General features: G+C 66.0%; 38 protein-coding genes. 13 read left to right on the top strand and 25 right to left on the bottom strand.

Annotated features, from left to right (window positions below):
- Nucleotides 1-104 precede the first annotated feature (104 nt).
- Nucleotides 105-1,055 carry an IS30 family transposase gene (locus ASD55_RS17845; RefSeq protein WP_056768449.1) on the top strand — a complete coding sequence of 317 codons (951 nt, stop codon included), beginning with the start codon at nt 105-107 and terminating at the stop codon, nt 1,053-1,055.
- Between the two features lie 154 nt (nt 1,056-1,209).
- Here ASD55_RS17845 and ASD55_RS18620 read toward each other — a convergent pair whose 3' ends face one another.
- The 3 genes from ASD55_RS18620 to ASD55_RS17835 form a co-directional block, all read right to left on the bottom strand.
- Nucleotides 1,210-1,575, bottom strand: a complete 366-nt coding sequence (locus tag ASD55_RS18620) for a hypothetical protein (RefSeq protein WP_157599059.1) — start codon at nt 1,573-1,575, stop codon at nt 1,210-1,212.
- 412 nt (nt 1,576-1,987) lie between these two features.
- Entirely contained in the window at nt 1,988-4,021 is a 2,034-nt protein-coding gene (locus ASD55_RS17840; protein ID WP_235577875.1) for a hypothetical protein, read from the bottom strand.
- A gap of 82 nt (nt 4,022-4,103) precedes the next feature.
- Entirely contained in the window at nt 4,104-4,982 is an 879-nt protein-coding gene (locus ASD55_RS17835) for a hypothetical protein (protein WP_056768462.1), read from the bottom strand.
- 421 nt (nt 4,983-5,403) lie between these two features.
- Between ASD55_RS17835 and fusA the strand changes: the two genes are divergently transcribed.
- Together fusA and ASD55_RS17825 are read left to right on the top strand one after the other, a co-directional pair.
- Nucleotides 5,404-7,443, top strand: a complete 2,040-nt coding sequence (gene fusA, locus ASD55_RS17830; protein WP_056768459.1) for an elongation factor G — start codon at nt 5,404-5,406, stop codon at nt 7,441-7,443.
- 93 nt (nt 7,444-7,536) lie between these two features.
- On the top strand, nt 7,537-8,091 hold the full coding sequence (locus ASD55_RS17825) for a DUF6438 domain-containing protein (protein WP_056768446.1): 555 nt from the start codon (nt 7,537-7,539) through the stop codon (nt 8,089-8,091).
- A 302-nt stretch (nt 8,092-8,393) separates the two neighbouring features.
- Here the strand turns inward: ASD55_RS17825 and ASD55_RS18615 are convergent, their stop codons facing one another.
- The 11 genes from ASD55_RS18615 to ASD55_RS17775 all read right to left on the bottom strand — a co-directional run bounded on the left by ASD55_RS18615 (nt 8,394) and on the right by ASD55_RS17775 (nt 21,641).
- Nucleotides 8,394-8,915: a hypothetical protein gene (locus ASD55_RS18615; RefSeq protein ID WP_157599058.1), complete on the bottom strand. Its 522-nt coding sequence runs from the start codon at nt 8,913-8,915 to the stop codon at nt 8,394-8,396.
- Between the two features lie 10 nt (nt 8,916-8,925).
- The gene (locus ASD55_RS17820) at nt 8,926-13,161 is read right to left on the bottom strand and encodes an RHS repeat-associated core domain-containing protein (RefSeq protein ID WP_056768443.1); all 4,236 of its coding nucleotides are present in this window, start codon (nt 13,159-13,161) and stop codon (nt 8,926-8,928) included.
- A 14-nt stretch (nt 13,162-13,175) separates the two neighbouring features.
- Nucleotides 13,176-13,742 carry a hypothetical protein gene (locus tag ASD55_RS17815; RefSeq protein ID WP_157599057.1) on the bottom strand — a complete coding sequence of 189 codons (567 nt, stop codon included), beginning with the start codon at nt 13,740-13,742 and terminating at the stop codon, nt 13,176-13,178.
- Nucleotides 13,743-13,965: 223 nt separating this feature from the next.
- Nucleotides 13,966-15,273, bottom strand: coding sequence for a DUF58 domain-containing protein (locus ASD55_RS17810; RefSeq protein ID WP_056768456.1), 1,308 nt, complete (start codon nt 15,271-15,273; stop codon nt 13,966-13,968).
- Nucleotides 15,273-16,277, bottom strand: a complete 1,005-nt coding sequence (locus ASD55_RS17805; RefSeq protein WP_056715747.1) for a MoxR family ATPase — start codon at nt 16,275-16,277, stop codon at nt 15,273-15,275. Before ASD55_RS17805 ends, ASD55_RS17810 begins: the two co-directional genes overlap by 1 nt.
- The gene (locus tag ASD55_RS17800; protein WP_056768437.1) at nt 16,274-17,392 is read right to left on the bottom strand and encodes a hypothetical protein; all 1,119 of its coding nucleotides are present in this window, start codon (nt 17,390-17,392) and stop codon (nt 16,274-16,276) included. The genes ASD55_RS17805 and ASD55_RS17800 overlap by 4 nt, the downstream gene beginning before the upstream one ends.
- Nucleotides 17,389-18,924 (bottom strand): hypothetical protein, encoded by a 1,536-nt coding sequence (locus ASD55_RS17795; RefSeq protein WP_056768434.1) that lies wholly within the window; start codon nt 18,922-18,924, stop codon nt 17,389-17,391. The genes ASD55_RS17800 and ASD55_RS17795 overlap by 4 nt, the downstream gene beginning before the upstream one ends.
- Nucleotides 18,914-19,891: a stage II sporulation protein M gene (locus tag ASD55_RS17790; RefSeq protein WP_056715738.1), complete on the bottom strand. Its 978-nt coding sequence runs from the start codon at nt 19,889-19,891 to the stop codon at nt 18,914-18,916. Before ASD55_RS17790 ends, ASD55_RS17795 begins: the two co-directional genes overlap by 11 nt.
- Nucleotides 19,888-20,568 carry an RDD family protein gene (locus ASD55_RS17785; protein WP_056768431.1) on the bottom strand — a complete coding sequence of 227 codons (681 nt, stop codon included), beginning with the start codon at nt 20,566-20,568 and terminating at the stop codon, nt 19,888-19,890. Before ASD55_RS17785 ends, ASD55_RS17790 begins: the two co-directional genes overlap by 4 nt.
- Nucleotides 20,568-21,086 (bottom strand): RDD family protein, encoded by a 519-nt coding sequence (locus ASD55_RS17780; RefSeq protein WP_056768425.1) that lies wholly within the window; start codon nt 21,084-21,086, stop codon nt 20,568-20,570. Before ASD55_RS17780 ends, ASD55_RS17785 begins: the two co-directional genes overlap by 1 nt.
- A gap of 87 nt (nt 21,087-21,173) precedes the next feature.
- Nucleotides 21,174-21,641 (bottom strand): SET domain-containing protein-lysine N-methyltransferase, encoded by a 468-nt coding sequence (locus ASD55_RS17775; protein WP_056768424.1) that lies wholly within the window; start codon nt 21,639-21,641, stop codon nt 21,174-21,176.
- 192 nt (nt 21,642-21,833) lie between these two features.
- Here ASD55_RS17775 and ASD55_RS17770 point away from each other — a divergent pair, with 192 nt between their 5' ends.
- Nucleotides 21,834-22,310: a hypothetical protein gene (locus ASD55_RS17770; RefSeq protein ID WP_007804144.1), complete on the top strand. Its 477-nt coding sequence runs from the start codon at nt 21,834-21,836 to the stop codon at nt 22,308-22,310.
- A gap of 26 nt (nt 22,311-22,336) precedes the next feature.
- Nucleotides 22,337-24,127 carry an acyl-CoA dehydrogenase C-terminal domain-containing protein gene (locus ASD55_RS17765; protein ID WP_056768422.1) on the top strand — a complete coding sequence of 597 codons (1,791 nt, stop codon included), beginning with the start codon at nt 22,337-22,339 and terminating at the stop codon, nt 24,125-24,127.
- Between the two features lie 128 nt (nt 24,128-24,255).
- Here ASD55_RS17765 and ASD55_RS17760 read toward each other — a convergent pair whose 3' ends face one another.
- Complete coding sequence (locus ASD55_RS17760) at nt 24,256-24,486, bottom strand: hypothetical protein (RefSeq protein WP_056768420.1); 231 nt, start codon at nt 24,484-24,486, stop codon at nt 24,256-24,258.
- 93 nt (nt 24,487-24,579) lie between these two features.
- Between ASD55_RS17760 and ASD55_RS17755 the strand changes: the two genes are divergently transcribed.
- Complete coding sequence (locus ASD55_RS17755) at nt 24,580-26,541, top strand: CocE/NonD family hydrolase (RefSeq protein WP_056768417.1); 1,962 nt, start codon at nt 24,580-24,582, stop codon at nt 26,539-26,541.
- A gap of 243 nt (nt 26,542-26,784) precedes the next feature.
- Here ASD55_RS17755 and ASD55_RS17750 read toward each other — a convergent pair whose 3' ends face one another.
- Both ASD55_RS17750 and ASD55_RS17745 read right to left on the bottom strand, forming a co-directional pair.
- Nucleotides 26,785-27,081: a hypothetical protein gene (locus ASD55_RS17750; protein ID WP_056768414.1), complete on the bottom strand. Its 297-nt coding sequence runs from the start codon at nt 27,079-27,081 to the stop codon at nt 26,785-26,787.
- 118 nt (nt 27,082-27,199) lie between these two features.
- Nucleotides 27,200-29,077, bottom strand: coding sequence for an alpha/beta fold hydrolase (locus ASD55_RS17745; protein WP_056768451.1), 1,878 nt, complete (start codon nt 29,075-29,077; stop codon nt 27,200-27,202).
- A 149-nt stretch (nt 29,078-29,226) separates the two neighbouring features.
- Between ASD55_RS17745 and ASD55_RS17740 the strand changes: the two genes are divergently transcribed.
- Nucleotides 29,227-30,231: a DUF4105 domain-containing protein gene (locus ASD55_RS17740; RefSeq protein ID WP_235577874.1), complete on the top strand. Its 1,005-nt coding sequence runs from the start codon at nt 29,227-29,229 to the stop codon at nt 30,229-30,231.
- Between the two features lie 18 nt (nt 30,232-30,249).
- Here the strand turns inward: ASD55_RS17740 and ASD55_RS17735 are convergent, their stop codons facing one another.
- Nucleotides 30,250-31,689, bottom strand: coding sequence for an RNB domain-containing ribonuclease (locus ASD55_RS17735; RefSeq protein WP_056768412.1), 1,440 nt, complete (start codon nt 31,687-31,689; stop codon nt 30,250-30,252).
- A 154-nt stretch (nt 31,690-31,843) separates the two neighbouring features.
- On the opposite strand from ASD55_RS17735, the gene ASD55_RS17730 reads away from it, so the two are divergent.
- The gene (locus ASD55_RS17730; RefSeq protein ID WP_056768408.1) at nt 31,844-32,320 is read left to right on the top strand and encodes a GNAT family N-acetyltransferase; all 477 of its coding nucleotides are present in this window, start codon (nt 31,844-31,846) and stop codon (nt 32,318-32,320) included.
- A gap of 65 nt (nt 32,321-32,385) precedes the next feature.
- Here ASD55_RS17730 and ASD55_RS17725 read toward each other — a convergent pair whose 3' ends face one another.
- On the bottom strand, nt 32,386-33,168 hold the full coding sequence (locus ASD55_RS17725; RefSeq protein WP_056715761.1) for a SapC family protein: 783 nt from the start codon (nt 33,166-33,168) through the stop codon (nt 32,386-32,388).
- Between the two features lie 243 nt (nt 33,169-33,411).
- On the opposite strand from ASD55_RS17725, the gene ASD55_RS17720 reads away from it, so the two are divergent.
- Nucleotides 33,412-34,017 carry an HNH endonuclease gene (locus ASD55_RS17720; RefSeq protein WP_056715710.1) on the top strand — a complete coding sequence of 202 codons (606 nt, stop codon included), beginning with the start codon at nt 33,412-33,414 and terminating at the stop codon, nt 34,015-34,017.
- On the opposite strand, the gene ASD55_RS17715 is transcribed toward ASD55_RS17720, so the two are convergent.
- Nucleotides 34,014-34,538 (bottom strand): low affinity iron permease family protein, encoded by a 525-nt coding sequence (locus tag ASD55_RS17715; RefSeq protein WP_056715707.1) that lies wholly within the window; start codon nt 34,536-34,538, stop codon nt 34,014-34,016. The genes ASD55_RS17720 and ASD55_RS17715 overlap by 4 nt on opposite strands.
- A 140-nt stretch (nt 34,539-34,678) precedes the next feature.
- On the opposite strand from ASD55_RS17715, the gene dxs reads away from it, so the two are divergent.
- The 3 genes from dxs to ASD55_RS18610 all read left to right on the top strand — a co-directional run bounded on the left by dxs (nt 34,679) and on the right by ASD55_RS18610 (nt 38,511).
- Nucleotides 34,679-36,571 carry a 1-deoxy-D-xylulose-5-phosphate synthase gene (gene dxs, locus ASD55_RS17710; RefSeq protein ID WP_056768405.1) on the top strand — a complete coding sequence of 631 codons (1,893 nt, stop codon included), beginning with the start codon at nt 34,679-34,681 and terminating at the stop codon, nt 36,569-36,571.
- A gap of 136 nt (nt 36,572-36,707) precedes the next feature.
- Nucleotides 36,708-38,063: an RES family NAD+ phosphorylase gene (locus ASD55_RS17705; protein WP_056768400.1), complete on the top strand. Its 1,356-nt coding sequence runs from the start codon at nt 36,708-36,710 to the stop codon at nt 38,061-38,063.
- Between the two features lie 19 nt (nt 38,064-38,082).
- Complete coding sequence (locus ASD55_RS18610; protein ID WP_157599056.1) at nt 38,083-38,511, top strand: hypothetical protein; 429 nt, start codon at nt 38,083-38,085, stop codon at nt 38,509-38,511.
- A 184-nt stretch (nt 38,512-38,695) separates the two neighbouring features.
- Here ASD55_RS18610 and prmC read toward each other — a convergent pair whose 3' ends face one another.
- On the bottom strand, nt 38,696-39,517 hold the full coding sequence (gene prmC, locus ASD55_RS17695; RefSeq protein ID WP_056768397.1) for a peptide chain release factor N(5)-glutamine methyltransferase: 822 nt from the start codon (nt 39,515-39,517) through the stop codon (nt 38,696-38,698).
- Nucleotides 39,510-43,649 carry a hypothetical protein gene (locus ASD55_RS17690; RefSeq protein WP_056768384.1) on the bottom strand — a complete coding sequence of 1,380 codons (4,140 nt, stop codon included), beginning with the start codon at nt 43,647-43,649 and terminating at the stop codon, nt 39,510-39,512. The genes prmC and ASD55_RS17690 overlap by 8 nt, the downstream gene beginning before the upstream one ends.
- A 172-nt stretch (nt 43,650-43,821) precedes the next feature.
- Between ASD55_RS17690 and ASD55_RS17685 the strand changes: the two genes are divergently transcribed.
- Nucleotides 43,822-44,835 carry an NADP-dependent oxidoreductase gene (locus ASD55_RS17685; RefSeq protein WP_056715693.1) on the top strand — a complete coding sequence of 338 codons (1,014 nt, stop codon included), beginning with the start codon at nt 43,822-43,824 and terminating at the stop codon, nt 44,833-44,835.
- Between the two features lie 1,775 nt (nt 44,836-46,610).
- Here the strand turns inward: ASD55_RS17685 and ASD55_RS18920 are convergent.
- The 3 genes from ASD55_RS18920 to ASD55_RS17675 form a co-directional block, all read right to left on the bottom strand.
- Nucleotides 46,611-46,901 (bottom strand): DDE-type integrase/transposase/recombinase (locus ASD55_RS18920; RefSeq protein WP_235577873.1); only part of this gene is annotated, 291 nt, incomplete at its 3' end.
- A 101-nt stretch (nt 46,902-47,002) separates the two neighbouring features.
- Nucleotides 47,003-47,224 (bottom strand): IS3 family transposase, encoded by a 222-nt coding sequence (locus tag ASD55_RS18670; protein WP_162248802.1) that lies wholly within the window; start codon nt 47,222-47,224, stop codon nt 47,003-47,005.
- Between the two features lie 92 nt (nt 47,225-47,316).
- Nucleotides 47,317-47,626, bottom strand: a 310-nt coding sequence (locus ASD55_RS17675) for a transposase (protein WP_056768382.1), incomplete at its 5' end; no start/stop codon positions are given.

Below are 47,626 nucleotides of genomic sequence, written 5' to 3'. Positions count from 1 at the left end.
CCGCGAATTCAAATACTAAGTGCACAGGCGCGGCCCCGAAGGATAGTCGAGGTGATCGGCGATACTGACGATGAAACTTTTCCGGCCAGAAGAGGATCGTCGTCATGAACTATCGCCAGATCACCTCGGGTGAGAGATATATGCTGGCCGCGCTGCGAAAGCAAGGAAGCAGCGCGGCAGCGATCGCTCGCCAGCTGGGGCGCCATCCGAGCACCATTGCGCGCGAGATCAGGCGCAACCAGTGCAACGATGGTGCGTATCGCCCCAGCAAGGCCGATCGCCGCACGCGCGGTCGGCGGTCACGGTCACGTCGCAACCGTCGTTTTCGCCCGGAGGATTTTCGCCTGGTCGAGAGCCTGCTGCCGCATCTGTGGAGTCCAGAACAGATCGCTGGGCACCTCAAACGTCGGCGACTGTTGTCTATCAGTCACGAGACGATCTACCAGCACATCTGGAGAGACAAGGCGCGTGGCGGATGGCTTCACGCTTACTTGCGTTGCGCCACGAAGCGGCGTCGCAAGCGCTACGGGCACTACGATAGCCGTGGACGTCTTGCCGGCAAGCGGAATATCGGTGAACGGCCAGCCGTCATCAACGACCGTAGCGAAGTTGGCCATTGGGAAATCGATACCGTCATGGGCACCGGCAGCAAGGACTGCATTGTCACCCTGGTGGAGCGGCGAACGGGTTATACCCTGATCGGCAAGTTGCCGGACCGCACCATGGAGTCGGTGACAACACGCGCCTCATGGCTCATCGGCAAGCATGCCGGTCGCGTGCAGACCATCACGGCGGACAATGGAACGGAATTCCACGACTACAGAAGCATCGAGCAACAGACCGGCGTGTGCTTCTATTTCGCCAACCCACACCACTCGTGGGAGCGAGGCACCAACGAAAACACGAACGGACTAATTCGTCAGTACTTGCCCAAGGGCAGCAGCATGCATGGAATCACCCAACTTGACTGCAGCCTTATTGCTGAGGCGCTCAATGCCAGACCAAGAAAGCGACTGAACTACCGAACGCCCCAGGAGTGCTTCGATGAAAGCTGATCAGCTGTGCAGTTCAAACTTGATGCTACGCNGCTCAATGCCAGACCAAGAAAGCGACTGAACTACCGAACGCCCCAGGAGTGCTTCGATGAAAGCTGATCAGCTGTGCAGTTCAAACTTGATGCTACGCCCGTCGCTGTAACCCAGCAACTGCCTAGTCATGAACAAAGACTTTGTGTGGCTGTCCACGGTCATCGGCAGCCTCGACGATAACCTCGCGTCCCGTACGTGTAAGCCGATACCGAAGGAGAACCGCCCCTACGCTGTGAGGTAGTACGTTCTGGCTTTCGAGAAGCTTGGGAAGCCAGGCTTTCCAATGGTCGAAGGACTTGGCCAGTTGATCAGAACTCCCCAAGGGAGGGGCGGAAGCTGAAAAATCAATCCGGATCTCGTTATTGGTCGCTGACCTTGCGGCTGCAAGCAGTTCGTCGCAGATATATTCGCCGTCGACGTAGTTCATCAGGCTCACAAAAGAATGGCCGAAATTGCGTAGCGCTGAGTCGATGTTTTTGTATTTCATGGGCCTAACGCTTAGTAGACCCCATATCGGGGCATATGCAATGGATGTTCAGCTTTCGGCTGCGCTTGGTCAAGGACCGATCCTGAGGAGCGACACGACTGGCCGGATGATGGCTCCCGCATCCGCAGGTAATTCTCCCTGTGCATATCCCACAAATCGGGGCGCTATGTCTTATCCCCCACAATCGATGGTGATAGCAGGTGCTGGTTCGGTAACGCGTCTACCTGCCTTCTGGACGAAGTTCGGCGGCGTTTGCCGCACGGACACCGCAGCTTGTGCATCGGAACCATTACACCGGATGGATACGCCGGTTCATCCTGGCGAACGGAAGACAAACCTCGCCTGAAAAAGACGCGGTCGCGCTGGCGCGTTCCGGGCCTTGGAGCAAGGCGCCACCGCAGTCCACGACAGCTCAATGGAACTGATCGCTCGCCGGCACCCACGAACTGGATGATGAGGCCGGCGCGGCGGGCTTCACTGGCAGCGTGATGACTTCGCAGCCGGGGGGCGGCGGACTGCCGGCGACGCGGGCGGCGGCGCATTCTGCGCTGTTGTCGAACTTGATCATCGGCGCTGGCGATGCGCTGCTGGCAGCGACCGCCGGCGTGGCCACGGGATTGGCCGGGGCCAGGTTCAGGCGATCGTAGATTTTCTGGTCCAGCGGCTTCGCCGGCGGATCGGGGTTGCCGCAGCCCAGCAGCGCGATCGGTATCAGGGGATTCACGGCGCACTTGATGCGGATGCCGCGTGGCAGATGGAAGGTGTGGGTGACCCGGGTCTTCTCCGCCGCGCGCCGCAACGCGGTGTCGATCGAACTTTCGCCTTCGGGCGCCCAGTCCTGTTCGAAGCGGGTCGGCTTGTAGCCGATGTCGGGGCGGCCGTGGCTCATGATCTGGGTGTCGCCGTGCGGCTTCAGTTGCACGTAGTCGCCCAGGCCGGTTTGCGGCTCGCCTTGCGCACTGCCCTTCTGCACGCCTTGCGGTGCGCCGGGCTGGTTGCCGCCGGGCTGCGCCTTGCCAGCCTGGTCGCTGGCAGTCGGTGCCTTGCCTGTCTGGTCGGCGGCGACCTGCTTGCCGTTGCCCGGCTGCTTCGCCGCTTGCGCCGACGTGGCGGCGCTGCTGTCGGCCGCTGCCGGTTCGCGCACGACGGCATCGGCTCGACCCGGATCACCCAGGTCGCTGCCTTGCGGTATGGCGTCGGGCGCGCGGCTGACGTCGCGCCCGGGCGACTGGTCCGCCGGGGTGGGCACGGGCTGTTGCGCTTCGTCGCTGGCCTTGGACTGGGGCGATTCGGCTTTTGCCGTCGTACTGTCGGGAACGGGCGCGGCGGCCGGGGTCACCGTGGGCGGCGCGCTCAGTTCGGGAAGTTCGATGGACGGCTGGACGGCCGTCTGCCGCGGCGTGTCGGTCACCTCGATCTTTTCGCTGGGCGCCTGCGGCTTGATCTCGGCGGGTGCCGATGGCGCCAGCGGCACGGCGTCGAGTTCGGCTTCGGCCACCTCGATCGACGGCGCCTGCACCTGGGGCTTTTCGTTGGACACCGTGGGACGGGGCGCGCTCAGCGGCGCGTCCAGATTGACGATGGGCGAGGCCTGCGCCGGCAGGGGCACCGGCTGCAATGCGGGCACCGGCGGCGCGGCGGGAAGCTCGGCACGCATCACGGTGATGCTGGCCGGCGCTGCGGATTTGGGCACGCTCACGTCCAGCGCGATGCTCGGCATGGCGATCGGCGGCGCGGCCTGCGGCGGCACTTCGGGCATCGCCAGCGAAGGCGGTGGCGGCATCGGCCGATTGCCTTCCAGTTGCGGCTTGCGCACGGCCTCGGGCTGGAACTTCGGCGGCACCGGCGCCTGCACCACCGGCGTGGGCAGGTTGATCGCCGGCGGCTCGCCGGCCAGCGGCACCGGTTGCAGATCGGGCGCCGGGGCCGGTTGCGGCAAGCTCACCGGTGCCGGTGGCGCGGCCACGGGTTTCGGCTTGGGCGCCTTGACCTTCGCCACCCTGGCGACCACCGGCGGCGCGGCCGCTGCGGGTGGCGCCGGCGTCACCACTGCCTCGACGTTGGCGCTGCGTTCACTGACCCGGGCCGGCCGCTTGTCGCGACCCTGGTGGCGCGGCCCGCGCTCCTTCGGTGGCGTGCCGCGCACCGGTGGCGGCGGTGGCGGCTCGGGCGGCTCGATCAAGCGCACCTGCAACAGCACCTGCTTCGGCTCGGGCGGCAGCACGACCTGGAACGCGGGGCCGAGCACGAAGCCGAACAGGAAGAACAGATGCACCACCACGGCGCCCGCCATCGCCACGATGCGCAGGGTGCGTTCGCGCGGCCGTGGCCGCGTGCGCTGGTGATACACGCGTGCACGAGTGGCCGCCGCCAGTGGCGAGTTCAGCATCACCTGCGCGGGGTTGGCGGCGCGTCGGGAGGTGGCGTGTGGCGGTGGCGCGGGCATCGGATGAGTGTAGCGGGCGCCGCCCCGGTTGCGCGTGACGGGCGTGACGATCGACCGTCGCGAGGTTCATGCCGCCGCGGGTTCAGTGCCCGCGCGCTGCCTTCGCGGCCCGCTCGCGCAGCTCGGCATCCACGGCGCGATCGGGCGTGTCCACCGGGCAACCCCAGGCCAGCGGCTTGCCGGCGCGATACATGTCGATGCAGGCCTGCTCGGTGGGTGGCTTCGGCGCATGCGCCTGCCCATCCAGCGAGCGCGCCGGCGCCATGTTGAGGCGCACGTCGCCGTCCTTCGCCGAAGGTTTCGCCGGTGGATCGCCGCCACAACCCCCGGCCAGCATCGCCAGCGAAATCGCGCAGTGGATGCGCACGCCGCGCGGAAGCCGGATGGTCTTCTTCACCGTGGTCTTGTCGACCAGCTTCTGCAGCGCGCTGTCGACGGCGTTGCCCTTGCCCCAGTCCTTCTCGAAGCGCGTGGCCTGGTAGGTGACCGGACTGCGGTGCTGCATGATCCGCGGATCGCCCTGGGGCAGGTGCTGCACGTAGTCGGTCACAGGCGTGCTGCTTGCCGGGGCGGGCAACAGGGGCTGGCCGTTTGCATCGAACAGCCGTGTCGTGTCGGGCGGGGGCGGCGCGGGCAGCTGCAGGCTCATGGCGTTCTTTCGCGCTGGCTCGCGCGGCGCCAGCGGAGCGCGGGGACGCGGCGGTGCCTGCAACGCCGGGACCGGTGGCGTCGCCCTCGCCGGCGTGCTGCTGATGAAGCGGATCTGCAGCGCTTCCTGGGCGGGCGCGCTGGTGGTCGGGGCGATCATTCGGGGACGCATCTGCTGCCACACCACCAGCACGAACACGCCGTGCAGCAACGCGGCGAGCAGCAGGGCCAGCCAGTGCTGGCGGCGTTCGCGCCGTGGCTCGTGCCAGCGGCCGCTACGCCCGCCCAGGGCAAGCGGGGTCGCCTCCTGCATCGGCGGTGCCGGCGACTCCTCGGCGGGCACCGGCGACGGGCGTTGGGCGAGCGGCGAGCGGGCGATGACGGAACCTCGGGCGTGGCGGGAGCGGGCAGCATGCCGAGCGGGAACTGAATTCCGGCCGGCCGGATGGCGGCGCACATCCGGCGGGATGGCGACGCCACGGCGCTTGAGACCACCCGGCGACGGCGGCGGTTCCCCGCAGTGCAGCTTGACCCGCACGCCGCTCGGCTCAAGTCTAGGCGGGCGGCGCCTTGCGCCGCCTCTCCGCCATGACCGCCCGATCCGCTGACTTCGCCTGCCGCGAACTCGAGGACGACCATGACGGCCCGCCATTGTCAGCCGCTACAGCGCGGCTTCGTGCGGCGCCGTGGTTGATGCCGGCACGATCCGCGCCCAGTCATGGGAGGGTCGCATCGTGACGTATTCCACGGAAAGCATCCGCAACATCGCATTCGCCGGGCACGCCGGCGTGGGCAAGACCAGCTTGTTCGAGGCGCTGCTGGTCGCCGGCGGCGCCATCCAGTCCGCCGGCAGCGTCGAGCGCGGCAACACGGTTTCCGACAGCGACAGCCAGGAGAAATCGCGCGCCCATTCCATCGACAGCTGCGTGGCGAACCTCGATCACGGCGACTGCCACGTGAACCTGATCGACACCGCCGGCTACGCCGACTTCCGCGGCGCCACGCTGGCCTCGTTGTCGGCGGTGGAAACCGTGGCAGTGGTGGTCAACGCGATCAACGGCATCGAGTACGGCACGCGCCGGATGATGATGCATGCAAAAGCGCGCGGCCTGGCCCGCGTGCTGGTGATCAACAAGATCGACTTCGACGGCGCCAACCTGCCCGCCCTGGTCGATGCGCTGCGCGACGAGTTCGGCAGCGAATGCCTGCCGGTGAACCTGCCCGCCAATCGCGGCAGCCGCGTGCTGGACTGCTTCTTCCACAGCGACGGCGCCACCGATTTCTCGTCACTGGCCGAGGCGCACCAGCGTATCCTCGACCAGGTGGTGGAGATCAACGAAGGCATGATGGATCGCTACCTCGATGCCGGCGAAGGCTCGCTCACGCCGGAGCAGCTCCACGATGCGTTCGAGCAATGCCTGCGCGAAGGACACCTGGTGCCGATCTGCTTCGTCAGCGCCCGCACCGGCGCGGGCATCCGCGAATTCCTTGACCTCGCCGCGCGACTGCTGCCCAATCCCGCCGAAGGCAACCCGCCACCGTTCGCCCGCGACGATGGCACGCCGCTGGCGGTCAGCGCCGATCCGTCGGCCCACGTGATCGCCGACGTGTTCAAGATCGTCAACGACCCGTTCGTGGGCAAGCTGGGCGTGTTCCGCGTGTGGCAGGGCACCGTACGCCGCGACAGCCAGCTGCTGGTCGACGACGGCCGCAAGCCGTTCAAGGTCGGCCACCTGTTCCGGGTGCAGGGCAAGAACCATGTGGAGATCGAAGCCGCCGTGCCCGGCGACATCGCCGCGGTGGCCAAGGTGGAGGAGATCCATTTCGACGCGGTGCTGCACGACTCGCACGACGAGGACCGGATCAGCCTGGCGCCGCTGGCGTTTCCCGCGCCAATGTTCGGGCTGGCGCTGGAGCCGAAGCACAAGGGCCAGGAGCAGAAGCTTTCCAATGCGCTGGCGCGGCTGGCCGAAGAGGACCCGTGCTTTCGCGTCGAGCATCACAAGGAGCTCAACGAGACCGTGGTGCGCGGCCTGTCCGACCTGCACCTGAAGGTGATGCTGGAACGCATGCGCGAGCGCTACGGCGTGGAGGTGGACTCGCACCCGCCGCGGATCGCCTATCGCGAAACCATCGCCGGCCACGCCGAAGGCCATCACCGGCACAAGAAGCAGACCGGCGGCGCCGGCCAGTTCGGCGAGGTGTTCCTGCGCGTCGAGCCGATGGAACGCGGCGCCGGCTTCGAGTTTGTCGACGCGGTGAAGGGTGGCGTGATCCCCGGCCAGTTCCTGCCGGCGATCGAGAAAGGCGTGCGCCAGGCGATGGAACACGGCGCCGTGGCCGGCTATCCGCTGCAGGACGTGCGCGTCACCGTCTACGACGGCAAGTACCACGCGGTGGACTCCAAGGAAGTGGCCTTCATCAGCGCCGGCAAGAAGGCATTCCTCGATGCCGTGGTGAAGGCGCGGCCCACCGTGCTGGAGCCGATCGTCAACATCGAGGTGGCGATCCCCGAGCACAACGTGGGCGACGTCACCGGCGGCCTGGCCGGCAAGCGCGCCCGCATCCTGGGTACCGACAGCCAGCGTGGCGGCGAGCTGGTGATCAAGGCGCAGGCGCCGCTGGCCGAACTGACCGACTACCCCACCGAACTGAAATCGATGACCGGTGGTCGCGGCCGCTACAGCCTCGACCTCAGCCACTACGAGGCGGTGCCGGCCACCGTGCAGAAGCAGCTCAGCGAAGCGTGGAAACCGCACGCGGAGGAGGACTGATGGTGCCACGCGCCACGCGCCACGCGCCACGCGCACATCGCCTTCATCGCGCGCCGCTATGCTGGTCATCCCCGACCGACACGGAGCATCACCATGAAGCCAGCCTGCACCCTGCTGCTGCGCGGCCTGCTCGCCGGCTCGATGCTGTGGCTGGGCGCCTGCGCCATGCGCGCCCAGGCCGACGGTACCCAGCCCATGCCTGAAAACAGCATCACCCTCGAACGCAGCACCTGCTTCGGCAACTGCCCCGCGTATCGCGTGACCGTGACCGCCGCTGGCCAGGTGAGCTTCACCGGCCAGGCCCACGTGCAAACCATGCAGGCCACCGGCCAGGTCACCCCGACCCAGCTGGCCGCGATCCACGACGCGCTGGCGCGCGCCGACTTCGATGCGATGCAGGCCAGCTACGTCAGCCGCAACGACGGCTGCGGCATGGTCATGACCGACCAGCCCGGCATCAGGATCACCGTGGACGGCCCCGGCGGCAGCCGCAGCGTGGACTTCTACCTCGGCTGCACCGGTCCGGCCGCCGAAGCGGTACGCCCGCGCATCGAGCAACTGGCCAACAGCATCGACCAGCAACTCGGCACGCGGCGCTGGATCGGCACACCGAAACCACCGGGCGCCGCGGAACACGTGGAGCGCTGAGCTCGCACGGGCTGGAAAGATCAAAAGGCCGGGATTTAATTACCTCCTCCCTTTAAATAGAGCATCGTTATACTTCGCGCTCTTATCGTTTTCACCCCATCACCTCATTAGCAAAAAATAGAAGTTCCCAAGAGAAAAGCAAAATAGATCAGAGAAATTACTCTTGGCCAGGCGTCAGGTCTCGGGGCTTGCTGCCTCACGGTCTTGTCATCGCGACGCGCCGCAAATCTCCCTCAATGGCTCCTGGAACCGGCTGGTTCCCAGCGCACGCTGCTGCTGGACGTAAGCGCGGATCCCGCTCATTAATTTGAACAGTCTAGATCGAAATTTATTCTATTATAAGTTGGTTTATACACAAGCACGCTTACGGAGTCACTATCGATGCCCCATAGGCCACTAAATGATTGACTGCACAGATCTCGTGCTTTTTTTGCATCGAAGCCCAACAGCGAAATTGCTATAAGGTACGCCTTCCCATTAATTTTCTCGCAGAACTCTTGGCTATATGTGATTCCACCATCACCTTTTTTTGGCCCCACGGGCGGCTCATTGAGCTCAGCGCAAAGTTCCTCGCTTACCAATTTAATAGATAGGTCAATACGACCAAAATCCTTATACTTGACGATGTACACAGAGGGCTCAAAGCCGCCTGCACGACGGAAGTAGTACGACGGATCGTTCAGTTTATCGCCACTTACGACCCGGCCAGCACCTATACATAACTGCCCTCCGCAAAACGAAGGTGACGCGAACAGATGCTGCGCCCTCAAAGGTGACAACCAAAACAAAGGAATGATGAACATCAATAATTTTAAATAATTCATGATTTTTCACCTAATCGCAATGCGTAATGCCGCCATCAACCACTTTGCAGATTTTGTTTGTGCCATCACGACGCCCATGATCATCAGCATACTCTACCTCTGGCGCTGAAATAACATGACCATCCCTGTCCGCCATAAGATCATCCCTGGTATGTCCATTTAAATAACCTGTACGCACCCTTTTATCGCCCTTCCCTTCAGAAACATACTGATCTTTGAAGCGAGCAAAATGCATAATGTCATGTAAAGCAGCCCGCCTCCACGCACTATTGCTCGTATTTATGTGACCATTGTCCAAGCTAGGTTTCACACCCTCTCCAGCGTCACCATAATTTTTATAATCATATCCAGCGCTGAGATCCATCGTGTTTAACTGCCCATTTATTGGGACATCTGTCGAAATAATGGAAATTCTATATCTCCGATCTAGCATATCAATGCCCTTAGCCAACGATATAATAGTTTTGATATTCTCCTCTGAGGCGCCGCTTCCAACGAAATGAACCGGTATAACGATATCGGTTCGACGGCCATCCTGGATCCATGCGGATTTTTTCCCGTCAGCATCTACTAAATTGACCGGGTTGTTGTTCGCATATGCATACCGACTGAAGTTGTATACGCTCCCCGGCGTCGGCCCCACCGGATCGACGCTGAGCATATGCCCCGTCCCCGCATCGTAATACCTCGCCTGCATATAAACGAACGCCGTCTCCGGATCATTCACATGCCCGGTAAACCCCGGCTGGCTCTGGTTCGGCCCGCTATCCAGGCCGCCGTACGGTCGGTAGCTGAAGCTCGCCGTGACATTGCCGCTGGCATCAGCCTCGCGCACCGGGCTGCCCAGCCGGTCGGTCAGCAGGTAGGTGACGGTGCTGCCCTTGTGCCGCGCGATCAGCTTGCCGTTGAGGTAGATGTAGTTGGTGCCCTGCCCGGTGGCCGCGTCGTAGCCGAACATCAACTGGCCGGCCTGGTTGTAGAAACTGTAGGTGGCCGCCGCGGCGCCGCCCACCGCGGGCGTCTTCATGATCCGCCGCCCCGCCGCGTCGTAGGCGTAACTGGCCACGCCCGGCACCGCCAGCAGCTGGTTCTTCGCGTCGAAGTTGTACTGGGTGGTGACGCCGTTGTAGGTCATCGCGGTGCGATTGCCGCGAGCGTCGTTCTGGTAGGTGGTGAACGGAGTGGTGCCGAACGTCACGCTGGTCAGGCGGTTGTTGGCGTCCACGTGCATGTTGATCGGAAAGCCGATGTTGACGTTCTGGCGCAGGTTGTTGAGGGCGTCGTAGGCGTAGGACTGCGTACCCCACGCATTCGGCGCGATCGCCGAGATCAGCCGGTTCAGCCCGTCGTAGCCCAAGGTCTGGTTGTTCTGGCCGTTGACCAGATCCGTGACGCTGGTGAGGTTGGCGTCCTTGTCATAGACATAGGCCTCATTCAGGCGCTGCGTACCGCCGAGGGCGTAACTGAGGCCGGACGGCAGCAGGCGCGTGTTTTTCTGGATCAGGGCGCTGATGCCGTTGCCCAACAGGTGGCCCTGTTCGCTGCCGTCGGGAAAGTAGTGCACGCCGCTGGCGTAACTGCCTGCCTGGGTGGCCCGGCCCAGAGCATCGGGTGCGTAGGCGACGCCTTCGCCGGGACTGCCCGGGTAGCCGATGGCTGAGACGTGGCCGTAGGCATCGTGGGCGTAGCCGAGCCCCCATGCCAGGTTGTTGTTGTCGGGAAGCCAGAGCACTTCACTCGTCAACATGCCGCGGAAGTTGTAGGCATAGCCCTGGATCGCGATGCCCGAAACGGCCGTCTTGAGTTGGCCCAGCGCGTCGTAGGTATAGATCGTGCCCTGCGTTCCCGTCGGCGGACTGATCGTCAGCACCCGGTTCATCGCGTCGTAGGTGCGAGCGGTTTTTGCACCCGTGGCCACCTGATCCTGGCTGCACGCGCTGCCAGTGATGGCCAGGCCCGTGGCGCTCCAGTCCAGGTTGTTGGCCGCGTCGTAGTGCATCACGGTGCTGCCGCTTTCCGGCTCGGTGCTGCGGCACAGGCGATGGTAGATGTCGTAGTAGAGGTGCCTGGTGAGGCTGTCCTGCTCGGTGCCGTACAGGCCGGACTGGGTGATCGACAGCGGGTTGCCGTAGAGGTCGCGAGCGATGGTCTGGGTGATGCCCTGCGGCGCCAGTACCTTGATGACGGCGTCGCCACCGGGCTGGTCGAACACCTGGTAGCTGGTGGTGGTGACATTGCCCTTGGGGTCGGTGACCTGGCGGCGCGCACCGGACAGGTAGGCGGTCAGGCTGGTCAACGGGCCGAGTTCGGAATCCTGGATGCTCTGCGTGGGGCGGCCCAGGGCGTCGTAGCTGTGGTGCGTACCGCTGGTGATGGCGGACAGTGCCGGTGTACCGGCCACCGGGTACGACGCGAACGTGGCCTGGCCCTTGGCGTCGTAGGCGCTGGCCGTGCTGGTATCCGAGCCGGCCGTGCCGATGATCGAGGTATCGCTGAGCAACGGGCGCAGCATCGCGTCGAAGTAGGTGACGGTGGAAGCGTTGCCGGTGGTGACGGTGCGCCGCCAGTGGTTGGCGGCGATGCCGCGTTCGGCGCTGGTCACGAAGGCGTAGGCGAAGTGCGTGGGGTACCACGCCACCTCGTCGCCGGCCGGATAGGTGACCTGGGTGACGCGCCCCACCGGATCGTAGGTGTAGCTGGTGGTGTGTGCAGCCTGGTCGATGATGCTGGTGATCTGACCGAAGTCGTCGACGGCCAGGCTTTGCGAGGTACCGTCCGGGTAACCGATCGCCCGCGGGATGCCGCGTTTGTAGTTGCCCAGCGTGGTGGTGTGGTTGTTGCCATCAGTGAAGCTCGCCAGCTGGCCGGCGCTGTCGAAGGTGTAATGCATCAGCGTCTGACCGAAGCGCGAACGCGTCAGCAGCGTGTCGTTGCTGGTGTCATAGGTAGTGCTCGACTCCACTTCGCCGGTGGCGACATTGGTTACCGTCAGCGGCAGACCGAGCACCCAAAGATTCGTGTCGTTGCGATAGGCGGTGGACTCCTCGATCGCCGTCTGGCCCGCGATCGTGTTGGATCGCTTGGTCTTCGTTGTTTGTGCGTAGGCGTCGAACGCTTCGGCCAGCCATGTATAGGTATCACCGTCCTGGGTGATCACACGTTGCTGAAGGGGCGCCACCTGCTGAACAATGGTCAGGTTCATGCGCGACTGCAGGTTATAGCCGTACACGCTCGGCCACGCTCCGGTGGTAGAGGCGGCGTAGTGATTGGCTTCCGAACGCAACAGGCTGCTGCCCACCGCACCGCTGTAGTAGTCGGTGCGTTGCAATTGCCCCTCGGTCTCATCGAAGCGGTTGCTGAAGGTGCTACGGACGGCATGCCCCAGCGGATCGACGACGTCGGTCCACACGGTGCTGGCGCAGCCGCCGGCGCAGTCTTGCGACCAGCTGGCGTTGGCCGGCGAGTAGCTGTAGACCCAGGCTTGGGGAAGCGGCAGGCCGGCGCCGCTGAAGGTCTTTCGGGTGATCGAAAAGGCCGCGTAGGTACGCGGGTTGTAGGCATAGCTGGAGAGGCTTCCGGTCGACGGCATCACGCACTGTCGCGGCACGTAGGAGCGCCCGTGCACCACCGGCTGGATCTGGAACGTGCCGGTCAGGCCGGACGGATGCACGATGCTGCCGCTCAAGACGTTGCTCGACACCGCACCCAGGTTGTCGCAATCACCCGAGCCTTCGTCGATGACCAGGCCGCTGCGCAGCCCGGCCAGGTTGTACGACCAGGCTGTGCCATCGGGCAGGGTGACCTTGGTCAGCAGCGGCCTGGCGTCAGTGTTGTACTGGTAGTTCCAGGTACGCGCCGGCCCGCTGGCCGGCGTGACGCTGAGCGCGCTGATCCGGTCGGTGCCTGCCGCATAGCTCACGCTGACTTGCCGACCATCGCTGGCAGTGATGCTCTGGAGCTGATCACCACTGTAGCTGTAGGTCAGGCTGTTGCCGAAACGATCCTCGATCCGCGTCACCATCATGGACACCTGACGACGAACCAGACGATCGTCCGGCGTCAGATTGGGATGCACCACCAACGATTGCAGACCCAAGCCCGTACCGACCGGCCGTTGCATGGTGGGGGCCCAACGATCGGTGAGGTGGGTGAACCAGTAGCGCGTGCCATCGGGCCCGACGGCAAGGAAACCTTCGCCACCCGGATCGCCGACCGGATCATCGGTAGGCACGCCGCAGGTGATCATCCAATGGTGCGTCGTCACGATCGAAAAACGGCACCGCCCATCGTGGGCGACAACGTGTTTTGTGCCGACCGCTTGAGCAGATCCTGGCTGCCCTGGCCGGGCACCATCAGTTGGTACCCGTGCCACCACGCGGTCGGAATCCAGTCGGCGCCACCGGATTTGCCGGCAATCGTCGGCGGTGGCCCGAAGTGGCTGCAACGTGCCTGAGAACTGGCACCAGTCACCAACCACTTGGTAGCGGCCAGCGTGGTAATGCGGGGAATCTCGATATCCCAATCGCCGAACCCCCCGTCGGTCGGACCGGCTTCGTTCTGGTTCTTGGGGTGATACGAACGCGACACCTGCAACAAGGGGCCGTTGCCCACCAGGCTCACGTCCGTCTGCTCGAAGGACAGGCTGCCGTTGTACAGGCTCACCTGCTCGCCGAACGGGTTTTCACCCAGTGGCTGGATCTCTTCGCTGACCCGGATCAGCTTCTTGTATTCCTGTTCGGGCGTGACGGCTGATTGCGCGTGGCCCACGCTGATCCAGGAGAACAGCAGCACTGCCCACAAGCAGCCCCCTTGCCGGACGATACGCATCGTATTTTCCCCTGTGCCCGGCATTGCGCGCGAGCTGCCGGGCAAGATTGCTCCGCAGATATTTACGATGTCAACTGTAAAAGGTGCGCTTCACGCAAGATGCCGTAGCTCGCCGAATCGAGCCGTTGCGCTGAGTGAAGCTCACAAGTGACCCAGGGGCGGGCCTTGTTTTGCCACAATCGTCAGACCAGGGTGCGATGCGCAGATGCGCCCGCCCCACCAATCAAAGCCGACTGCTCCGCTTCAACGCCAGGTACCGCTCGATCAGCGCGCCGGACAGTTCGCTGCAGCTGACGTCGAGGGTGTTGACGCCTTCGCGGCGCAGGGATTCGTGCACGCGGTCGCGTTCGGCCAGGTAGTGCATCGCGGCGGCGCTGCGGATGCTGTCTTCGAGTTCTTCGCCCGGCTCGCTGGCGGCGCGGTCCAGGGCCAGTTCGCGCAGGCTGACCAGCATCACCAGGTGGCGTTTGGACAGCATGCCGACCGCGGCGCGCAGTTCCACGTCGTCTTCGTCGCGCACGTTGGTGATCAGCACGACCAGGGCGCGGCGGCGCTGGTGCGCCTGCAGCGCGCTGGCCGCGGCCAGGTAATCGGTGGCTTCGGGCAGTGCCTGCAGGTCGTAGCCGGCGCCGAGCAGCATGTCCATGCCCAGGCTGCCCTGCTGCGGCGGCAGCCAGCGTTGCTGCTGGCCGGTGCAGGCCAGCATGCCGACCGCGTCGCCCTGGCGCAGCGCGATGCTGGCCAGCGCCAGCGATGCGTTCAGCACGTGATCGAAATGGACCAACTGGTCGTCCTGCGCCAGCATGCGGCGGCCGCAGTCCAGCATCAGCACCACCTGCTGGTTGCGCTCGTCGCGGTATTCGCGCGAGATCAGCCGGCTGCTGCGTGCAGTCGCCTTCCAGTCGATCTTGCGCAGGCTGTCGCCGACGCGGTAGTCGCGCAGTTCCTGGAATTCGGTGCCTTCGCCGCGGCGCCGCTGCAGACGCGCGCCCACGCTGCGCGAAGCCAGCTCCACGCTGAGTCCCGCCAGCTCGGCCAGCGAGGCGAAGTTCGGATACACGCGCACGGTCGACGACGCACCGATCACGCGGCGCGCGGTCCATGCACGCCAGGGCGAGCGCAGTTGCACGTGGCAGCCGTCGAAGACGAACTGGCCCCGCGCATCGGGGATGACGCTGTAGTCGAGCAGCAGATCCCGTCCCGGCGGCAGGCGCACTTCGCGCGGCATGCCATGGACCACCCAGCCGCCCGGATGCAGGTCGTGCAGGCGCAAGGCCTGCGTCCGCCGCGTGCCGCCGCGCAGGCGCAGGCTGACCGTGGCCGGCGGACCCAGCGGCATCACCGGCACCACGTCGCGCTGCAGTTCGGGCGAAGGCATCCGGCGCAGGCGCAGGACGTCGACCAGGGCGAACAGCGCGATCACGACAGCGACGGCCAGCCACGCGGACAGCGGCAGCCAGCCAAGGCTGGACAGCACGCCAAGCACGGTCCAGCCCAGCAGCAACCACAGCAGTAGCGGAGCGGGTCGCATCATTGGCGTGGCGCGGGCACCTTGTGCAACAGCGCGGCGAGTACGTCGTCGGGCCGCTGCCGCTCGATCAGCGCCTCCGGCGCCAGCACCAGGCGATGGCGCAGCGCCGGCAAGGCCACCGCGCGCACGTCGTCGGGCGTGACGAAATCACGACCGTCGACCGCGGCGTGGGCGCGTGCCAGTCGCGCCAGCGCCAGCCCGCCGCGCGGACCGGCGCCGCCGATCACGCCCGGCCACTCGCGCGTGGTGCGGGCGATGCGCACGGCGTAGTCGGTGACCGCCTCGTCCATGCGGATCGCCGCCACCGCTTTCTGCACCGCCATCAACTGGGCCTGGCTCAGCACCGGGCGCACCTGCGACACGTCGAGGTCGGCGGCGATCTTGCCGTTGACCACGCTGGCCACCATGCGTCGCTCGTCTTCCAGGCCGGGATAGCCGATCACCACCTTGATCAGGAAGCGGTCCAGCTGCGCCTCGGGCAAGGGATAGGTGCCTTCCTGCTCGATCGGATTCTGCGTGGCCACCACCATGAACGGCTCGGGCAGCGCGAAGCGGCGGCCTTCGATGGTGACCTGGCCTTCCTGCATCGATTCGAGCAGGGCGGCCTGGGTCTTCGCCGGCGCGCGGTTGATCTCGTCGGCCAGCAGCAGGTTGGCAAACACCGGGCCGCGACGGATCTGGAAACGCTCGGCCTTGGGATCGTAGATCGCATGGCCGGTGACGTCGGCCGGCATCAGGTCGGGGGTGAACTGCACGCGGCCGAAGGTACAGCCGACCGACGCGGCCAGTGCGCGCACCAGCAAGGTCTTGCCCAGGCCGGGCACGCCTTCGATCAGCACGTGGCCGCTGGCCAGCAGGGCCAGCAGCACCTGGTCGAACACGTCGCCCTGGCCGATGAAGGCGCGGGTGACCTGGCCGCGCAGTGCGCGCGTCTGCTCGCCCAGTTCGGCGATCGACAACGGGGCCGGCGGCGTGACCGGGGTGGCGAGGGTTTCGGTAGTCATGGGCGGCTCCTGAGTCGGGCCAGGGTGATGATGGAAGTGCGGAAGGCCTGGGCGTTCGCGGGTGACTGGAAGGCTTGCGCGATCTGCGCGGCGTCGAGCGCGCTGCGCTCGGCCAGGCGGGCGTACAGCGCATCGCCATTGAGCATGGCGCAGGCCGGGTCGCGTCGGCGCAGGCGCGCCAGCACGGTGTCGCTGGCTAGCCGGTGCAGGCTGCGGCCGCCGTCGCGGCGATAGACGAACTCGCCGGCGGCGTGCACGTGTTCGAGCAGCGCACGCCGATGCAGCGCCGGCGCGGGCATCAGCGGACCCAGCCGCGCGCTGCGCATCGCCATCCATGCGCCGAGCAGCAGGGCCAGCGCCAGCAGCGCGGGCCAGCCCTTCAGCCACAGGAATGTCAGGAACGACGGACCATCCAGCGCGTACACGATGTAGACGGTGCCGCGCGCCCGATTCGGCGACAGCAGGCCCCAGGCAAACTGTTGCGCCACCGCGCGCTTCAGCTGGTCGCGCGAGATCGGGGTGAAGCTGGCCAGCAGGCTCACCCTGCCCTTGCCCAGCCGGGTGCGCGCGAACAGGTAGCCGCCTTGCGCATCGCCGATGGAAGCCTCGACCGCCGTGGCGGCGGCACCGGCCAGCAGGAAACGGGCGCCGCACAGGCGCAGCTTGTCGTCATCCTTGCCGCTTTCCGCATCATCGAAAGCGCTGCACGCATAGTCGCCCGGATGCGGATCGAGCAGGCCCAGCGCATCGAACAACGGCGTGCGCGCACCGCTTGCCGCCCCCGGCGACAGCAGAAGGTGGCCGCCGCCGCGCACCCACGCGGCGATGCGCGCCGCATCGGCGACATCGACCCGGCTGGCGTCGTCGCCCAGCAGCAAGGTGTCGCCGGACTGCAAGGAGAGATGCTTCGGGTCCAGCGTGGTCAGCGAGCGAGCGGGCAACTCCAGCCGCCGCAGGGTTTCCTGCAGGGCGAAGAAGCGGTTGTAGCGGGCCTCTCCATGCGCGGGCGTGGTTTCGACGACGTCCCGGCGTTCGAACGTGGCGAAGAAGCCGGCCAGCAACAGCAGTACCGCGCCGAGCAGGACCAGGACGAGGGTTAGCGTCCGGCGGTTCATGCCGGTGCTCCCGCCTGCGCGGGCCAGCCCACGAGCAGTTGCTCGATGGTGGCGTCATCCGGATAGCGTCCGGCGTAGGCAGCGAACTGCCAGGTGCGCACGATCGCCACCACCCGCTGCGCACGCGCGACATCCTCGATCGCGCCGGCACGGTGCAGCCAGTCCGACTCGGTCGCATCCTTCGACGGTGGCAGTTGCAGCAGCTGCGCGGTGTGTTCCACGCAGCCGCGATAAAGCAGGGCCAGCGCCTCGCGACGACGCTGCGCCTGCCACAGCGCGCGGGTGGCCGCGGCCAGGTCGTCGGGCAGCGGCAGCTCGGCCGCATCGCCGGGCAACAGGCTGGACGAGGTCATCGCCGCCGGCTCTTCCGGCTCGGCTTGCCAGCGTCCACGCCAGCGCCAGGCAAACCAGCCCAGCGTCACCAGCGCAGCGCCCAGCAGCAGCCACAGCAGGCCCTTGAAGATCGCCGACAGCCACTGGCCCAGCGCGGGGAACGGCATCTCCCGTTGCTGGCGTTCCGCCTGCCACGGATGCTTGAGCCGCCAGCCGCGCGTCGTGTGTTCGCCACCGAAGCGCGGGTCGCGATAGACCTGCGCGGCCGCTTCGGCGAAGCGCTTTCCGTCGCCCGCCGGCGGCGCGCCGAACACCTGGCCGACGCTGGTGGCGATGGGTTTTTCCGGCGCACTGACGCTTGCCTGTGCACGGGGGCTCGCCTGGGCATGCAGCGAAGGCAGCATGCCCAGGCACAGCAGCACGCCCAGCACCTTGCCCAGCGCCTCGATGCGCGTGCGCATGCGGCGGAACGCCAGGTCGATGTCCCACGCCTCCAGTTGCGTGCGGCGATTGAGATACAGCGCGAATCCGCAGGCGACGTACAGCGGCTCGATCGCGCTCATCGCCAGGTAGGCCACGCCCGCGCCCAGCACGATCCAGATGGTCGAGACGCCCTGCGTTCCGCCGCGGAACAACTCGCCGAGCGACTCCGGCCGCCATTCGTCGGGAATCAGCAGCCACGCGAACAGCCAGAAGCTGAGGAACAACACCAGCTCGAACTGCAGGCAACCATAGGTCAGCAGGCTGACGTCGCCCACGATGCGCTTGCGCAGCACCTTCCAGCGCGCCGAGCGCTGCTGCCGCGTAGCGCCTTCGAGCAGATCCAGCGGCAGGCGCAGGGCGCGACTGCTGTCGATGCGCAACCAGGTCAGCCCGGCCAGCGTGCTGCGCCAGCTCCACTGGCGCTGGCCGCGCAAGGTTTCGCGCCAGCCCGGCGCGCGATCGAACACCGCACGCGACAGCACGTACAGCGGCACCCGGTCGAACAGCGGCTTCAGCCACCACACCAGCACCCAGCCCAGCCACGGCAGGTCGAGCAGCAGGCCCAGCGCATTGCACAGCACGAACGCCGGCAGGGTGAAGGCGAACCACGCCGACCACACCGCGCGCGCGTTGGCGCGCAGCATGGCGGCGCCAAGATCGACCGCCTCGCGCGTCACGCGCGGGCGCAGCACCACGCTGATCCGTTCAAGCTCCATGCCTGCCCGCCCTGCCGCCACGCCACAACCAGCCAAGCACCAGCACCCACAACACGGCGGCGCTGCCGAACTTCACCGCATCGGACAGGCTGGCGATCGACGACCAGTACGCCTCGACGAAGGCCGCCACCACCAGCATCGCAAAGGCGCCCAGGGCCAGCTGCGCCCCGATCCAGCCGGCCGCGACCAGGGCCGGTCCGCGGCGCTGGCGACCCGGTGACAGCAGGGTCAGCCCCAGCCGCAGGCCCGCACCGCCGGCGATCACCAGCGCGGTCAGCTCGAAGGCGGAATGGGCGGCGACAAAACGCCAGAACGGACCGCCATAACCGATCGCGGTGAGGTGCCCGGCGACGCCGCCGATCAGCAGGCCGTTGGCGCCCAGCACGTAGATCGCGCCGACGCCGAAGACCAGACCCGAGGCGAACGAGCGAAACGCGATGCTGACGTTGTTCATCACGTAGAAGCCGAACATGTGCAGGTCGGTGCCGCTGCTGCGACCGATCTGCGCGTTGGCGGGGTCGTACATCTTCTCGAACTGCGCCAGTTGCGCGCTGCTGAAAACCGTGTGCGCCAGCTCAGGACGCAGCTGCATCAGCACCAGGGTGACCAGCGCCGGCACGTAGAACAGCACGGCCGCCGCCAGCATGCAGCGCCACTGCGCCCGCACCAGCCGCGGAAAGCCGGCGACCAGGAACGCGATGACGCGATGCCAGCGCGGCGCCGGCGGCTGGTACAGCACGCGATGCCCCTGCTGCACGATGCGCTGCAGGCGCTCGGTGACTTCATGGCTGTAGCCGCGACCGCGGGCCAGCGCCAGGTGATGGCAGACGCGCCGATACGATGCGGGAAAATCCAGCGCCTGCTCCTGGCGCAGGGTGCGTTTCGCCTGCCGGTCCAGCGCATTCAGCCACGACTGCAGGTGGTCCCACTCGCGGCTGTGCAGGGCGACGAAGCGTTCCTGTTTCATGCCCGCCCCAGCAGCCAGTTGGCGTGCGCCACCAGCTGGCGGATCGCCCCGGTGTCGCGCTGACCGGTCAGCGGCGTCAGCAGGTTGGCCAGTTCTTCCTGGCGCTGCACGGTGAGCTGGCCGGCGCGCTCGGCGAACTCGACCAGCGCGGCCTGCTCGTCGCTGGCCAGCACCAGCGGCAGCGGCACGGCGGTCAACGCGGGAATCTCCTGGCCGGCGGGAAGGTCCGCGACGTGGATCACCATGGTGCCGGCCACGATGTCGCCGAGGCGCCGCGCGTGCGGATCGATCAGGGTGCAGGCCAGGCCCACGCCGTAGACGCCCGGCAGCGCATCCACCACGCGCAGCAGGTTGCGCACCACCGACGGCAGCCAGGTCACCGGCGTGCCGTCGGCATTGACCACGCGCAGGCCCAGCGCGCGTTTGCCGAACGTCTGCCCGCCCAGCCACACCTCGCACACCACCGAGTAGCCCCACAGCAACGCGAACATCACCAGCATCGCCAGCCCGTTGCCGCCCTTGCCGAAGGCCGCCAGCGGGATCAACGCCACGAAGAAGATCGCCAAGCGCAGCAGCAGGTCGACCATCCACGCCTGCGCGCGGGGCAGCGCGCCGGCCGCACGCAGGCGCAGCGAGACGCCTTCCGGCGTCTCGATCTCGCGGACGGTATCGATCATCAAGCGTCGACGACGATGGTATCGGCGATCAGGTCGTGCAGGCAGCGCTTGTCCTTGCCGAAGATCAGCAGCGGATCGATCAGGTTGACCGCCTTGCCGACGAACGGAATCATGCCCAGGATCAGCACCGGCACCACGCGCAGGAAGATGTAGCGGACCAGGCCGATCCGGCTGCCGTCGGTGCGCACCACCGCGATGTCCACCGCACGCTTGCCGATGGTCTGCCCGCTCCGGTGCAGCATCAGGCAATTCACCACGATGATGGTGACCATCAGGGCCAGGCCCAGCAGCATCAGGGCGACCATCGGCCCGGCGGGCTTGATTCCCTTCCTGACGTCCAGTGCCATGTAGCCGGCCCAGATCACCGGCGCCAGCCAGATCAGGCTGACCACGCCATCCAGCAAGGCGGCACCCAGGCGCTTGCCACGCCCGGCCTTGCGATTCTCCAGGTCATACGCGTCCCACGCGCTTGCATCGTCGACCACGGCCGCCGGTGCGGCGTACGGATTGTTTTCCATCGAGTCCTTCCCCTTGCTGCTCGTCCATGTTGCCCTCCCCCATGGCGGGCAACTTCCATCAGTATAAGAGGCGTTTTCCGCGCTTGCCTACCGCTTCGGCTTGAGCAGCGTGCCGGTGCATTTCGGCGAACCGCACAGGCACTTCCACAGTTTTTTCAGGCGCGCGGTATGCGGCACCTCGAGCACGATGCCGTAGTCGTAGGTGAGTTCCTCGCCCGGCTTGATGTTGCGGATCGCCTCGATCACCACCTTGTCGCGGCGCGGGTCGCCGCTGGCGCTTTCCTCGACCAGCGCTCGGCAGTTCGGCGCACAGCTGTGGTTGATCCAGCGGGCGCTGTTGCCCTGCTGGTTGGCGTCGATGATGTAGTCGTCGTTGAGCGTGAACAAGAAAGTATGGCCGGTCTCGCCGCCGTCGCCATACAGATCGTCCGCCTCGGCATGGGTGATCAGCTTCCCCTTGTACTCGATGATTTCCTCACCCTTGCCGATCGGAGCGGTGGCGAACACGCCATTGCCATGGATCGGCGAGCGGCGTGCGATAAAACGTCGTGACATGCGGTGCAACCCCAGCGCTGGAGACAAGTCGTCGATGATGCCTGTTTGCGGATGAGCGCGAAACCGGGCGGGCGAGACGGGCTTTCGCGGGACGCCGCGGCGAGGCGATGACGATGTTCGACGCCGCCACTGGCCAGTTGCCCCCCAAACGCGGTTAGAATCGACTTTCAAACGATCGTTTGGAGAACGGCAATGCGTCTGTTGCGCTGGATCATCCCCGTCCTGCTGCTGGGCCTGGCTGCCTGCGGCCCGGCCAGGAAGAGCGTGTTCCCGCCCACCGTGAACATCCAGCAACTGGTGGTGCTGCCCAGCGGCCAGTGGCAGCTGACCGTGCGCATCCAGAACAACAGCTACGCCGGCATGAAGTTCAGCTCGATCGACGGCCAGTTGCAGATCGCCGAACTGGTGCCGGTGCGCCTGCATGCGAATTTCGACCTCGACATCCCCGAACTGGCCGGCGACGTGGTCCGCATCGACGTGCTGCCCACCAGCGCGATGAGCCAGGCGCTCGCGGCCATTGCCGGCAAGGGCAGCGCCGGTTCGCTGGCCTATCGCGTCAGCGGCAGCACCAACGCCAAACCCGAGCAGGAAGACAAGCCGCGCTCGTTCGACTTCAACGGCAGCGACTGGATCTCGGCGGTGCCGGGCATCGCCAACACGTATCGCTGATCACCCCATTCAACGAAGGAACCACCATGACCGCTTACAAGGCTCCCCTCGACGACCTGCGCTTCGCCCTGTTTGATGTACTGGGCGCCGAGTCGACCCTGACCTCGCTGCAGGGCGGCGAAGCCCACACCCGCGACCTGTTCGACGCGGTGCTGGAGGAAGCCGGCCGGCTCAGCGAACAGCTGCTGGCGCCGACGAATGGTCCGGCCGACGCCGAGGGCTGCCACTTCGACAAGGCCACCCAGACGGTGACCACGCCGAAGTCGTTCAAGGAAGCGTTCAAGGCGTTCGCCGAAGGCGGCTGGACCGGCCTGACCAATCCGGAAACCTACGGCGGCCAGGCCCTGCCCGGCGTGCTGGGCACCGCCACCACCGAGATCTTCCAGTCCGGCAACCTGGCCTGGAGCCTGTATCCGCTGCTGTCCGAGGGCGCCACCCACGCGATGGAAATGCACGGCGAGGAATGGCAGCGCGAGCGTTTCATGAAGCCGATCGTCGAAGGCCGCTGGACCGGCACCATGTGCCTCACCGAACCGCAGGCCGGCTCCGACCTCGGCCTGCTGAAGACCCGCGCGGAGCCCGCAGCGGCTGACGCGGACGGCCACGCCGTCTACAAGATCAGCGGCACCAAGATCTTCATCAGCGCCGGCGAACACGACCTCACCGAAAACATCGTGCACCTGGTGCTGGCGCGCCTGCCCGACGCGCCGGAAGGCAGCCGCGGCATCTCGATGTTCATCGTGCCGAAGTTCAAGCTCAACGCCGACGGTACGCCGGGCGAGCGCAACACCGTGGCCGCCGGCGCGATCGAGCACAAGATGGGCATCCACGCCTGCTCCACCTGCGTGATGAACTTCGACGGCGCCGAGGGCTACCTGATCGGCAAGCCGCACAAGGGCCTGGCCGCGATGTTCACCATGATGAATGCGGCGCGCCTTTCGGTCGGCGTGCAGGGCTTGGCATTGGCCGAGCGTGCGCTGCAGAACAGCCTCAACTACGCCCGCGAACGCCTGCAGTCGCGCTCGCTGTCGGGCGCGAAGTTCCCCGACAAGCCGGCCGACAACCTGCTGGTGCAGCCGGACGTGCGCCGCATGCTGCTGACCCAGCGCGCCTTCGTCGAAGGCTCGCGCGCGCTGGTGCTGTACACCGCGCTGCAGACCGACATCGAACATCGCGCCACCGACGAAGCGGCGCGGCAGAAGGCCGGCGAACTGGTTGCCTTCCTGATCCCGATCGCCAAGGGCATGACCACCGAGCTGGCGCAGGAGTGCACCAAGGAAGCGCTGCAGATCTACGGCGGCCACGGCTACATCGCCGAAAACGGCATGGAACAGTTCGTCCGCGACGCCCGCATCATCACCCTGTACGAAGGCACCACCGGCATCCAGGCCGCCGACCTGCTGGGCCGCAAGATCCTCCAGCTGCAGGGCGTGGGCGCGAAGCATTTCCTGCAGGAGATCAGCGCGTTCTGCCAGCAGCACAGTGCCAATGCCGCGCTGCGCAACCTGATCGGCCCGCTGGCCGTCGCCACGAAGGAATGGAGCGACCTCACCGTGAGCCTGGCCCAGCGGGTAGCGGCCAACCCGGAGGAACTCGGCGCCGCGGCGACCGACTACCTGTACTACTCCGGCTACGTCACCCTCGCCTACCTGTGGGCGCGCAGCGTGGTGGCCACCGAGGCCGGCCCGCAATCGGCTGCGTTCAAGCAGGCCAAGCGCGACACCGCCGCGTTCTACTTCGCCCGCATCCTGCCGCGCACGCTGATGCACAAGGCGGCGATCGAAGCCGGCGTGGACACGCTGCCCGCGATCGCCTGATCCATCGCAGGCAGTTCAACGACAAGGCCCGGGGCGATCCCGGGCTTTTGTCTGTCCGGGGCCGACTTCTCAGAAGTGACCGGATGTGCCCATCCGGGTCAGCTTCTGCTATGCAAGGCCAGCGGGGATCAGACGCCGTCGCCCGCGATGCCGTACATGCGCACGTACTGCCTGATCCAGTCCTCGTGGGCCTCGGCGGCCTGCAGCAACTCCAGCGCCAGCGCTGCCTGGGCCGCGGCGATGTGCGACGGGCTGCGCGCAGGCCTCGGCGGCGCCTTGGCCACGTGCAATACCGGCACCTCGGCCGTGGCTGCGTCGCTGTCCAGCAGGTAGCTGATGTCGTAGGCATGGTCGCTCATGCCCGGACTGAAGCAACAGTCTTGCCAACTTTACGGTCGCGCTGCGGCGGCCGCGGGTTTACTCTGGCGGGAGTTGACCCCTGGGGATTCATCATGACGTCGAGTCGGTTCGCTGCGGGCATTCGGCCCGCCCTTTTTGCCCTGCTGCTCACCGCGACTGGCCTGCTGCAGGCCACCGATACGGCGCAGGCGAAATACCCGAACTACCCCAGCGAGACCCCCGCGAAATTCGTGCCGGCCACCGCCAGCTTCGACTACGAGCGGCGCGACGTGATGGTGCCGATGCGCGACGGGGTCAAGCTGCACACCGTGATCCTGGTGCCCAAGGGTGCCCATCACGCCGGCATCCTGCTGACCCGTACCCCGTACGACGCGAACGCGCTGACCAACCTCAGCATGAGCGGCCACCTCGGGCCGGCCCTGCAGGGTTACGACAACGTGGCCGACATCATCGTCGAGGACGGCTATATCCGCGTGGTGCAGGACGTGCGCGGCAAGTACGGCTCCGAAGGCGACTACGTGATGAACCGGCCGCTGCATGGCCCGCAGAATCCCACCCCGGTCGACGACGCCACCGACACGTACGACACCATCGACTGGCTGGTGAAGAACGTCCCCGAGTCGAACGGCAAGGTCGGCACGCTGGGCATTTCCTACGACGGCTTCGAGCCCCTGATGGCGCTGTTCAACCCGCACCCGGCGCTGAAGGTGTCGGTACCGATGAACCCGATGGTCGACGGCTGGATGGGCGACGACTGGTTCCACAACGGCGCGTTCCGCCAGCAGAACCTGGCCTACATCTACGAGCAGGTCGGCAGCCGCGACAACTCGATCAAGTGGTGGACGAACTACCACGACGACTACGACCTGTTCATGCATTACGGCTCCGCCGGCGCGCTGGCCGATGCCTACGGCATGCGCCAGCTCGGCTTCTGGAACAAGCTGCTGGCGCACCCGGCCTACGACAGCTTCTGGAGCGACCAGGCGGTCGACAAGCTGCTCGCCGCGCAGCCGCTGAAGGTGCCGGTGATGCTGGTGCACAGCCTGTGGGACCAGGAAGACATCTACGGCGCACAAGCCGTGTACCGCGCGATCAAGCCGAAGGACGCCAGCGGCAACATGGTCAAGCTGGTGATGGGCCCGTGGAATCATGGGCAGGAAATCGGGGAAGGCAGCTCGCTGGGGGCGATCCGCTTCGGCAGCGACACCGCGAAGTATTTCCGCGAGAAGATCCTGCGCCCGTACCTGGCGCAATACCTCAAGGACGGCGCGCCGAAGGCCGACACCGCCGCCGTCACCGCGTACCAGACCGGCAGCAACCAGTGGCAGCGACTGGATCGCTGGCCGCTGGCGTGCGCCGATGGCTGCCCCACGAAAAGCCGTCCGCTGTACCTGGAACCCGGCAGCAAGCTCGGCTTCAACGCGCCCGCCGCGGGCGCCGCCTACGACGAATACGTATCCGATCCCGCGCACCCGGTGCCGTTCCGCGCCCGTCCGATCCAGCCGATCGGCTACGGCAGCTTCACCTGGCCGCAGTGGCTGGTCGACGACCAGCGCGAGGCGTCCGGCCGCACCGACGTGCTCAGCTACGTCAGCGACGTACTCACCGCGCCGCTGACCATCAGCGGCGCGCCCGAGGTGAACCTGGTCGCCTCGACCAGCGGCACCGACAGCGACTGGGTGGTCAAGCTGATCGACGTCTACCCCGACCAGGTGGCCTACGAACCGGAGATGGGCGGCTACCAGCTCGCCGTGGCGATGGACATCTTCCGCGGCCGCTACCGTGAAGGCTTCACCGAGGCGAAACCGCTCGCCGCCAACCAGCCGCTGTCCTACCGCTTCGCCCTGCCTTCGGCCAACCACGTGTTCCTGCCCGGCCACCGCATCATGGTGCAGGTGCAATCGAGCTGGTTCCCGCTGTACGACCGCAACCCGCAGACCTTCGTGCCGAACATCTTGCTGGCCAAGCCGGCGGATTACGTGAAGGCGACGCAGCGCGTGTACCACGCGGCGGATCAGGCGAGCTTCATCGCATTGCCGGTGGTGGGCGGCTGAAGCCGGCCGACGCTGCCAGCGGTCCTCCCCCGGCTTGCAGGGGGACGGCAACCGAAGGGCGCCCTTGTCGAGCGATGCCGGTTTGCCCGCCGCGCCTGGCCGCTTTCAGGTCAGGCAGCAATGGCTGCGACAGGCGCGCTTGCAGTCAGAAGCCTTCTGCGCCCGAAGCACGTTCCATCGAGGGCTCGTCGGACAGGATTGTTCCCTGAAAGGCAGCGGGCCGTCGCCCTGCAGCGGTGCTTGTCATCCCCACATCCGCTCCGGCATCTGCAGGAAGCAGATCTGGCCAATGCCGAAGCCGCCGGCAAGAAAAACCACCTCACCCAACTCCAGCCTCACTATCTGCGAGTGCAGCAGGCAAAGTTCAGCCAGTACCAGCGTGGCGCCTCCGCCAATGATCGACTGGATCCAGGCAGAACGCCTCAATGGCGCGTAGTTCGCATGTCCGAAACGAGGCTGGAACAGGCGCCTGAAACATCCCGACAGGAAATGCCAGTACATGACGAAACCGACGACGGCGATGAAAAGGAGCTCGAGCATCAACCAGATTCCATGTCGAACGATGCCCGCCTGCCCTGATGAACGCGAATCTGACATACCCGTTGCGCTCGCGACAACCATCGCAGCGGATGTGCGGCATGGTCGCTCATCGCCGGTGTCACGGCATCTGCTTCATTACCTCCATCTGCAACCGAAGAATCCGGCGCAATTCCAGAATCGCCGCCGGGATTTCCTGCACGCTGTGCCATGAGGGAATGGCCAGTTCGGAATCGGCGCCGTCGAGATGTGCGCTCTTGTACGGCACCACGCCGTCGCTGCTGTCCTGCAACGGCCCCCTGTTTTTGTAGACGCCCACAATGGTGTGGTAGTGCACGCGCGACGAGATCGGCAGTCCGGCAGCGGCGATGATGAACGGGTCGGTGTCGCTGAGGTTGTCGATGCTGTTGGGGATGCGCAGCAGCGGCGCGTTGTTGCCCTCGTCGCCGTCGGTCTTGATCAATTCGGTGAGGCTGGCCATTTCCTTCAGCACGCCGACCGGCAAGCGGATCAGGTTGCCGATCCAGCGCGCCAGCCGATGCTGCGCGTACGGCGTGCCACGATGCGGCGAGGCGAGGAAGACGGCGCGATCCACCTGCGGCATCGGGGTGAACTGCAGGTAGCGGCTGAGCCGCGCGCGAAAGCGGGCGCGCTTTGCCGCCGGCAGGTTCGGGCGCAATGGAATCAGGTCCCACAGTTTGTCACCGCTGGAGGACACCAGCAGGCGCGCGATGACTCCGCCCATGCTGTGCCCGATCAGGGTCATGTCCCGCGAGGCACGCGCCCTGCCCGTGGGGTCGTAGTGGCGCAGCGTGGCGTCCAGCGCCTTGCGGATGTTGGCAAGATTGACGGCGACCGGTGCATTGGTCGGGTAGTAGACCTCCCACACCTGGTAGTTGCGGCGCAGTTCCTCGTCGCCCATCACTTCGTTGGCGACGTTGATCCATGCCTCCGGGCTGCTCGCCAGGCCGTGCAGCATCACCACCACCAGACGGTCAGGATCGTACGGCTGCATCAGCAGCACGCGCGGGGTCTGGATGCCGCCCTCGCGCCCCAGCAGCGAGCGGATCGACTGGCTGGCAAAGCCCGAACGTGCCAGCCACACGCCATAGGCGGCGGTGAAGTTGGCGCCCAGCGGAACGCTGCGGCCGGCGATCGTGAGGGTGTCATCGCGATACGGATCGCGCACCACCAACTGCACCTGTCGTGTCGCCAGCACTTCGGCCAGCGTATCGCCGTCGAACATCAGCGCCCCGGTCATCGACACGTAATCCGGATCGCGCCACGCCACCTCATTGCCGGGCGCGTGGGGCGGCGCGACGGCGACGAAGTCCGAGCCGAAACCGTCACGCTGGTAGACGTTGCGCAGGCCATGGAAACGCAGGCCCGCCGCCGGAATGAGCTCGGCCGGCACCCGTGCGTCATCGGCCAGACGCAGGTCGGTCTGGGGACGCAACACCTTCCAGCCGGCCAGCTCCGTCTGCGTCCATTGCCGGCCCAGCTGCGGCAGGGCCTCGAAGAAGCGGCTCACGGCGCGCTGCACGGCGTAGTTGTAGAAGCCGATCACCTGCACCTGGCGCAGGTCGAAGGCGCGCGCGGCCAGCGGGCGCTCGGTGTAGAACAAATAGGCATAGGCGTAGCGCGCGGACTGCAGGTACGCGTCGAGTGTCGCCGCATCCATCGGCGTCCGGCCCTTCGGGCGGTCGCCGCGGAGGGCCCGGCCCATCCACAGTTCGGACAAGGCCGAAAGCCGCTGCTCGTCGGTCAGTCCGGACGACTGCGCAACCGTTTCCCTGCAGGCCGCGAATGCCTGCTGGCAACTGTCCGCGGTCAATGCCACCACGTTCAGCACCTGCACCGTGCCGTCGCTCAGGCGCGCGGCGCCGATCACGTCGGCGCGCCGTTCGTTGGCGTAGTCGTCGTGTTTGACCCGACTCACCCCGACCATCGCGCAGGCATTGAGGCACAGCAGTATCGCGACGAGGGCGCAGCGCGCCATCACGCGGGCCGGGGCCGGCAGGACTCCGGTCGGCGGGCAAAAGTGCGTCGGTTCGCTCATCGGGGAAGTGTAGCCGCGACGCGTGCACGGATTGCCTTGCAGCGACCGAAGCCCCACGCTGGTGCAGTCGACCGCTGGCACGAGACGTGATGAAGCAGAGAATCAGGATGATCGCGCGGATGCTGCTGTTCGGCCTGCTCGCCCTGGCCACCCTGAGTTCGGGCGCGTGGGGCGCGCTGGCCCTGTGGTACCAGCTGCCGGGCGGCACGGTGGTGAAGATCCTCGGCAGCGTGACCTGGTCGCTGGTGGTGATCGTGCTGGCAGGCGTCGCGATCAGCCGCCGCAGCTGGCTTCCGCCGGGAATCTACCTGGTGCTGTACGCGTTGCTGCTGTTCTGGTGGAGCGGCATTGCACCATCCAATCTGCGCGACTGGGCCGACGATGTCTCGCGCCCGCTCACGGGCCGCATCGAGGGCAACCAGGTCGTGCTGGACAACGTGCGCGACTTCGCCTGGCGCGCCGACACCGACTACGACGCGCATTGGGAAACCCGTCGCTACGACCTCGACCACCTCGTCACCGCCGACGCCGTGCTGTCGTACTGGGGCAGCCAGGCGATCGCCCACGCGATGATCTCGTTCGGCTTCGACGACGGTCGCCACGTGGTGTTCTCGGTGGAGATCCGCCGCGAACGAGGCGAGCAGTATTCGGCGATCGGCGGCTTCTTCAAACAGTTCGAGACCACCCTGGTGGCGGCCGACGAACACGACATCATCCGTGTGCGCACCAACGTGCGCGGCGAAGACGACTACCTGTACCCGCTGCGCATGGACAAGCCCGCGATGCGTGCGCTGTTCCTGTCCTACGTGCACGCCGCCAACCGGCTGGCGGCGACGCCGGCGTTCTACAACACGCTCACCTCCAACTGCACCACGATCGTCTACCACATGGCCCGCCAGATCGAGCCGGGCCTGCCGTGGGATTTCCGCCTGCTGTTCACCGGCTACCTGCCGGAATACCTGCACGAGGTGGGCGCGGTGGATCGCAGCGTGACGGTGGACGTCCTGCGCGAACGCAGCCGGATCACCGACCGGGCGAGAGGCACGCGGGCGACGGACGACTTCTCGCGGGCCATCCGCGAACGCGCGCCGTGATCGACCCGGGAGCCTTGCTCAGCTGCCCAGCGCGAAGCGTGTCACCCGCCTGACCGGATCGGCCTCGACCAGGCTCACCCGGACGTCAGCTCCCAGCGGCAGGGCGGCGCTGCCGGACACACTGGCCTCGATCGCCGGCTCGCGCACGATCACCGTGCCCTTGCGCGGATCGTCGCGGGCCACTTCGACGATCGCCCCGGGGAACACCTCGCCCACCCGCGGCGCCAGCACCACGGCTTCAGCCAGGTTGAGCACGGCGCTTTCGTACTGGCCGGCGCGATGGCCGGAGGTCTGCATCGTGGCCGGCAGATCCGGCAGCGCGGCCAGCGCCCATGCCGGCACCGGCTGCTTCGCGCACAGCGCCACGCAGATCTCGCCGCTGTAGCGGTCGACCAGCCGCCGCAGCGGCGCGGTGGCGTGGGCATACTGCGCGGCCAGCGCCGAGTGCATCGACTGTCCGGGCAAGGTGCCGTTGAACGCGGCGTAGCCGGCGCCCCGCAGCACGCTGGTGCAGGCGGTGAGCATCGCCACGTGCACGTCGCTGGAGGGGTCCAGCGAGCGGATGAAACCGGGATAGTCCAGCGCGTCGGGCCAGTCGATGGCCAGCGCCCGCGCCGTGATGCGCAGTCGCGCGATCGCGTGCGGATCGGGCGGCGGCAACGTGCGCAGGATGCCCACCTTGGCCCGCACCATCAGATAGGCCGCCGCCATGCCGGTCAGCAGCGAGATCTGCTCGTTCCAGTCCTCCACCGCCAGGCGACCGCGGAAGGCCAGCTTCCACTGCCCGTCTTCCACGCTGACTTCCTGTTCCGGCAGCGGCAGGCTCACGCCGCCCCGCGACACCTCGCGCTGCCGGCGCAGTTCGCCGATCTCGCGCAGCACTGCCCACATGGGATCGGCCGCACCGGCGTCGATCTGCCGCTGCACACCGTCGTAGTCGAGCCTGGCCCGACTGCGCACCTTCGCGCGACGCACATCGACGGCGATGCCTTCGCCGGTGTGATCCAGCTCGATCGTCCACAACAGCGCGGGACGCAGCTGGTCAGGCAGCAGCGAGGCCGCATCCTCGGACAGCACCTTGGGGTGTAGCGGAATCTTGCTCTCCGCCCCGTACAGGGTCTCGCCGCGCCGATGCGCTTCCAGGTCGATCGGATCGCCCGCGCTGACGAAGGCCGCGACATCGGCAATCGCATAGTGCACGCGGTAGCCGCCGTCGGTGCGCTCGACATGCATCGCCTGGTCCAGGTCCATCGCACCGGCGGGGTCGATGGTGACCAGGGCGATCTCGCTGCGATCGAGCTCGGGCCAGCGGGGGTTCGCCGCCGCCGCGCTGGCCGCCGCTTCGACCTCCGGTGGAAACGCCGACGGCAGTTTCAGGTCGTCCCGGATGTCGCGCATGCCCTGGGCAAGAGCCGGATCGGCGGATGACCGGATGTGGATGCGGCGGGTGGTCGACATGGATGACGCTCCTGCGTGGCGGTTTCGACATCGACGGATGAAGTCCGTGACGACGGGCATTGCCCGCAAGATATACCCATGCCCGGCGGGACTACCACGGCGACGATCCAGGGTGTAGAAACGGCAAGTCCCGTCCTGCCCGCGATCGACTCCCATGAGCGACTCCACCCTGATGATCCGTCTGGCCGAAGAAGAGGACGATGACTTCATCCTCGAACAGGTGCCGCGATTCACGGATTTCACGCTGCCGCCGTGGCGACGCCGCCACGAATGCATCGAGGGCATCCGCAATGACCTGCTGCGCCATCTGGAAGACCAGCCACCGAACAGCTACCTGTTCGTGGCCGAGGACACCGATGGCGAACGCGCCGGCTTCATCCACCTGCAGCGCACCACCGACTTCTTCACCGGACGCAGCAACTGCCATGTCTCGGACATCGCGGTGGCGCCGTCGCACGAGGGGCGCGGCGTGGGCAAGCTGTTGCTCGCGCATGCCGAGGCCTGGGCCAGCGAACACCAGTGCCAGCTGGTGACGCTGGCGGTGTTTCCGGGCAACGAACGCGCCCGCGCCCTGTACGAAGCGGCCGGCTACGCCACTGATCTGCTGCGGCTGGCCAAGCCGGTGCGCTGAGCACGCATGCGAAGAAGCCGCCCGCGGGCGGCTTCTTCATGATCCGGCGCTGATTGCAGCGATGATCAGTTGGTGGTCTTGCCCGCGGCTTCCTCGGCCTGCTCGCGCACGTCGAGGCGATGAGCGAGGCGGTCGATGTTGGACAGCGACAGCAGGTGGGCATAGACCCAGCCGAGCACGCCTTCGCGCAGGAATTCGTGGGTGGTCTTCTCGTCCAGCGCGCGCAGTTTTTCCTCGTTGACCACGAACAGGCCATTGAGGTTGATCGACTTGCCCTGGGCGCCGTCCTTGCCCTGCTTCTGCAGCTGCACGTTGCGCGGCTCCAGCAGCTCATGCTTGTTGAGCTGCTGCATGAACCAGCGCGTGCGCGCCACGTTCTGCTGGAAGTCGCCCAGGAAACCCACGGCATTGGTCAACAGTTCCGTATCGGTGCCGTCTTCCTTGAACAGACGCTCGCCTTCGGTGGTGTTGAAGCCTTCGTACTTCTCGTCGAGGAACACGGTGAAGTCATCGCCTTCCTGACCGGCCGGCTTCTCGGCCAGCACGAACGGATAGCGACGCACGAACGCGGGGACGTAGGTGTCCGGCGCCCAATGACCTTCGGCGTCGACATAGAGGTTTTCGTTCTGACGCAGGCCCAGCAGGGCGACCGGGCCGGCGTCGGCGACGCTGGAACCGGCAAACACGATCAGCATGTCGCGCGCGGCAAGGCCGAACTCCACGCCGGTCAGCGGCACCGAATGGGCATTCATGGCGAACTTGACGTTCGGCACGACCTTCATGCGCAGATCTTTGTGTTCATTGCGGTTCAGCGGAACCGGATTCTCGTAGAACAGAACTTCAGCCACGTTGTTCACCTCTGCCCATCGCCGTGCCGGGTCACCACCAAGCGCCCCTACCAAACCCGGCGTAGGGTCTGTGTTGACTGACGATCATAACAGTGCTGCGGGCGTCCGGGCGACTGTCCCCGGGAAGGCCCTGACGGAGGCCAAGCATGCGGATTGCAACGAAATTGTTCTATGCTGGCCGCAGACTGGCTGCACGCATTGCCTGAACGATCTTTCGACGCCCCTGGCTGAAGGACGATTTACATGCTGATGGAAGTGCCAAGTCGCGCCGATATCAACGCGACGCGCGTATTGTCGCTGGACGCCGCCGGCCGCATCCTCGACTGGATCAGCTGGCAGGAGGCGGTTTGCCTGTATGTCCGCGATGCGGTGGCCTGGACGCTTGGCGACCCCTGCCTCACCGTCCACGGGGGCCACAATCGGCTGCTGGGGGCGCAAAGCCTGCTGCAACTCCATCCGATCATCGCCAGCACCGGCCGCTGCCGCGAGCACGCGATTGATCCGGCCCCGGCGCTGACCAACACCGCACTGTTCGCCCGCGACCGGCACATCTGCCTGTATTGCGGCGAACATTTCAGCCGCGCCGACCTCACCCGCGACCACGTCATGCCCATCTCCAGGCAGGGCAAGGACGAGTGGGAGAACGTGGTCAGCGCCTGCCTGGCCTGCAACCTGAAGAAGAGCAACCGCACCCCGCAGCAGGCCAACATGCCGTTGCTGGCGGTACCGTACCGGCCGAGCTGGGTCGAACACCTGATCCTGTCCAATCGCAACATCCTGGCCGACCAGATGGAGTTCCTGGTCAGCCGGCTGCCCCGTGACCGGCGTGCCATCGCGGAATACGCCTAGCCTTTCGCCGCGGCTTCACCCTTGGCCTCGCCCTCGCAGGCGCGCGTGGCGCGATTTTCCTTCAGCTCCCGATCGATCTCCCTGACCTCTTCGCAGGCCTCCCCGGCCTCCTCCCGCTTTTCAGCCTGCCGGTCGGCGCCTTCGCGACGGGCCTGCTGCTCGCGCTGGCTGGCCAGCTTGCGATAGTTCTCGCGAATGCGCTCCAGCGTTTCCTCGTCGACATCCTCGAGGTCGAGCAGGCTGTTGTGGGCCGCCGTGGCGCGGATCAGTTCATCCAGCTTGATCTGCAGCGCCGCGCTGTCGCGGTTCTGGCTGTTCTGGATCAGGAACACCATCAGGAAGGTGATGATCGTGGTGCCGGTGTTGATCACCAGCTGCCAGGTGTCGCCAAAATCGAACAAGGGCCCGCTGGCGGCCCAGATCACCACGATGAGCGCGGCGCACAGGAAGGTTGCCGGCCGACCGGAATGGCGGGCGGTGGCTTCCGCAAAACGACGAAAGGACTGCGAGAGACTGGCCATGGAGCGACTTTCCGAAGGGAACCTGACCCAGCATGCAACGCCCGCCGTATGCCGGATGTGCAGGTTTCGGGCCGCTGCCGGGCCGCATTCTTCACGGCTTCGCCCTTGCCCCGCCCCGCCGCTGGGCCAACAATACGCAGATGACCGACCTTTCCCGCTATCCCCATCTGGCCGCGATCGAGGCACCAGCCGATCTGCGCCGCGTACCCGATGACGAGCTGCCCGCCGTCGCCGATGAGCTGCGACAGTTCCTGATCGAGTCGGTCGCCAGTTCCGGCGGCCACTTCGGCGCGGGCCTGGGCGTGGTCGAGCTCACCGTGGCCCTGCACCACGAATTCGATACCCCGAACGATCGCCTGGTATGGGACGTGGGTCATCAGTGCTATCCGCACAAGATCCTAACCGGCCGCCGCGACCGCATCACCACGATCAAGAAGAAGGACGGCCTGGCCCCGTTCCCGCGCCGCGAGGAAAGCGAGTACGACACCTTCGGCGTCGGCCATTCGTCGACCTCGATTTCCGCCGCACTGGGCATGGCGATCGCCGCGCAGCGCAAGGGCGACCACCGCAAGGTGGTGGCGGTGATCGGCGACGGTGCGATGACCGCCGGCATGGCGTTCGAAGCGCTGAACCACGGCGGTGACGTGGAACCGGACATGCTGGTGGTGTTCAACGACAACGGCATGTCGATCAGCGAGAACGTCGGCGCGATGACCAAGATGATGGCCCGCGCGATGGCCAGCCGCCGCCTGAACCAGCTGCGCGAGCGGGCCAAGCGGGCGATCCCCAAGCAGTCATTCATGGGCCGCTTCTTCAAGCGCTGGGAAGAACATGCCAAGGGCATGTTCGTGCCCTCCACCTTGTTCGAGGAACTGGGCTTCCACTACACCGGCCCGATCGACGGCCACAACATGCCGCAGTTGCTGCAGGCGCTGCGCACGGTGAAGAACCTGCCCGGCCCGCAGCTGCTGCACGTGATCACCACCAAGGGCAAGGGCTACGCCCCGGCCGAAGAGGCGCAGATCGAGTACCACGCGGTCGGTCCGTTCGACCCGCAGGCCGGCCTGGTGAAGAAGAACACGCCAGCCAAGCCCACCTATACCGACATCTTCGGCAACTGGCTGTGCGACCAGGCCGCGGCCGACCCGCGCCTGCTGGCGATCACCCCGGCGATGCGCGAAGGTTCCGGCCTGGTGCGGTTCTCGAAGGAGTACCCGGACCGGTACTTCGACGTGGCCATCGCCGAGCAGCATGCGGTGACGCTTGGTGCCGGCATGGCCTGCGAAGGCGCCAAACCCGTCGTGGCGATCTATTCCACCTTCCTGCAGCGCGCCTACGACCAGGCCATCCACGACGTGGCGCTGCAGAACCTCGACGTCACCTTCGCGATCGACCGCGCCGGCGTGGTCGGCCCGGACGGCGCGACGCATTCGGGCAGCTTCGATCTCTCTTTCCTGCGTTGCCTGCCCAACTTCGTGATCATGGCGCCCGCCGACGAAAACGAATGCCGCGCGATGCTTTCCACCGGCTTCCAGTACACCGGCCCCGCCGCGATCCGCTACCCGCGCGGCACCGGCCCCGGCGTCGCCATCAGCGAGCAGCTCGACACCTTGCCGATCGGCAAGGCCGACCTGCGTCGCCGCGGCCACGGCCTGGCCCTGCTCAGTTTCGGCGCGATGCTTCCCGCCGCCAGCACGATCGCCGCCGAGCTCGACGCGACCCTGGTCAACATGCGTTTCGTGAAGCCGCTGGACGAGGCGATGATCGTGGAGCTGGCGAAGACCCACGACGCCTTCGTCACCCTGGAAGACAACGCGGTCGCCGGCGGCGCCGGCTCGGCCGTGGCCGAATGCCTGGCCGCCCACGGCATCACCCAGCCGATCCTGCATCTTGGCCTTCCAGACGTCTATCTGGAACACGGCAGCCGCGAGGAAGTGCTGACGATGGCCGGGCTGGACCTGCCCGGCATCCGCCACGCGATCCATGCGCGCTTCCCGACGCTGTGCGCGGGCAGCATGGCCAGCACCGGCTGACACCGCCTCACGCCGGTCGCCCAATGTGACGTGGCGCACATCGCTGGCCATCGCCGGCGATGCCTTACAGCCCGCGAGCCCCGCCACGATTACGCTGCGTTGAGCTTTGAGGAAAACCTCCAGGGAAGGAGTTGCGATGACGTTGGCCACGTCGATACAGGACTCATGGAACCAGCTCGAGCGCTGGGCAGGCCGCCAGATATCCGGCGCCCGCAATGAAGCCAGACTGATCTCCGCGCGGGCCGATGCCCTGCAGCTTGCCATCACGCTTTCCGAAGGCCTGGCGGTCTATCGCATCCTTCGCGACTTCCAGCACCTCGACCTCGACGCCGTCGTCAACGACATCGTCGCCGTGTTGCGCCAATGCCTGATCGTGATGCTGACCAGCACCGGCGGCGGCGCACTCATCGGCGGCGTCGCCGGCGGCGTGTTCGGCGTGGGCGTCGGCGCCGCCCCGGGAGTCGTCATCGGCGCGGCGGCCGGCGCGCAGATGGGCGAATGGATTCTCATCTTCATGGGGCTCAAGGCACTCAGCGAATACATCGTGCGGGACATGCCCGACGTCGCCCGCGCCTACTGGGACGGCATCCGCCTGGCCTGGTCCGCCGCCTCCCCGTCACCGCTGCCGCAGCAACCCATCCGCGTCGACCGCTTCGCGATCCAGCACGCCGCCGAAAAAATCGCCCGCGCCCACGTCGCCATGTTCGTCCTCCTGCTGATGGGCATCCTCGCCTACCTGGCCAAGGGCCGCGGCGACATGGGCCAACTGGCCGAAGGCGTCCGCAGCAGCCGGATGGGACCGAAGTTCGCCGACTGGATGGTGAGGAATGAGGGGCGGCTGAAGGCGGAGCCGCGGCTAAGAGAACAAACTGCGACGCAGTCAACGCCGTCAGCAGACAAGTGGTCTGATCGCGCAAGAGAAGCTCCCAAAGCAAAACAAGGACCCGCGCAGAGGGCGAGCAAGCCGACCATCAGCGCCAATCCCGAGCCAAGCAATCGCCTGACCGCTGGAAAGGGAAAGCCAATCAAGATGGACGGACATAAAATTTATGACAGCAACTTTCAGCCTTTAAGCACAAATCCCAAAGCTCAATACCGCTTCTCTGATCCCACATTTCGCCAGACCGGAGGGGATGTCTACTTCGGAGACAACGTTGCCACGTCGTATGCAGAAGTTCGCAAAAATATAGCGGGGAAGTCCCTCTATGTCGGTGAACTGAACGTCGACAACGTTCTCGATCTAACCGACCATGAAATGATCAAAATGATGGGCATAGACGGGGCCAGACTCACCGCCCCTGTCAATTCACAAATCGAACAGAAGCTGGTCTACGGATATACGAACAAGATCGCAAACAAGGCTTATACCGCTGGTTATAATGGCATCTTGTACCCAAGCTCAAGAAATGCGACGGGAAAAGCATTGGTTCTTTTTGGTGGAAGATACGATCAAACGGCAATAAGCACCATCATCGACGCAACCATCCCCTGAGTTAATACATGTGAATCTGATGACAAGCATCTCCAAGATCACGGCGGCAGATATATGCGTTGAGCCCGCTCTCATCAAAGGCTGTGAAATACATGGACTCGTCTATTTCACATGGGCAGAAGCGCCCGTCGTTGGTGCTCAGTGTGGACATTGCCACACGATCCTGTGGACAGATCCCCGCGCAGATCGCGTTTTGGGCGAACCGAAGCCCGACAACGTTCCAGATCATGGCGCGGGGTATCGATTGTATTACGAGGACAATCTGAGAAGATTTCTGGGAAGCCTGCCGCCATGTCCGAACTGCGGGAAGCAGGCTTACGATCGCTTTGTAAATAATGTTCAGTGGTGCAGGTTTTCTGACGGCGCCGAAATCCCGGAAGACATTATTCCGGAAAGAATTATTTTGCAGCCGGCCGACTCATGCCTGGTGTGGATCTATCGTCAATAGGACCCACTGGTGACTCACACCTGTCGAATCCATGGAGTTGGGAAGCGCACCGTAGGCACCGCACCCTCCTTCGCAAATTTGTCCTTGGCAATCCGTTGTTGACGCCATGGCGGCAAGGCGGCGGAATTGCTTCGCCTCTATCGTGAACGGAACGTCAGCACTGGCGACGTCGCCCCCCCCTGATTCACGCCGTTCCCCCACTGACCCGATCACGCAGCTCCAGATCCTGCGCCGTGAACACGTCGGCATAGCCGGCCAGCTCCAGCAACCTGCGCACCGCTTCACCCTGGTTCCAGCCATGCTCGAACAGCAGCCATCCGCCGGGGCGCAGGTGGTGACGGGCGTCGACGAGGATGCGGCGGATGTCGTCCAGGCCGTCGTCGCCCGAGGCCAGTGCGCTGGCCGGTTCGTGGCGCAGGTCGCCTTGCGCCAGGTGCGGGTCGGCGGCTTCGATGTACGGTGGGTTGGAGACGATCAGCTCGAACTGCTGGCCGGGCAGTGGTGCCAGCCAGTCGCCATGCAAGAAGGTGACGTTGTCGAGGTGGTGGCGTTGCGCGTTGCGCCTTGCCACCGCCAGGGCGGCGGCGCTGGCGTCGGTGGCGATCACTCGTGCCTGCGGCCGTTCGCTGGCGATCGCCAGCGCGATCGCGCCGCTGCCAGTGCCCAGGTCGACCACGTCGACGGGCGCCCTGTCGGGCAGTCGCTGCAACGCAAGCTCGACCAGCAGTTCCGTCTCCGGACGCGGGATCAGGGTCGCCGGGGTCACCTCCAGGTCCAGCGTCCAGAAGCCGCGGCGACCGGTGAGGTAGGCCACCGGCTCACCGGCTTCGCGTCGCGCGACGAGTTGACGGAAAGCCGTCTGGACGTCCGTCGCCAGCTCGTCATCGGCGTGGGTGAACAGCCAGCCGCGCTCCTGCTGCAGCACGTGCAGCAGCAGCAGTTCGGCGTCGGCGCGCTCGCCGAGCCGTGCGGTGGCATCCATCAGCGCATGGCGTACATCAGGCATGCGGCGGCTCCGGATGCTTCGGCGGCAGCTGCGGAGGCGTCACGCCCGGCTTCGGCGGCGGCTTGCGCCAGTAGCCGCCGTGCGTCCATGACTTGAACGCCCACTGCAACCAGCCGATCAGCGCATTGGCCAGCCACAGCGCCCAGATGAGCATCGCCAGCTTGTAGAACCACAACGACACGCTGAACACGCCACCGCCCGGCAGCACGCCGGCGCTCTGGTCGGCGAACCAGCGCAGGCTTGCGGCAGTCGAGCCGTTGCCGGCCACATGCATGTCGGGCAGGCCGAGCAGTCCCCTGGGCACCGCGGCGACCAACACCAGCAGGGCCAGCACGGTAAGCGCAGCCAGCCCGACCTGCAGCAGGTTGAAACGCGTGGTGTCCGCGTTCTCCGCCGGCGCGTGGCGTGCGCGCAAGCCCAGCAGGATCAGCCACAAGACCACCAGCGCGTAGGCGCTCCAGGCGAACGCGGAAAAGCCCAGCCCCAGCAGCAGCCAATGGCGGAAGCGCAACGGCGTCGGCGCGAAACGGGCCAGCAACCAGGCGGCCAGCAGCAGCACGACCAGCTGCGACCAGTACAGCACGGCCGGTCCGGTGGTCGGCCCCCATGTCCACACCACCCAGCGATCCTGCGGCAGCTGCAGGTCGAGATCGATATTGGCCACTGGTGCGTGCAGCGCGAACGTTGGCGTGCGCGTGCGCACGCCGACGCCATGCGGTTCGCGCAGGCGCAACGTGTAGACGTGTTCGCCAGGCAGCAGCGGCAGGCTGAGCTTGCCGTCGCGCACCGCCAGGTTGATGGCTTCCTCATCGCGGGTCGCTTCCAGCAGCTCGGCGCCGGCAGGCAGGTCGATCACGTGCTCGCCGCCACGGGTGCTGCGCGCGCGCAGTTCCAGCGTGGTTTCGCTGACGCGTTCGCCGGCCCGGCTGGTCACCTGCACGCCGTCGAATGCCAGGCTTTCGCCGGCGATCGCCGCCGGCTTGGCAAAGGTCAACTGCAACTTCTCGCCGGGCAGCGGCTGGAACTGCAGGCCCTCGTCACCGGCGCTGGTGGGTACGCCCTTCGCATCCACATGCCACATCGGCGCAGCAAGGATCTGCCACACCTCGGCACGCTCGCCCAGCGCGGGCGCTTCGAGCGTCAGCGCCGCGGCTTGGTCGAGCCGGCTGCTCCAGCGCACCTCCTGGCTGTTCGCGTTGAACGTGATGTTGATGCGGCCGTCCTTCACCAGCACGTCATCGCCCACCGGGTGCTCGCCCGGCAGCAACGGCAACGTGACGCTGAAGCCGCCCTGCTGCGGGGCAACCCGCTCGACCACGTTCTCGACCGTCCAGTCGATGCCCAATTGCAGGCTGCGGGCCACCCGCACGTACGGCGGAAAACTCTGCGCGGGCGGCAAGTCCTTGCCGTCGCTGGCGGAGCGCAGGCGTTGCAGGGCGACGCTGTCGCCCAGCGCCCGGCCCTGGTCGACACCGGCCAGCGACCAGCCCTGCCCGTCGAACGCGATGTGTTGCGGACGCAGCGCGAAACGCAGGTTGGCGCTGTCGGCCGACCCGATGCGGTAGCGCAGGCCGACCCGGTGCACGCCGCGATCCAGGCGCAGAAACAATTGATCACCGATGCGCACGAGCGGCGCATCGGCATGGCCGTCCACGCTGACCTCGAGCAGTTGCAGACCGTCGTCGGCCTGCGGCAACGGAACGGCCACCGCCGCGCCGACGTGCGTCTCCAGCGTCACCACCAGGGTGTCGCCGGCAGCCTGCAATTGCGCCTGGGCCACGGTGGCGCAGGCCGACACGCACTTCGGCGCCTCGATAAGCCTTCCGCGCAGCTGGTTCAGCAGTTGCTGGTCAGGCAGGCTCTGCGCATGCAGACCGACCGGCAGCAGCGCGATGCCCAGCAGCACGACGCCGGCCATGCCCACGCCGCGCCAGCGCTGGCGCAGCGGCATCAGCAGCGGCGGGACCAGCCTGGCCAGCAGGACGGCCAGCAGGCCGACCATCGCCACCCGCAACAGGCGCACCAGCCAAGCCGGCGCAATGATCAGCCGGGTGCTCTGGTTCGTCGTCACCGGGCCGGACCAGCCGAGTTGGTAGTTGTTGCCCTGGTTCCACTGCGGCGTGCCGGCACCAGCCTGGACGATGCTACGACTGTCGATGTCGTTGCGCACCGTGGTGGACCCGCCACTCAGATTCTGCATCGATGAACCCGCTACGGTGACGGCACTCAGCGTTGCGCTTGAGTCGTCGCGCGACACCACACCTGGGGCCAACAGCGCAGTCGAACTCATCTCGCTAACCACTGGCGCTGATGCTGGCGGCGGTGGCAGTGGTGCCACCTGCTGTTTCATCTTCTGCTGCGCTCTTGCATAGACCTCTTCCCGCGCCGCCCGTTCGGCGTAACCCGCCGGAGCCATCCGGGCCTGGCTGCCTCCTTCCAGTTGCGGATGCAATGCGTACTGCAACTGCGTCGCGGCGAACGGCAGCGTCCACAAAACCGCCAGCGCGAAGCCGGCCAGCGCGCCAAGTCGCGCCGTGGAACGCAATCGCCCCTCGGGCAGCGCACGCAACAACAAGGTCAGCGCCAGGGCGACAGCCAGCGTCCAGCGCGGCGCGCCGCCTTCATGCTGCGCCAGGGCCAGGAAAGCAGCGGCCAGCAGCGCCCACGGCCAGCCAAACAGGCGCCCGGCGAGCAGGGCGATCAGGGCAACCACGAACAGGTCAAGCAAGGTCCATTGCGCCACCCAGGAATCGGGTGAACGGTCCACGCCCGTCGCACCGAGCAGACGGTAGCCGTACGGCAGATGCAAGGTGGCATCGATATCTTCCAGCGGCAGCTGCCAGCCGGAACTGGGAATCACCCCGCCGTGCGCGGGCAGGCGCAGGCCGGCGGCCAGATCAAGCTCCTGCTCGCGCAGCTCGACGCCGCTGCGACCGTGCTCGCCGGTGCTGATCAGCAATGGTTCGCCGGCCTGGCTGGCACGCTGCAACTGCCAGGGCGCCGCCACGTCCAGCCGCTGGTGATGGCGCAGCTCGCCGGTCAGCCTGTCGGCCACGCCGAGGCCGCCACCGTCGAAGTCCAGCCACAATTCGCGCCGCAGATGCAGCTGGTCGCCCGTACCGCCTTCATCACCACGCGTACCCTGTTCGATCGCCAGGCCCGCGTCGTCGTCCAGCACGAACGCCGGCAGGTCGCGCCATTCCCCCGGCACGCCGGCCTGGGCCGCATCGGTGGCATGACCCTCGACCCGGGTACTGCGCAGGTCGGAATCGTCGGCATAGCTCCAGACTTCCTGCCGCGGCCACGGCGTCGGCGGCAACTTCACCGCCACCCTGCCCAGCGGAGCCACGCTGCGCGCGGCGAGCGTGATCGTCCACTGGCCTGGCCGCAGCTGCACGCGCAGTTGGCCGTCGTTCTCCAGCCGGGCCGGCAAGTCGCCGGACAAGGCGGTGGCGACAAAACCCGGCGGCAGCACCGGGCCCAGCGACTGCTCGCGCGCGCTGCCGGTGACATTGAGCTGCAATTGGGTTTGCAGCGTGGCCGGCAGTCCGTCTTCCAGGCGTCGATAGACGCGCAGCGACAGCGCATCGGCGGCACGCTGCGCAGCCGCGGCCTCGCCCAGGGTGAGCTGTTCGCCATTGCGCTCGATGCGGGCTACCGCCGCGCCATCGACGCTCAGCGCCACCAGCCCGATCGCCGCTGGCACGTGCAGCCGTGACGGGCGCGCCACCCATGGCAAGCTGCCGCGCAACTGGTAATCGCCCGGCATCAGCCACAACATCGGCTGGCCGTCACGTTGCAGCACGGTGGCCGGCTGGTTGTTCGCGCTGACCTGTTGCGGCCAGTTCCTCGCATCGCCGGGCAGCGCCACCCAGCTCGGCGCATCCACGTGCACGTCCAGACTGAACCGCCCGCCGTCCTTGCCCGCATCCAGGCTCAGGCGCCCCGGCCAGGCGCATTGACGGCCGCCGACACCCGGCATCTGGCTGGCCATGAAGGGACAATCATGCTGCGGCACGTCGTGCAGCACCCAGCCTTGCCAATCGCGCAACGCCGGCGGCACCTCCTGCGCCGGCAATGGCGCCGCCAGCAACAGCCACAGACCCAGCAGACCGAGTATTCGAGCAAGCATGCATTTCTCCCCGTATGCCGAGTGGCCGGCACAGTGTAAGTGGAACACGGGACGACACATCCCGCCCATGGATCCAACGCAACAGCCGGCACAATGGGGTTGTCGCCCGGGCCGGCGACGCGACGCCGTATAGTGGAATGCGCACTGTCCCGCTGCCGCCACGGTGAACCGCATGCCCCTGATCAATCGCCAACTGCGCCTGAAAACCCGTCCCGAAGGCCTGGTCTCGCGCGATGACTTCGACCTGGTCGAACAAGCCGTGCCCGACTTGCAGGACGGCGAGGTGCTGGTGCGCGTGCTGTACCTCTCGATGGACCCGACCAACCGCGTGTGGATGCGCGACATCCCGCAATACCTGCCGCCGGTCGCGATCGGCGAGGTGATGCGCGCGCTCGGCCTGGGCCGCGTGGTGCAATCGCGCTCCGCGCACTACGCCGAAGGGGACCTGGTGCAAGGCGTCACCGGCTGGCAGGACTATCTCCTGCTGCACGAAAGCGCCAAAGGCTACGTGCGCCTGCCCGCCGATCCCGGCATCCCGCTGCCGACCCTGCTCGGCGCGGCCGGCATGAGCGGCGTCACCGCCTACTACGGCCTCACCGACATCGCCCCCGTGCAGGCCGGCGAAACCCTGGTCGTCTCCGCCGCCGCCGGTTCGGTCGGCTCCATCGCCGGCCAGATCGGCAGGATCATGGGCGCCCGCGTGGTCGGCATCGCCGGCGGCGCCGACAAATGCCGCCACCTCGTCGACCACCTCGGCTTCGATGCCGCCGTCGACTACAAGTCCGCCGAGTTCAAGCAGCAACTCAAGGCCGCGACTCCCGACGGCATCCACGTGAACTTCGAAAACGTGGGCGGCGAGGTGATGCGCGCGGTGCTGTCACGGATGGTGATCGGTGGCCGCGTGGCCCTGTGCGGCATGATCTCCGGCTACAACAGCGCCGAGCGCCCCGGCGACGACTTCAGCCCCGTCATCATGAAACGCCTCAGCGTGCGCGGTTTCCTGGTGCTGGATTACACCAGGACCAGGGAAGCGGTGGGTGCGATCACCGGATGGATTCGCGAGGGGAAGTTGAAGACCGAAGAGACCGTGGCCGAAGGCCTGGAGAATGCACCCGTGGTGCTCAACCGCCTGTTCGACGGGATCCATCGGGGGAAGCTGGTGTTGCGGGTGGATGGGCAGGCATGAGGTGCGGCTGTTTCGTGATGCCCATTATCGAAGCGGATGCCAGCCGAGGGGCTTCGATATGACCAACCACAGCGACGCCACATAACCCATTCCAAGAGCCACGTGCCACAGGCGCATGACGCGGAAGGTGCGAATTGAACTGAACGGGTTGTTGGACGAGGTAAGCCGCAGCGGTAGAAAGCAACGGTGTGATGCGGCAGACGCTAGGCGGAACGGGTCAGGCCGCACTGAAAGGCTGAGCATCACTCGATTGGAGAATTCCATTCTTGTGCGATACGCCACTCGCTGGCAAGGACAGCCGCGTATACCTCGCCGCCTCTGGCTGCACCGCCAGTTGCCTGAAGGATAGCGTCTGTACGCGCAGCTTGTGCGGTCAAGCCGGGCTTGCGACGTACCTCGCCGAGAAACTGCCAGGTACCAGCATCCGTTCTGCGCAGAACGACGAAGCTCGGAAGTTGCGGATTCTTTGGTGCTTGTGACATCGGCCAATCTTATGAGGTTGTCTTCAACGAATGCTCCAGACATCGCTGATGCGGCCTGAGGCTGGAGTTAAACGGCGGCGTAGCCGCCCGCCTTGAACGAGTGGCTAAGCAGTGCCGCCGCCATGCAATAGCCCGAGTAGTGCCAAGCGCGAGCCGACAGCGGCAATACCAAGAAGGAACGGGACCACCATAGCCCAAAAAACACAATGCCAGTACTTGACCTGATGGCGAAGCCACGGGCGCGTTGCGCGAAAGAAGGACCAGAAGAACAACGGGAGTGCGACAACTACAAAGAACAAGTTTGGATGGCCGAATGAGTCGGACACACCGTCACCATAAAAGAAGACGAACGGGAATACCCATGCCGGCAAGAAACTTCGCCAGTAGCTCTTTGCGGCACCCCAGAGGTACGTTGGCTGAGTCGATTCCATCTGTGAAGCCTAACGCCTGAGATAAGCGGCGGCGAAGCCGTCCGCCTTGAACGAGATGTTAGGCCAATTTACGGCCTGAAGGGATGATGCAGCCAACACACGCTGCGGCTAAGCCTACGCCGCCTATGTACCAGATTACCGTTGTCGACCAGAAGAGAGCCGGATTTTGGTCAATGAAGAATGTTGGGTCCGGAGTTCCTCGGCATAAACAGGAAATTTGACCGATGTTGATAGCCTGCCGCGCGGTAGAAAGAGACCAGATAGCTAATGGACCGCACCAAACACACGCTAATAACCGAGCGCGCCATGAGGGTGCCTCTTTGCGGCTCCCCACGTACCAAGCCGCGACGGCTGCAATGGCAACGATTGTTACGGTAAAGAACAAGGTGGTGTCCTGTAGCCTAACGCTGGAGTTAAGCGGCGGCGTAGCCGGAGTGTTCCTACGCAAAAGTGGACACCGGTGGGTTAGCCGCCTTGGGCCTCGAACTCTACGGGAGAACGATAGCCCAGGGCGGAGTGTAAGCACTTGTTGTTGTAGAAATCGATGTAACTGCGCACCGCCTTTCGCAGCGAGCTTTCAGTGGTGAAGTGGCGACGGTGATACATGTCCGATTTCATGGACTTNCTTGTTGTTGTAGAAATCGATGTAACTGCGCACCGCCTTTCGCAGCGAGCTTTCAGTGGTGAAGTGGCGACGGTGATACATGTCCGATTTCATGGACTTGTGCCATGACTCCATGTGCGCGTTGTCGGTCATGCGATGCGGGCGGTTCACGCTCTGCACCAGGCCGGCGTTGGCCAGCGCTCGCCTGAACTCCCCGGCCAGGAACTCCACGCCGCGATCGCTGTGCAGCAAGGTGCNCGGGCGGTTCACGCTCTGCACCAGGCCGGCGTTGGCCAGCGCTCGCCTGAACTCCCCGGCCAGGAACTCCACGCCGCGATCGCTGTGCAGCAAGGTGCCGGCGGGCGGCTTGCGTTGACGCATGGCCGCGGCCAGCGCCCGCCGCGTCAGGCTCGCCGTCCGATCCGTTCCCAGCGACCACCCCAGCAAACGCCGCGAGTAGCGATCCATGACCGTGGCGAGGTAGCGCCACGTCCCCGATACCTTCAAGTACGTGACATCGGTCACCCAGACCTGGTCGGGTCGATTCACCATCAGCTCGTGAACCTGGTTGCCACACTGGCGAAGAAACGATCCACGCCCGGGCANGTACGTGACATCGGTCACCCAGACCTGGTCGGGTCGATTCACCATCAGCTCGTGAACCTGGTTGCCACACTGGCGAAGAAACGATCCACGCCCGGGCAGCGCCGATACAGATCGGCCGAGCAGCCACGGACGGCATGGTCACGCATCAAACGCTCGACCCGCCGCCGGCCCACCGCTTCGCCGTCCTGCCGCAGACCGGCATGGACACGCGGGCTGCCATACGTCTGCCGGCTTTCGTCGTGCACCCGACGGATGCGCTCAAGCAACCGCGCATCCTCCCGATCCCGCGYGCTGGYYGGCCGGTCGCGCCACGCGTAGTACCCGCTCGCACTGACACCGTAGAGCCGGCACAGRAGCCTCACCGGGTGCTGCTCTTGCTGGCGGATGAAGGYGAAGATGTCGGCCTTGGACTGGAAGTGAACGCGATCGCTWTTTTTAAAAGGTCATGCTCGACCTTCAGTCGCTCGTAGGCCTTCTTCACCTGGCGCAGCTCCTTGAGCTCCGCCGCCACTTCTTTGTCCACGGCCACACCCTTCGTCATGATCAAACCCTCGCGCGCCTGTTTGCGCCAACGAGACAGCATGAACGGATGGATGTAAAGCGACGCGGCAACGTCACCCACCGCGACGCCAGGTAGCTGGCTCAAACGGACGGCGGTTGCCTTGAAC

The sequence above is a fragment of the Rhodanobacter sp. Root561 genome, assembly GCF_001427365.1.
Lineage (GTDB): Bacteria > Pseudomonadota > Gammaproteobacteria > Xanthomonadales > Rhodanobacteraceae > Rhodanobacter.
The sequence above is the reverse complement of the archived record's forward strand: the minus strand, read 5'-3'. Positions and strand labels throughout refer to the sequence as shown.

Excerpts from the sequence above, each read along its gene's own strand:
- ASD55_RS17845 (WP_056768449.1), top strand. The coding sequence starts at position 105 with ATGAACTATCGCCAGATCACCTCGGGTGAGAGATATATGCTGGCCGCG.
- ASD55_RS18620 (WP_157599059.1), bottom strand. The coding sequence starts at position 1,575 with ATGAAATACAAAAACATCGACTCAGCGCTACGCAATTTCGGCCATTCT.
- ASD55_RS17840 (WP_235577875.1), bottom strand. The coding sequence starts at position 4,021 with ATGCCCGCGCCACCGCCACACGCCACCTCCCGACGCGCCGCCAACCCC.
- ASD55_RS17835 (WP_056768462.1), bottom strand. The coding sequence starts at position 4,982 with ATGCAGGAGGCGACCCCGCTTGCCCTGGGCGGGCGTAGCGGCCGCTGG.
- ASD55_RS17825 (WP_056768446.1), top strand. The coding sequence starts at position 7,537 with ATGAAGCCAGCCTGCACCCTGCTGCTGCGCGGCCTGCTCGCCGGCTCG.
- ASD55_RS18615 (WP_157599058.1), bottom strand. The coding sequence starts at position 8,915 with ATGAATTATTTAAAATTATTGATGTTCATCATTCCTTTGTTTTGGTTG.
- ASD55_RS17820 (WP_056768443.1), bottom strand. The coding sequence starts at position 13,161 with ATGATCACCTGCGGCGTGCCTACCGATGATCCGGTCGGCGATCCGGGT.
- ASD55_RS17815 (WP_157599057.1), bottom strand. The coding sequence starts at position 13,742 with ATGCGTATCGTCCGGCAAGGGGGCTGCTTGTGGGCAGTGCTGCTGTTC.
- ASD55_RS17810 (WP_056768456.1), bottom strand. The coding sequence starts at position 15,273 with ATGCGACCCGCTCCGCTACTGCTGTGGTTGCTGCTGGGCTGGACCGTG.
- ASD55_RS17805 (WP_056715747.1), bottom strand. The coding sequence starts at position 16,277 with ATGACTACCGAAACCCTCGCCACCCCGGTCACGCCGCCGGCCCCGTTG.
- ASD55_RS17800 (WP_056768437.1), bottom strand. The coding sequence starts at position 17,392 with ATGAACCGCCGGACGCTAACCCTCGTCCTGGTCCTGCTCGGCGCGGTA.
- ASD55_RS17795 (WP_056768434.1), bottom strand. The coding sequence starts at position 18,924 with ATGGAGCTTGAACGGATCAGCGTGGTGCTGCGCCCGCGCGTGACGCGC.
- ASD55_RS17790 (WP_056715738.1), bottom strand. The coding sequence starts at position 19,891 with ATGAAACAGGAACGCTTCGTCGCCCTGCACAGCCGCGAGTGGGACCAC.
- ASD55_RS17785 (WP_056768431.1), bottom strand. The coding sequence starts at position 20,568 with ATGATCGATACCGTCCGCGAGATCGAGACGCCGGAAGGCGTCTCGCTG.
- ASD55_RS17780 (WP_056768425.1), bottom strand. The coding sequence starts at position 21,086 with ATGGAAAACAATCCGTACGCCGCACCGGCGGCCGTGGTCGACGATGCA.
- ASD55_RS17775 (WP_056768424.1), bottom strand. The coding sequence starts at position 21,641 with ATGTCACGACGTTTTATCGCACGCCGCTCGCCGATCCATGGCAATGGC.
- ASD55_RS17770 (WP_007804144.1), top strand. The coding sequence starts at position 21,834 with ATGCGTCTGTTGCGCTGGATCATCCCCGTCCTGCTGCTGGGCCTGGCT.
- ASD55_RS17765 (WP_056768422.1), top strand. The coding sequence starts at position 22,337 with ATGACCGCTTACAAGGCTCCCCTCGACGACCTGCGCTTCGCCCTGTTT.
- ASD55_RS17760 (WP_056768420.1), bottom strand. The coding sequence starts at position 24,486 with ATGAGCGACCATGCCTACGACATCAGCTACCTGCTGGACAGCGACGCA.
- ASD55_RS17755 (WP_056768417.1), top strand. The coding sequence starts at position 24,580 with ATGACGTCGAGTCGGTTCGCTGCGGGCATTCGGCCCGCCCTTTTTGCC.
- ASD55_RS17750 (WP_056768414.1), bottom strand. The coding sequence starts at position 27,081 with ATGCTCGAGCTCCTTTTCATCGCCGTCGTCGGTTTCGTCATGTACTGG.
- ASD55_RS17745 (WP_056768451.1), bottom strand. The coding sequence starts at position 29,077 with ATGGCGCGCTGCGCCCTCGTCGCGATACTGCTGTGCCTCAATGCCTGC.
- ASD55_RS17740 (WP_235577874.1), top strand. The coding sequence starts at position 29,227 with ATGAAGCAGAGAATCAGGATGATCGCGCGGATGCTGCTGTTCGGCCTG.
- ASD55_RS17735 (WP_056768412.1), bottom strand. The coding sequence starts at position 31,689 with ATGTCGACCACCCGCCGCATCCACATCCGGTCATCCGCCGATCCGGCT.
- ASD55_RS17730 (WP_056768408.1), top strand. The coding sequence starts at position 31,844 with ATGAGCGACTCCACCCTGATGATCCGTCTGGCCGAAGAAGAGGACGAT.
- ASD55_RS17720 (WP_056715710.1), top strand. The coding sequence starts at position 33,412 with ATGCTGATGGAAGTGCCAAGTCGCGCCGATATCAACGCGACGCGCGTA.
- ASD55_RS17715 (WP_056715707.1), bottom strand. The coding sequence starts at position 34,538 with ATGGCCAGTCTCTCGCAGTCCTTTCGTCGTTTTGCGGAAGCCACCGCC.
- dxs (WP_056768405.1), top strand. The coding sequence starts at position 34,679 with ATGACCGACCTTTCCCGCTATCCCCATCTGGCCGCGATCGAGGCACCA.
- ASD55_RS17705 (WP_056768400.1), top strand. The coding sequence starts at position 36,708 with ATGACGTTGGCCACGTCGATACAGGACTCATGGAACCAGCTCGAGCGC.
- ASD55_RS18610 (WP_157599056.1), top strand. The coding sequence starts at position 38,083 with ATGACAAGCATCTCCAAGATCACGGCGGCAGATATATGCGTTGAGCCC.
- prmC (WP_056768397.1), bottom strand. The coding sequence starts at position 39,517 with ATGCCTGATGTACGCCATGCGCTGATGGATGCCACCGCACGGCTCGGC.
- ASD55_RS17690 (WP_056768384.1), bottom strand. The coding sequence starts at position 43,649 with ATGCTTGCTCGAATACTCGGTCTGCTGGGTCTGTGGCTGTTGCTGGCG.
- ASD55_RS17685 (WP_056715693.1), top strand. The coding sequence starts at position 43,822 with ATGCCCCTGATCAATCGCCAACTGCGCCTGAAAACCCGTCCCGAAGGC.